Origin of the sequence: Candidatus Arsenophonus triatominarum (assembly GCF_001640365.1) — a bacterium.
In the GTDB taxonomy this organism is placed as follows: domain Bacteria; phylum Pseudomonadota; class Gammaproteobacteria; order Enterobacterales; family Enterobacteriaceae; genus Arsenophonus; species Arsenophonus triatominarum.
Window position 1 is genome coordinate 1 of sequence record NZ_LWMI01000018.1, and the last position, 54365, is coordinate 54365.

At 37.9% G+C, this 54365-nt stretch carries 64 protein-coding genes and 21 pseudogenes (1 of these 85 running past the window's edge); 52 read left to right on the forward strand and 33 right to left on the reverse strand.

The features are described 5' to 3' along the window. Positions 1–104: 104 nt before the first annotated feature. Complete coding sequence (locus tag AYJ55_RS34810; protein ID WP_281181188.1) at positions 105–326, forward strand: IS630 transposase-related protein; 222 nt, start codon at positions 105–107, stop codon at positions 324–326. Positions 327–429: 103 nt separating this feature from the next. Continuing rightward, positions 430–861, forward strand: coding sequence for a transposase (locus tag AYJ55_RS18360; RefSeq protein ID WP_074168165.1), 432 nt, complete (start codon positions 430–432; stop codon positions 859–861). Positions 862–1075: 214 nt separating this feature from the next. On the opposite strand, the pseudogene AYJ55_RS26995 reads toward AYJ55_RS18360, so the two are convergent. Then, positions 1076–1285 (reverse strand): annotated as a pseudogene (locus AYJ55_RS26995) (transposase); the annotation flags it as partial. Between the two features lie 141 nt (positions 1286–1426). Between AYJ55_RS26995 and AYJ55_RS36325 the strand changes: the two are divergent. From AYJ55_RS36325 to AYJ55_RS18365, 3 genes and pseudogenes are all read left to right on the forward strand, one after another. Next, a pseudogene (locus AYJ55_RS36325) lies at positions 1427–1717 on the forward strand (IS701 family transposase); the annotation flags it as partial. Between the two features lie 705 nt (positions 1718–2422). Then, positions 2423–2611, forward strand: a complete 189-nt coding sequence (locus AYJ55_RS36330; protein WP_162505715.1) for an ATP-dependent Clp protease proteolytic subunit — start codon at positions 2423–2425, stop codon at positions 2609–2611. A gap of 133 nt (positions 2612–2744) precedes the next feature. Beyond that, the gene (locus tag AYJ55_RS18365; RefSeq protein ID WP_063657544.1) at positions 2745–2966 is read left to right on the forward strand and encodes a hypothetical protein; all 222 of its coding nucleotides are present in this window, start codon (positions 2745–2747) and stop codon (positions 2964–2966) included. Positions 2967–3198: 232 nt separating this feature from the next. Here the strand turns inward: AYJ55_RS18365 and AYJ55_RS29735 are convergent, their stop codons facing one another. The 4 genes and pseudogenes from AYJ55_RS29735 to AYJ55_RS18385 form a co-directional block, all read right to left on the reverse strand. Then, a complete protein-coding gene (locus AYJ55_RS29735) occupies positions 3199–3444 on the reverse strand; it encodes a transglycosylase SLT domain-containing protein (protein WP_245677448.1) in 246 nt (81 codons plus the stop codon). A 579-nt stretch (positions 3445–4023) separates the two neighbouring features. Then, positions 4024–4582, reverse strand: a pseudogene (locus tag AYJ55_RS27000) (IS256 family transposase); the annotation flags it as partial. 31 nt (positions 4583–4613) lie between these two features. Beyond that, positions 4614–4796 (reverse strand): annotated as a pseudogene (locus AYJ55_RS18380) (transposase); the annotation flags it as partial. Between the two features lie 43 nt (positions 4797–4839). Further along, positions 4840–5370: a hypothetical protein gene (locus AYJ55_RS18385; RefSeq protein ID WP_187153320.1), complete on the reverse strand. Its 531-nt coding sequence runs from the start codon at positions 5368–5370 to the stop codon at positions 4840–4842. A 10-nt stretch (positions 5371–5380) separates the two neighbouring features. On the opposite strand from AYJ55_RS18385, the gene AYJ55_RS18390 reads away from it, so the two are divergent. Further along, positions 5381–5746, forward strand: a complete 366-nt coding sequence (locus AYJ55_RS18390) for an IS630 transposase-related protein (protein ID WP_063653415.1) — start codon at positions 5381–5383, stop codon at positions 5744–5746. Then, the gene (locus tag AYJ55_RS18395) at positions 5715–6203 is read left to right on the forward strand and encodes an IS630 family transposase (protein WP_063653499.1); all 489 of its coding nucleotides are present in this window, start codon (positions 5715–5717) and stop codon (positions 6201–6203) included. Before AYJ55_RS18390 ends, AYJ55_RS18395 begins: the two co-directional genes overlap by 32 nt. 5 nt (positions 6204–6208) lie before the next feature. Here AYJ55_RS18395 and AYJ55_RS27005 read toward each other — a convergent pair. Both AYJ55_RS27005 and AYJ55_RS18405 read right to left on the reverse strand, forming a co-directional pair. Further along, a pseudogene (locus AYJ55_RS27005) lies at positions 6209–6634 on the reverse strand (transposase zinc-binding domain-containing protein); the annotation flags it as partial. Positions 6635–7300: 666 nt separating this feature from the next. Then, positions 7301–8191 (reverse strand): dihydrodipicolinate synthase family protein, encoded by an 891-nt coding sequence (locus tag AYJ55_RS18405; protein ID WP_063657548.1) that lies wholly within the window; start codon positions 8189–8191, stop codon positions 7301–7303. Positions 8192–8263: 72 nt separating this feature from the next. On the opposite strand from AYJ55_RS18405, the gene AYJ55_RS34820 reads away from it, so the two are divergent. Further along, the gene (locus tag AYJ55_RS34820; protein WP_281181185.1) at positions 8264–8398 is read left to right on the forward strand and encodes a hypothetical protein; all 135 of its coding nucleotides are present in this window, start codon (positions 8264–8266) and stop codon (positions 8396–8398) included. Between the two features lie 165 nt (positions 8399–8563). On the opposite strand, the gene AYJ55_RS34825 is transcribed toward AYJ55_RS34820, so the two are convergent. The 3 genes and pseudogenes from AYJ55_RS34825 to AYJ55_RS27010 form a co-directional block, all read right to left on the reverse strand. Beyond that, the gene (locus AYJ55_RS34825) at positions 8564–8695 is read right to left on the reverse strand and encodes a hypothetical protein (RefSeq protein WP_281181186.1); all 132 of its coding nucleotides are present in this window, start codon (positions 8693–8695) and stop codon (positions 8564–8566) included. Continuing rightward, positions 8692–9857, reverse strand: a protein-coding gene (locus AYJ55_RS18410) for an IS3 family transposase (protein WP_162505718.1) whose coding sequence is annotated in 2 segments (ribosomal slippage) — positions 8692–9602 and positions 9602–9857 — 1167 coding nt in all. Because the reading frame shifts where the segments join, the coding sequence is not laid out codon by codon here. The genes AYJ55_RS34825 and AYJ55_RS18410 overlap by 4 nt, the downstream gene beginning before the upstream one ends. A gap of 74 nt (positions 9858–9931) precedes the next feature. Then, positions 9932–10137 (reverse strand): annotated as a pseudogene (locus tag AYJ55_RS27010) (helix-turn-helix domain-containing protein); the annotation flags it as partial. Between the two features lie 142 nt (positions 10138–10279). Here AYJ55_RS27010 and AYJ55_RS18420 point away from each other — a divergent pair. After that, positions 10280–11179: a transposase family protein gene (locus tag AYJ55_RS18420; RefSeq protein ID WP_063653812.1), complete on the forward strand. Its 900-nt coding sequence runs from the start codon at positions 10280–10282 to the stop codon at positions 11177–11179. Positions 11180–11340: 161 nt separating this feature from the next. Here AYJ55_RS18420 and AYJ55_RS18425 read toward each other — a convergent pair whose 3' ends face one another. Together AYJ55_RS18425 and AYJ55_RS18430 are read right to left on the reverse strand one after the other, a co-directional pair. After that, positions 11341–12519, reverse strand: coding sequence for a PD-(D/E)XK nuclease-like domain-containing protein (locus AYJ55_RS18425; protein ID WP_063657549.1), 1179 nt, complete (start codon positions 12517–12519; stop codon positions 11341–11343). A 206-nt stretch (positions 12520–12725) separates the two neighbouring features. Further along, a complete protein-coding gene (locus tag AYJ55_RS18430; protein ID WP_162505719.1) occupies positions 12726–13301 on the reverse strand; it encodes a MarR family transcriptional regulator in 576 nt (191 codons plus the stop codon). 1100 nt (positions 13302–14401) lie between these two features. Between AYJ55_RS18430 and AYJ55_RS18435 the strand changes: the two genes are divergently transcribed. The 4 genes and pseudogenes from AYJ55_RS18435 (at position 14402) to AYJ55_RS18445 (ending at position 15823) form a co-directional block, all read left to right on the forward strand. Beyond that, a complete protein-coding gene (locus tag AYJ55_RS18435) occupies positions 14402–14581 on the forward strand; it encodes a hypothetical protein (protein ID WP_063657551.1) in 180 nt (59 codons plus the stop codon). Between the two features lie 271 nt (positions 14582–14852). Then, a complete protein-coding gene (locus tag AYJ55_RS29740) occupies positions 14853–14981 on the forward strand; it encodes a RepB family plasmid replication initiator protein (RefSeq protein WP_162505720.1) in 129 nt (42 codons plus the stop codon). Positions 14982–15049: 68 nt separating this feature from the next. Further along, positions 15050–15486, forward strand: a pseudogene (locus AYJ55_RS18440) (transposase); the annotation flags it as partial. A gap of 49 nt (positions 15487–15535) precedes the next feature. Next, entirely contained in the window at positions 15536–15823 is a 288-nt protein-coding gene (locus AYJ55_RS18445; protein WP_063653771.1) for an IS630 transposase-related protein, read from the forward strand. A 19-nt stretch (positions 15824–15842) separates the two neighbouring features. On the opposite strand, the gene AYJ55_RS18450 is transcribed toward AYJ55_RS18445, so the two are convergent. Both AYJ55_RS18450 and AYJ55_RS18455 read right to left on the reverse strand, forming a co-directional pair. Next, positions 15843–16376 (reverse strand): IS630 family transposase, encoded by a 534-nt coding sequence (locus tag AYJ55_RS18450; protein ID WP_162505291.1) that lies wholly within the window; start codon positions 16374–16376, stop codon positions 15843–15845. Then, positions 16300–16665 (reverse strand): IS630 transposase-related protein, encoded by a 366-nt coding sequence (locus AYJ55_RS18455; RefSeq protein WP_063653415.1) that lies wholly within the window; start codon positions 16663–16665, stop codon positions 16300–16302. Before AYJ55_RS18455 ends, AYJ55_RS18450 begins: the two co-directional genes overlap by 77 nt. Positions 16666–16684: 19 nt before the next feature. On the opposite strand from AYJ55_RS18455, the gene AYJ55_RS18460 reads away from it, so the two are divergent. From AYJ55_RS18460 to AYJ55_RS33655, 8 genes and pseudogenes are all read left to right on the forward strand, one after another. After that, positions 16685–16966: a transposase gene (locus AYJ55_RS18460; protein WP_281181134.1), complete on the forward strand. Its 282-nt coding sequence runs from the start codon at positions 16685–16687 to the stop codon at positions 16964–16966. Between the two features lie 50 nt (positions 16967–17016). Next, complete coding sequence (locus AYJ55_RS29750; RefSeq protein ID WP_245677237.1) at positions 17017–17334, forward strand: transposase; 318 nt, start codon at positions 17017–17019, stop codon at positions 17332–17334. 3 nt (positions 17335–17337) lie between these two features. Next, on the forward strand, positions 17338–17481 hold the full coding sequence (locus AYJ55_RS31075) for a hypothetical protein (RefSeq protein WP_187153321.1): 144 nt from the start codon (positions 17338–17340) through the stop codon (positions 17479–17481). Positions 17482–18030: 549 nt separating this feature from the next. After that, positions 18031–19521, forward strand: a complete 1491-nt coding sequence (locus AYJ55_RS18470) for an MFS transporter (RefSeq protein WP_063653765.1) — start codon at positions 18031–18033, stop codon at positions 19519–19521. A 50-nt stretch (positions 19522–19571) separates the two neighbouring features. Further along, positions 19572–20261: an N-acetylmannosamine-6-phosphate 2-epimerase gene (locus AYJ55_RS18475; protein WP_063653764.1), complete on the forward strand. Its 690-nt coding sequence runs from the start codon at positions 19572–19574 to the stop codon at positions 20259–20261. After that, positions 20258–21132, forward strand: a pseudogene (nanK, locus tag AYJ55_RS18480) (N-acetylmannosamine kinase). The gene AYJ55_RS18475 and the pseudogene nanK overlap by 4 nt, the downstream one beginning before the upstream one ends. Further along, positions 21129–21593: pseudogene (gene nanQ, locus AYJ55_RS18485) on the forward strand (N-acetylneuraminate anomerase). The pseudogenes nanK and nanQ overlap by 4 nt, the downstream one beginning before the upstream one ends. A gap of 80 nt (positions 21594–21673) precedes the next feature. Beyond that, a pseudogene (locus AYJ55_RS33655) lies at positions 21674–22019 on the forward strand (transposase); the annotation flags it as partial. Positions 22020–22028: 9 nt separating this feature from the next. On the opposite strand, the pseudogene AYJ55_RS27025 reads toward AYJ55_RS33655, so the two are convergent. Continuing rightward, positions 22029–22274: pseudogene (locus tag AYJ55_RS27025) on the reverse strand (integrase core domain-containing protein); the annotation flags it as partial. Positions 22275–22361: 87 nt separating this feature from the next. On the opposite strand from AYJ55_RS27025, the gene AYJ55_RS18495 reads away from it, so the two are divergent. From AYJ55_RS18495 to AYJ55_RS18515, 5 genes are all read left to right on the forward strand, one after another. Then, entirely contained in the window at positions 22362–22811 is a 450-nt protein-coding gene (locus AYJ55_RS18495) for a helix-turn-helix domain-containing protein (RefSeq protein ID WP_063653760.1), read from the forward strand. Next, on the forward strand, positions 22795–23160 hold the full coding sequence (locus AYJ55_RS18500; protein WP_063653415.1) for an IS630 transposase-related protein: 366 nt from the start codon (positions 22795–22797) through the stop codon (positions 23158–23160). Before AYJ55_RS18495 ends, AYJ55_RS18500 begins: the two co-directional genes overlap by 17 nt. Next, on the forward strand, positions 23129–23617 hold the full coding sequence (locus tag AYJ55_RS18505; RefSeq protein WP_063653499.1) for an IS630 family transposase: 489 nt from the start codon (positions 23129–23131) through the stop codon (positions 23615–23617). Before AYJ55_RS18500 ends, AYJ55_RS18505 begins: the two co-directional genes overlap by 32 nt. A gap of 136 nt (positions 23618–23753) precedes the next feature. Continuing rightward, positions 23754–24056: a hypothetical protein gene (locus tag AYJ55_RS18510; RefSeq protein WP_063657552.1), complete on the forward strand. Its 303-nt coding sequence runs from the start codon at positions 23754–23756 to the stop codon at positions 24054–24056. A gap of 472 nt (positions 24057–24528) precedes the next feature. Next, positions 24529–25440 (forward strand): Rpn family recombination-promoting nuclease/putative transposase, encoded by a 912-nt coding sequence (locus AYJ55_RS18515; RefSeq protein WP_063657553.1) that lies wholly within the window; start codon positions 24529–24531, stop codon positions 25438–25440. A 235-nt stretch (positions 25441–25675) separates the two neighbouring features. Here AYJ55_RS18515 and AYJ55_RS18520 read toward each other — a convergent pair whose 3' ends face one another. After that, positions 25676–26089: a transposase family protein gene (locus tag AYJ55_RS18520; RefSeq protein WP_342668154.1), complete on the reverse strand. Its 414-nt coding sequence runs from the start codon at positions 26087–26089 to the stop codon at positions 25676–25678. A gap of 76 nt (positions 26090–26165) precedes the next feature. Between AYJ55_RS18520 and AYJ55_RS18525 the strand changes: the two are divergent. From AYJ55_RS18525 to AYJ55_RS18540, 4 genes and pseudogenes are all read left to right on the forward strand, one after another. Next, positions 26166–26771, forward strand: a pseudogene (locus tag AYJ55_RS18525) (helix-turn-helix domain-containing protein); the annotation flags it as partial. A 32-nt stretch (positions 26772–26803) separates the two neighbouring features. Then, positions 26804–27169 (forward strand): annotated as a pseudogene (locus tag AYJ55_RS33660) (IS630 transposase-related protein). After that, complete coding sequence (locus AYJ55_RS18535) at positions 27138–27626, forward strand: IS630 family transposase (RefSeq protein WP_063653499.1); 489 nt, start codon at positions 27138–27140, stop codon at positions 27624–27626. Before AYJ55_RS33660 ends, AYJ55_RS18535 begins: the two are co-directional and overlap by 32 nt. Before the next feature lie 19 nt (positions 27627–27645). Further along, positions 27646–28089: pseudogene (locus AYJ55_RS18540) on the forward strand (integrase core domain-containing protein); the annotation flags it as partial. Between the two features lie 195 nt (positions 28090–28284). Here AYJ55_RS18540 and AYJ55_RS18545 read toward each other — a convergent pair. Both AYJ55_RS18545 and AYJ55_RS18555 read right to left on the reverse strand, forming a co-directional pair. Further along, positions 28285–28557: an HU family DNA-binding protein gene (locus AYJ55_RS18545; protein ID WP_063657554.1), complete on the reverse strand. Its 273-nt coding sequence runs from the start codon at positions 28555–28557 to the stop codon at positions 28285–28287. Positions 28558–28809: 252 nt separating this feature from the next. Then, complete coding sequence (locus tag AYJ55_RS18555) at positions 28810–29709, reverse strand: transposase family protein (RefSeq protein WP_063653812.1); 900 nt, start codon at positions 29707–29709, stop codon at positions 28810–28812. A gap of 235 nt (positions 29710–29944) precedes the next feature. Between AYJ55_RS18555 and AYJ55_RS18560 the strand changes: the two are divergent. Further along, positions 29945–30496: pseudogene (locus AYJ55_RS18560) on the forward strand (recombinase family protein); the annotation flags it as partial. Positions 30497–30532: 36 nt separating this feature from the next. On the opposite strand, the gene AYJ55_RS18565 reads toward AYJ55_RS18560, so the two are convergent. Next, positions 30533–31318 carry an F-box protein gene (locus AYJ55_RS18565; protein WP_187153322.1) on the reverse strand — a complete coding sequence of 262 codons (786 nt, stop codon included), beginning with the start codon at positions 31316–31318 and terminating at the stop codon, positions 30533–30535. A 360-nt stretch (positions 31319–31678) separates the two neighbouring features. Here AYJ55_RS18565 and AYJ55_RS31080 point away from each other — a divergent pair. Then, a pseudogene (locus tag AYJ55_RS31080) lies at positions 31679–31837 on the forward strand (IS982 family transposase); the annotation flags it as partial. A 73-nt stretch (positions 31838–31910) separates the two neighbouring features. On the opposite strand, the gene AYJ55_RS18570 reads toward AYJ55_RS31080, so the two are convergent. After that, positions 31911–32444: an IS630 family transposase gene (locus AYJ55_RS18570; RefSeq protein ID WP_162505291.1), complete on the reverse strand. Its 534-nt coding sequence runs from the start codon at positions 32442–32444 to the stop codon at positions 31911–31913. Next, the gene (locus AYJ55_RS18575; RefSeq protein ID WP_063653415.1) at positions 32368–32733 is read right to left on the reverse strand and encodes an IS630 transposase-related protein; all 366 of its coding nucleotides are present in this window, start codon (positions 32731–32733) and stop codon (positions 32368–32370) included. The genes AYJ55_RS18570 and AYJ55_RS18575 overlap by 77 nt, the downstream gene beginning before the upstream one ends. Before the next feature lie 38 nt (positions 32734–32771). Between AYJ55_RS18575 and AYJ55_RS29755 the strand changes: the two are divergent. The 4 genes and pseudogenes from AYJ55_RS29755 to AYJ55_RS29760 form a co-directional block, all read left to right on the forward strand. Then, positions 32772–32936: pseudogene (locus tag AYJ55_RS29755) on the forward strand (IS982 family transposase); the annotation flags it as partial. Positions 32937–32964: 28 nt separating this feature from the next. Then, positions 32965–33330: an IS630 transposase-related protein gene (locus AYJ55_RS18580; RefSeq protein ID WP_063653415.1), complete on the forward strand. Its 366-nt coding sequence runs from the start codon at positions 32965–32967 to the stop codon at positions 33328–33330. After that, complete coding sequence (locus AYJ55_RS18585) at positions 33299–33787, forward strand: IS630 family transposase (protein WP_063653499.1); 489 nt, start codon at positions 33299–33301, stop codon at positions 33785–33787. Before AYJ55_RS18580 ends, AYJ55_RS18585 begins: the two co-directional genes overlap by 32 nt. A 20-nt stretch (positions 33788–33807) precedes the next feature. Further along, positions 33808–34101, forward strand: a pseudogene (locus AYJ55_RS29760) (transposase); the annotation flags it as partial. Between the two features lie 533 nt (positions 34102–34634). Here the strand turns inward: AYJ55_RS29760 and AYJ55_RS35200 are convergent. From AYJ55_RS35200 to AYJ55_RS18610, 5 genes are all read right to left on the reverse strand, one after another. Then, the gene (locus tag AYJ55_RS35200; protein ID WP_342668185.1) at positions 34635–34778 is read right to left on the reverse strand and encodes a hypothetical protein; all 144 of its coding nucleotides are present in this window, start codon (positions 34776–34778) and stop codon (positions 34635–34637) included. Between the two features lie 169 nt (positions 34779–34947). Next, positions 34948–35844, reverse strand: coding sequence for a hypothetical protein (locus tag AYJ55_RS18595; RefSeq protein ID WP_162505723.1), 897 nt, complete (start codon positions 35842–35844; stop codon positions 34948–34950). Positions 35845–36356: 512 nt separating this feature from the next. Next, the gene (locus AYJ55_RS32195; protein ID WP_063654041.1) at positions 36357–36818 is read right to left on the reverse strand and encodes an IS630 family transposase; all 462 of its coding nucleotides are present in this window, start codon (positions 36816–36818) and stop codon (positions 36357–36359) included. Next, positions 36802–37179 (reverse strand): IS630 transposase-related protein, encoded by a 378-nt coding sequence (locus tag AYJ55_RS32200; RefSeq protein WP_063657560.1) that lies wholly within the window; start codon positions 37177–37179, stop codon positions 36802–36804. The genes AYJ55_RS32195 and AYJ55_RS32200 overlap by 17 nt, the downstream gene beginning before the upstream one ends. Before the next feature lie 1048 nt (positions 37180–38227). Continuing rightward, positions 38228–38692, reverse strand: coding sequence for a hypothetical protein (locus AYJ55_RS18610; RefSeq protein ID WP_063657561.1), 465 nt, complete (start codon positions 38690–38692; stop codon positions 38228–38230). A gap of 480 nt (positions 38693–39172) precedes the next feature. Here AYJ55_RS18610 and AYJ55_RS18615 point away from each other — a divergent pair, with 480 nt between their 5' ends. The 5 genes and pseudogenes from AYJ55_RS18615 to AYJ55_RS18635 all read left to right on the forward strand — a co-directional run bounded on the left by AYJ55_RS18615 (position 39173) and on the right by AYJ55_RS18635 (position 42041). Next, on the forward strand, positions 39173–39370 hold the full coding sequence (locus tag AYJ55_RS18615; RefSeq protein ID WP_063657562.1) for a helix-turn-helix domain-containing protein: 198 nt from the start codon (positions 39173–39175) through the stop codon (positions 39368–39370). 178 nt (positions 39371–39548) lie between these two features. Beyond that, positions 39549–39902, forward strand: a complete 354-nt coding sequence (locus tag AYJ55_RS18620) for a replication initiation protein (RefSeq protein WP_063657563.1) — start codon at positions 39549–39551, stop codon at positions 39900–39902. Continuing rightward, positions 39886–40995, forward strand: a pseudogene (locus AYJ55_RS18625) (IS91 family transposase). The gene AYJ55_RS18620 and the pseudogene AYJ55_RS18625 overlap by 17 nt, the downstream one beginning before the upstream one ends. 224 nt (positions 40996–41219) lie before the next feature. Further along, positions 41220–41504 carry an IS630 transposase-related protein gene (locus tag AYJ55_RS18630; protein ID WP_063654386.1) on the forward strand — a complete coding sequence of 95 codons (285 nt, stop codon included), beginning with the start codon at positions 41220–41222 and terminating at the stop codon, positions 41502–41504. Positions 41505–41552: 48 nt separating this feature from the next. Then, positions 41553–42041 carry an IS630 family transposase gene (locus AYJ55_RS18635; RefSeq protein WP_063653499.1) on the forward strand — a complete coding sequence of 163 codons (489 nt, stop codon included), beginning with the start codon at positions 41553–41555 and terminating at the stop codon, positions 42039–42041. Positions 42042–42107: 66 nt separating this feature from the next. Here the strand turns inward: AYJ55_RS18635 and AYJ55_RS31090 are convergent, their stop codons facing one another. The 5 genes and pseudogenes from AYJ55_RS31090 to AYJ55_RS34835 all read right to left on the reverse strand — a co-directional run. After that, complete coding sequence (locus AYJ55_RS31090) at positions 42108–42275, reverse strand: hypothetical protein (RefSeq protein WP_187153324.1); 168 nt, start codon at positions 42273–42275, stop codon at positions 42108–42110. After that, complete coding sequence (locus tag AYJ55_RS36335; protein WP_162505730.1) at positions 42272–42451, reverse strand: replication initiation protein; 180 nt, start codon at positions 42449–42451, stop codon at positions 42272–42274. Before AYJ55_RS36335 ends, AYJ55_RS31090 begins: the two co-directional genes overlap by 4 nt. A 318-nt stretch (positions 42452–42769) precedes the next feature. Next, a complete protein-coding gene (locus AYJ55_RS36340; RefSeq protein ID WP_425393824.1) occupies positions 42770–43036 on the reverse strand; it encodes a RepB family plasmid replication initiator protein in 267 nt (88 codons plus the stop codon). A 213-nt stretch (positions 43037–43249) separates the two neighbouring features. Then, positions 43250–43639 (reverse strand): transposase, encoded by a 390-nt coding sequence (locus AYJ55_RS34830; RefSeq protein ID WP_162505726.1) that lies wholly within the window; start codon positions 43637–43639, stop codon positions 43250–43252. After that, a pseudogene (locus AYJ55_RS34835) lies at positions 43630–43956 on the reverse strand (transposase); the annotation flags it as partial. The gene AYJ55_RS34830 and the pseudogene AYJ55_RS34835, both read right to left, overlap by 10 nt. Positions 43957–44421: 465 nt before the next feature. Between AYJ55_RS34835 and AYJ55_RS18645 the strand changes: the two are divergent. The 7 genes from AYJ55_RS18645 to AYJ55_RS18675 all read left to right on the forward strand — a co-directional run bounded on the left by AYJ55_RS18645 (position 44422) and on the right by AYJ55_RS18675 (position 48421). Next, entirely contained in the window at positions 44422–45057 is a 636-nt protein-coding gene (locus AYJ55_RS18645) for an AAA family ATPase (RefSeq protein WP_063657564.1), read from the forward strand. Next, positions 45051–45296: a ribbon-helix-helix domain-containing protein gene (locus AYJ55_RS18650; protein WP_063657565.1), complete on the forward strand. Its 246-nt coding sequence runs from the start codon at positions 45051–45053 to the stop codon at positions 45294–45296. Before AYJ55_RS18645 ends, AYJ55_RS18650 begins: the two co-directional genes overlap by 7 nt. 621 nt (positions 45297–45917) lie before the next feature. Beyond that, positions 45918–46490 (forward strand): BRO-N domain-containing protein, encoded by a 573-nt coding sequence (locus AYJ55_RS18655; RefSeq protein ID WP_245677447.1) that lies wholly within the window; start codon positions 45918–45920, stop codon positions 46488–46490. Then, positions 46487–46687, forward strand: a complete 201-nt coding sequence (locus tag AYJ55_RS18660) for a hypothetical protein (RefSeq protein WP_063657567.1) — start codon at positions 46487–46489, stop codon at positions 46685–46687. The genes AYJ55_RS18655 and AYJ55_RS18660 overlap by 4 nt, the downstream gene beginning before the upstream one ends. Next, on the forward strand, positions 46684–47565 hold the full coding sequence (locus AYJ55_RS18665) for a site-specific integrase (protein WP_063657568.1): 882 nt from the start codon (positions 46684–46686) through the stop codon (positions 47563–47565). The genes AYJ55_RS18660 and AYJ55_RS18665 overlap by 4 nt, the downstream gene beginning before the upstream one ends. A 33-nt stretch (positions 47566–47598) precedes the next feature. Continuing rightward, a complete protein-coding gene (locus AYJ55_RS18670) occupies positions 47599–47964 on the forward strand; it encodes an IS630 transposase-related protein (RefSeq protein WP_063653415.1) in 366 nt (121 codons plus the stop codon). Next, positions 47933–48421 (forward strand): IS630 family transposase, encoded by a 489-nt coding sequence (locus AYJ55_RS18675; RefSeq protein WP_063653499.1) that lies wholly within the window; start codon positions 47933–47935, stop codon positions 48419–48421. Before AYJ55_RS18670 ends, AYJ55_RS18675 begins: the two co-directional genes overlap by 32 nt. Positions 48422–48440: 19 nt before the next feature. On the opposite strand, the gene AYJ55_RS18680 is transcribed toward AYJ55_RS18675, so the two are convergent. Then, positions 48441–48698, reverse strand: a complete 258-nt coding sequence (locus tag AYJ55_RS18680; protein WP_063657569.1) for an IS91 family transposase — start codon at positions 48696–48698, stop codon at positions 48441–48443. Between the two features lie 948 nt (positions 48699–49646). Next, the gene (locus tag AYJ55_RS36345; protein WP_425393825.1) at positions 49647–49784 is read right to left on the reverse strand and encodes a ParA family protein; all 138 of its coding nucleotides are present in this window, start codon (positions 49782–49784) and stop codon (positions 49647–49649) included. 758 nt (positions 49785–50542) lie between these two features. On the opposite strand from AYJ55_RS36345, the pseudogene AYJ55_RS18685 reads away from it, so the two are divergent. From AYJ55_RS18685 to AYJ55_RS18700, 4 genes and pseudogenes are all read left to right on the forward strand, one after another. After that, positions 50543–51697 (forward strand): annotated as a pseudogene (locus AYJ55_RS18685) (IS91 family transposase). 710 nt (positions 51698–52407) lie between these two features. Next, entirely contained in the window at positions 52408–53340 is a 933-nt protein-coding gene (locus AYJ55_RS18690) for a replication initiation protein (RefSeq protein ID WP_063657570.1), read from the forward strand. Positions 53341–53527: 187 nt separating this feature from the next. Continuing rightward, on the forward strand, positions 53528–54091 hold the full coding sequence (locus AYJ55_RS18695) for a transposase family protein (protein ID WP_063657571.1): 564 nt from the start codon (positions 53528–53530) through the stop codon (positions 54089–54091). Beyond that, on the forward strand, positions 54075–54365 hold the 5' portion of the coding sequence (locus AYJ55_RS18700) for an IS630 transposase-related protein (protein WP_063653415.1). It continues 75 nt past the right edge of the window; 291 of the gene's 366 nt are visible here — the first part of the coding sequence; the start codon lies at positions 54075–54077; the stop codon falls past the right edge of the window. Before AYJ55_RS18695 ends, AYJ55_RS18700 begins: the two co-directional genes overlap by 17 nt.

Genomic DNA, 54365 nt, shown 5'->3' on the forward strand with positions numbered 1-54365 from the left:
TGAATATAGCTAGACGACTTAATTTTGATTACAAGGTGTGTTATGAGTTATACAATTGATTTTCGACGTAAAGTAATATCTGTAAGGAAAGCGAAGGTTTAACAATTCGAGAAACTGCGAAACAATTCCGTATTGGAAAAGCGTCTTTAGTACGTTGGCTTAAACGACCAGAGCCAAAAAATTCAACGCCACGTAAGAGGAAGCTCGATAAAAATGCTTTAGCAAAAGATGTGGAACAGTATCCAGATGCTTACCAAAAGGAACGGGCAGAGCGATTCGGTGTTTGTAAAAGACTATTTGGCAATCCCTTAAAAAGCTGGGATTAACCTATAAAAAAAACTCTATTCCATCCAAAACCAACGAAAGCGACAGGCTGGCACATCAGCAAAAAAGACAACAGTATGAAAAAAAGATAAATCTGTTGTTTTTATTGATGAAAGTGGTTTTTCACATGACACTCCACGAACTCACGGCTATTCCCCAAAAGGTCACCGTTGTTTTGGCCTGAAAAACTGGGGTGCTAAGGGAAGAACAAATGTTATTGGCGCTTTATTGGGAACAACCCTTTTTGCTATCGGATTATTTGATTGCAATATTAATCGTGATGTTTTTTATGTTTGGATCACAAAAATATTGCTCCCAGAACTTCCTGAAAATTCTGTTATTTTTATGGACAACGCTAGCTTTCACAAAGGTAAGAATATTGAACAGGCAATTATAAACGCAGGACACCAGATAGAATATTTGCCTGTGTATTCACCAGATTTAAATCCTATAGAACATAAATGCTCTCAAGCTAAACGTAAAAAGATGGAAACAGGATGCACTATCGATGACCTGTTTTTAATACATATGCTGTAATCAAAATTAAGTCGCCTAGCTATATAAAGCCTGTTGCTCAATAGCAAAATTAATTATGACTTACAAAAAACCAGCCGATGATGATAAAATCATCAATTTTTGCATTAAAAACAACCTATGTAAGATTAAAAAATAAACTATTTTTGTATTTTTTAGATGTATCTAACTTGTTTTTATTTTAAGCAACTTTATTTCACTATTGAGCAACATGCTTATAGAGTAATTTTAATAAGCTGTTTTCATTAGGAAAAGCCCCTTTGGTTTTAGTTAATGTCCTAAACTGCCGATGAACCGCCTCTACTGCATTGGTCGTATAAATGGGTTAGGGTATCGAAAATAAGCACTGAGCAACTCCCATTTACTTCGTCAGGATTCTAGCACTATCGGGTATTTTTCACCCCCATTTCGTTTCCAGTTCATGTATAAGAAATTAATCCTAAGACTTCAATGAAAATTTTCATCCCGAATTTTTTTCGTTGAAATTCGAATTACTACTCACGAGTTTCGCAAGCTCCGAAAAAGAAGCATGAAAGTTCAAAACAAGAAAAATTAGGACGTTCATATTTTGTCCGGTTATCCATGCATTAAAAATATCTATAAAACATTCTTACAAGTAAGCAGTGTAAGATACTCTGGTTTGGCGTTATCAGAAGTAAGCTCATCGCCTTTATCTCATGACACTGTTAGCTGATGGCTAAAAAGTAGATGTTTTCGACCTAAAGACTTATGGCGATTAGTTCAACCTTCTATAGGCAAAAAAAGCCCTTGCGTACTAATTGCCGATGATACATTGATTGCCAAAACGCATAGTAAAAAAATAGAGATGGTCCATTATCAATATTCAGGTAATGAACATTATCACGAGTTTCGCACAGGCATATAAAATTCCAGAAATGGCTTAAAAGCAATGGTTAATTTGCAAGTTGCTAAAACGTATAAATTTGTTTAACTTAAATAAGTTGATTTTAATTTATAAGATTTTGTTTATTTATATATTATGCTGAATTAAACTTAAAAATAGAGCGTTTTTTTATTGGTGCGAAACTCGTGTCTGATTTGCTTACCGGCGTTGCACTGCTCCATGCAGTTGACAGGCGGCGCCGGAAAAGAAAGAATCCTTATCATCGAGTAGAACAATCTTATATCCATTTAATCTATTGAACGTTTTTAACAAGCGATGATAAAATAAGAACTATCAGCTTGAATATGGCGGTTTATCAAAAGCAAACTTTAATACTCTTAGATAAAGCTTAATTTGGGTGATTGTGCTGATGAGTGTGAAGATTCACACAACATGGCAGAAGAACTTTATTTTAATTTAAAACGGACACTAGAAAGATGATAATTTACGGCTTATGCTTTTGTGGCGAAAATGGTACAAATTTTTCTTATAAACGTCCTAATTTATTTTAATTAATTACAGGAAATAGCATGAAGTTTAGTTATAACCTTACTTATTTTTTTTTTTTTGGCTACACCTTAAATGCATCAGCAAATGTTACCGTAATAAAAAAGGAAAATATCAAAAACGAGAAAATCACATCAGCCAAGATAATTTATCATGTGCTATTACTCCAGAAGAAACCATGGAATTAATTCAGTTATTGATGAAATTAATAACAATTATCCGAAAACAAAAGATATAAAGTTATATATAAACAGCTTTGGCGGTAGCATGGAAAGTGCTTATATGGCTTATGAGCAATTAAACATTCTGCTATCCCTGTTATTACAATTAATACTGCAATAGTAGGTTCTGCTGCGTCAATCATTTACTGTGCTGGTCAAAGTCGACTTTCTTTTCCATTAGCAAATTTTATGTACATCCTGCTGCAACTCCTAATTTTAAAAATAAATATATCAGACCGAACGAAATAGATCTATTGCGTAAGGATGCAGAAATTGGCAATAATTTTTTTCGAGGTGTTTATCAACAATGTAGTAATTTAAAAAATGAAGAGTTACAGAAGATTCTTTTTAGTGAAGACTTCAGAAAATATATTCCAACGAATAAAGCACAGGAATTGAAAGTTGCTACGGGAGTTGCCGACGGGATAACTTTATCAGATATTTCTTACTATATTACTAATAAAATAAAGGACTAACTGTTATTCAGCTTTTTCATTTAATATTTTTTTCAGATTTTAATTTCTGATAGTTTTGATAAATTTTATTCGCATATTGATAACGATTTTAATTGATGTATTGATATTTTTCATTCCGGCGTTATACATTCCAACGGCTAGCCAATTTTACCGTAGATAGCAAAGTTACGACTTAAAATCATTGTGCCAAGGTGAATATTTAAACACGGATTATTTAATAACTCATGCTTTGTTAATGAGGGATATTCATTTTAATTACGTTAAAAGTTTTAGTATTAATCTGTATAATTCCTAAATCGAATGAACCATCTTTATTTTTGTTTTCTGCTTTTGGGTTAAAATTGGATACCTGCCAAGCAATGGCTCTTAAATAATCGGGGGCTATTTGATAATAAATTCTTGCTTTATCGAAGCAATCGGCGATGGCTAACTTTGAGATAAAAAGAAAAAATAGCAACATTAAATTTTTGATTTTCATCACCCAGCTCTTTATTCAAAAGTAAGAACAATTAGGCATATTGTCGCCCTATAAAGCAAAAATCTTTTTCAAAGAATTTCCAATAAAGACTATCAATTTTACCTACCTAAATCCGATTTTTCTACCACTAACTTACACACCACATACAAAATATTTATTTAATTTTATTAAAATTTATTTATCTAGTTCAGAATCTATTTAGATTCTAAATGGAATTTATGGAAAATCTTTTGTTTTATGCAACGAAGAAAAGTCAAGAAAAAACTTCATTATATATGTCAGATGAAAATCATAAAAAGTATCTGGAAGAGATAGAATATAACACGAGTTTCGCACAGGCATATAAAATTCCAGAAATGGCTTAAAAGCAATGGTTAATTTGCAAGTTACTAAAACGTATAAATTTGTTTAAATTACAATAAGTTGCTTTTGATTTATAAGATTTTGTCTATTTATATATTATGCTGAATTAAGCTTAAAAATAGAGCGTTTTATTGGTGCGAAACTCGTGTTGAGTAGCTTTCCAACGCCAAATCAGCATGATAGAGGAGGGTGTTCATAATTCTGTGTCAGGGGATTTTATATTTTGATTATACCATCTAGGCGCACTTTAAAATAGATGGACAATTGAGCAATGGTTAACGCCCAGTTACTAATCGGCATAGTCCATTTATTGGATACCTGATTGATGCCAAAGAGTAATTTTAATAAGCTGTTTTCATTAGGAAAAGCCCCTTTGGTTTTAGTTAATTTCCTAAACTGCCGACGAACCGCCTTTACTGCATTGGTCGTATAAATGGGTTTTCTAATGGCTTTAGGGTATCGAAAATAAGCACTGAGCAACTCCCATTTACTTCGCCAGGATTCTAGCACTATCGGGTATTTTCACCCCATTTCGTTTCCAGTTCATCAAGGGCAAGCTCAGCAGCCGCTTTAGTATCTGCACGATAAACCGGCTTAAAATCAGCCATAAAGGCTTTTTGGTCTTTACTGGCATATAACGTAAGCTATTGCGAATTTGATGAACTACGCATAGCTGAACTTCTGTCTGCGGGAAAATACTGGCTATCGCTTCTGGAAACCCTTTTAATCCGTCAACACAAGCGATTAAAATATCTTGTATACCACGGTTATGTAAGTGTAGTGGTTAACTAAAATTGGCCACTACAAGGTGTTAATGGCAGACCAGGCGATGTTTTCCCTTGACGTTCTAAACGAAGGGCTCTTACCCACCGGCTAATCGCTGAAAGACTGACGTTCATGCCTTTCGCGGCTTCCTGGTAGGTGTAATTTTGGTCAAGGACTAATTTGGCGGTTTCACATTTAAATTCAGCAGTAATTATTTTACTCATTTCGGCACCTATAAAAATTATGAGGTAAGCATATCACCTCAACTTAGGTGGCCAAATTTAGTATGCCACTACAGCCATCTGGAAATCGCCAAGCGTCGCCCGTGCCGTTTGCCAGTCTTGCCATCCAGACTTTACTCTCTTTTTTGGCTGGAATTAACCGCTTTTTGCTCGCTTTAATTTTTTCACGGAGTTGTATTTTTTCGTCCTCAGACAACTCGGCGGACAATACTGTACAATGCTCAACGATTTCAGCAAGGCTTTTTTCGTCGGTGGCATCGTCGAGGGCGATTAATGCGGCTTCCAGTTTTGGATTGGTTGCAGGTTGTGTTTCTTTGGGTGACACTGTCACCGTTTCTGCTTTTTGACTCAGTCTTTCGTTACGCTCACGGATAACATCCCTCAGAGATAGTCGTTTAAACGAAGCAGGAGCCATTGTGAGCGGTTTTTCTGTTGAATTTACTTTGGATACCTCAAACATCGAAAATAGCTCAGCGGCGCAAGGAAGACGTCTAGCGAGGCGATGAATCACGGTCTTGAGTGCCATTCTATAGCTAGGCGACTTAATTTTGATCACAAGGTGTGTTATGAGTTATACAATTGATTTTCGACGTAAAGTAATATCTGTAAGGAAAGCCGAAGGTTTAACAATTCGAGAAACTGCGAAACAATTCCGTATTGGAAAAGCGTCTTTAGTACGTTGGCTTAAACGACCAGAGCCAAAAAATTCAACGCCACGTAAGAGGAAGCTCGATAAAAATGCTTTAGCAAAAGATGTGGAACAGTATCCAGATGCTTACCAAAAGGAACGGGCAGAGCGATTCGGTGTTTGTAAAAAGACTATTTGGCAATCCCTTAAAAAGCTGGGATTAACCTATAAAAAAAACTCTATTCCATCCAAAAACCAACGAAAGCGACAGGCTGGCACATCAGCAAAAAAGACAACAGTATGAAAAAAAAGATAAATCTGTTGTTTTTATTGATGAAAGTGGTTTTTCACATGACACTCCACGAACTCACGGCTATTCCCCAAAAGGTCACCGTTGTTTTGGCCTGAAAAACTGGGGTGCTAAGGGAAGAACAAATGTTATTGGCGCTTTATTGGGAACAACCCTTTTTGCTATCGGATTATTTGATTGCAATATTAACCGTGATGTTTTTTATGTTTGGATCACAAAAATATTGCTCCCAGAACTTCCTGAAAATTCTGTTATTTTTATGGACAACGCTAGCTTTCACAAAGGTAAGAATATTGAACAGGCAATTATAAACGCAGGACACCAGATAGAATATTTGCCTGTGTATTCACCAGATTTAAATCCTATAGAACATAAATGGTCTCAAGCTAAACGTAAAAAGATGGAAACAGGATGCACTATCGATGACCTGTTTTTAATACATATGCTGTAATCAAAATTAAGTCGCCTAGCTATATGCAGTGCGACAAACAGCCCAATTTGAATACGGAGTTTTTTAGCCCATTTCAGCAGGGTGTCGGCGGCACAGGCAAAAAGCTGATTCAGTAGCGGCCAGTTGTGATTAAACGTTGGCCAGAGTTTATCCGGCATGGTAAAAGTGATGTGCTGCCATTCGCAGTCAGGCAGGATATATTGTTGCTCTGCTATCCACTGTTCGGTGGCTTTCATCCCGCAGGCATTGCAGCCTTTGCTTTTGCAGCTCTGGCAGAAATATTTGGTGTGCGGGCAGTAAAGGGAGGCGCAGCAATAACGGCGGATACCCATAGCGCCAGTGCTGCAAGCGAGCATCCGCTCGATGACCAGTTTAGTCCATTCGGGAACGGAAGGGCCGTGTTTAATAAGCCTGTTGCTCAATAGCAAAATTAATTATGACTTACAAAAAAACCAGCCGATGATGATAAAATCATCAATTTTTGCATTAAAAATAACCTATGTAAGATTAAAAAATAAACTATTTTTGTATTTTTTAGATGTATCTAACTTGTTTTTATTTTAAGCAACTTTATTTCACTATTGAGCAACATGCTTAATGAGTAACCGGTTCCAGCCGTCATCTATCTGGAAGAGTAGTTTTGCGGGTCGTGGAATGTACATGCACCGGATTAGAAGAAATAACGGTTATTGAGGAAAGTATCGGTTTAACAGAGTCTTAGCTCCCGCCGCAGGCTGGCTATTGTTCAGCAACATGCTTTGTATCATTTCAACTCGAAGAGAAGTTAGTTAGAGAGGAATATCAGGGGCTGTGTACCCCGGATAAGGTTGATGCTATTGATGATTAAATAACCTGAGTTCGGGATAAGGAATTTAATTTTTAATTATATATTCAAATACTTACTTAAAAAGTATTACATAAAATACGTGCTTGATTTTGATTTTTTTCATGATTTTAGAAGAGAGAGTAGGTTGTTTTTTAACCTACCATTACTAAAAATCTTTACTTTTTTTATCATTTTATTGATTTTAAAAGGTTTTTATTGATAAATGAGCTATTTTTATTTTCTCATAACTACCGCTTATCCCGAACTCAGGTTAAATAAAGTCGGCAGCACGAAATGCTTCCAGCGCGACGCATTTTTGTTCTGCTGTTATCGGGCGCAGAGGACGACGCGGATCGCCGAGATTAATACCATGCAGCTGCATTGCCAGCTTCCCTGCCGCGACACCGCCGAACTGAACCAGTACGCGAATAATAGCGATGACTTTATCCATACAGGTGGCGACATCCTGATGATTCCCCTGATTGAAGCTGTCTATCAGTCGGTAATAAAGCGGCGCTGCGTAATTATAGGTGCTACCCACCGCACCAACGGCGCCACAAGCTAAGCCGGCTGGTAAAAACTCATCCACACCGAATGGAATATCGAATTTGCCGTTGTTGACGCGCAGACAGCGCTGGTACTCATACATGTCGCTGGAGTTAAACTTCATGCCGGACAGGTTCGGGATTCTATCTGCTCCGGCAATCAGGAACTGCTCCATATCAAGGTTCAGACCTGACATACCTGAGTGGTAGTAATAAAAGCCTTTTGACGGCGCTGCAGCGGCGATAATACGGCAGTATTCCACAAGATCATCGACGGTAGATGGTTTAAAGAAGCAGGGGCCAATGACAGACGTGGCGAAAATATCCAGTGTTTCTGCATGGCGGCTCAGCTCCAGTGCATCGGCAATGCTGAGCGCTCCCGTATGCAGTGTGATGCTTAACTGCCCCTGGCTTGCTGAGACCCAGCGTTCAGCAATTTTTTTACGCTCCTCCACGGAACAGTGGATACCTTCCCCTGTCGTTCCGCACACGTAAGCGCCTTTAACATCCTGGCGAATCAGGTGTTCGGCAATCTGATCGATAACGGGATAGTTGACTTCGCCGTTCGCATCAAAAGGTGTGTGGGGAGCCGCAATGAGACCTGTTAACTTTGTCATGTAAACCTCTGGTGGTGTTTTTCTTCTCAAATTTATTTTATTTGAAATAATACTCCATATTAGGAAGTGGCAATGTTTGTTGCAACAGGATACCGGCAGGTAGGGAAACGAGATCACCAGATTGTGACGGGCGACACTAAATTCGGTCTATTTGAATATGGACACGAGTTTCGCACCAATAAAAAAACGCTCTATTTTAAAGTTTAATTCAGCATAATATATAAATAGATAAAATCTTATAAATTAAAAGCAATTTATTGTAATTTAAACAAATTTATACGTTTTAGTAACTCGCAAATTAACCATTGCTTTTAAGCCATTTCTGGAATTTTATATGCCTGTGTGAAACTCGTGGATGTGTTGATACATGTTTCACCAGGTGACTTTTTTAGCGGGTTTTTTATCTTGCTGGGCTAAAGGATAAACAACCTTCGTTAACATTTTTCGCATCCGTGCTGATGGACTTAAAAAACCGTAATAGCGGATCATGTGTGTAGTGGTCAACTAAAATTGGCCACCCTACCTGACTGTTCACGGAACAGTCGCTCTGATTCGTTTGGCGTTAATCCACCGTTATACCAGTGAGGTCTTATATCGCTATAGTAGTGGGTTATGTAGCGAATAATGGCTGACTGAGCAGTACTAAAGCTTTGGTAGCCAGTCGTTGGCACCCATTCTGTCTTCAGACTACGGAAGAATCGTTCCATCGGACTATTATCCCAACAATTCCCTCTGCGACTGATACTTTGGGTCATCTGATAACGCCACAATGCCTGCCTATACTGACGACTGGTATAATGACTTCCCTGATCACTATGGAACATCACCTGTTTGGGATGCCCACGTAGTTCCCAAGCCATTTGTAGTGCTTTGGCGGTTAATTCTGAGTCTGGTGCAAATGACATTGCCCAGCCCACCGGTTTTCGGGCAAACAAATCCAATACCACAGCCAGATAGGCCCATCGTGAGCCTGTCCAAATATAGGTTACATCGCCGCACCAAACCTGGTCAGGCTTTGTAACAGCGAACTGCCTATTGAGCAGATTTGGAATATCAATACGTTCATTTCCACCGCGGTTGTATTTATGTTTTCGCTCTTGGCAACTGACGATGATTAATTCTTTCATCAACTTACCCGCTAACCACCGCCCAAGTTTCACGTTGTGTGTATTGGTAACCATCGTGGCGATAGTCCTTGCGCCAGCAGAGCCGCCACTAACGTTCCACGCTTCGCTGACTAGGCTACGTTTTATCGTCCGCTCAATATCTGGCTCCTTAGGCCGACACCAATAGCGATAACTGCTTCGGTGAACATTAAAAATACGACACAAAGTTTTCACCGGATAAAGCACTCTTAGCTTTTCAACTACCGAAAATTTTTCAGTGAGTCGGACATTAAGAGCGCAGTAGCCTTTTTTAAGATGTCATTCTCTATTTCCAGCCGGTGGATTTTTTTCTTCATTTCTCTGAACTCAATTTGTTCAGGTGTTAATGGCAGACCAGGCGATGTTTTCCCTTGACGTTCTAAACGAAGGGCTCTTACCCACCGGCTAATCGCTGAAAGACTGACGTTCATGCCTTTCGCGGCTTCCTGGTAGGTGTAATTTTGGTCAAGGACTAATTTGGCGGTTTCACATTTAAATTCAGCAGTAATTATTTTACTCATTTCGGCACCTATAAAAATTATGAGGTAAGCATATCACCTCAACTTAGGTGGCCAAATTTAGTATGCCACTACATATCTACTCTATTTTTTACGTTAGGCACCCGTCGATTTTGATTAATTAAATCGTCTATCCCACCATCGTTAACAAGTTCCTGGTAGCGATAAAACGTATCTCGGGATACCCCCATAATCTTACAGGCTTTTGAGACGTTATTAAGCTCTTCAGCGAGGTTAAGTAACCCGACTTTATGTTTGAGATAGGATTATTTGTTTGATACATAGAATTACCTTTTATTTAATTATCTAATGATGTTAATAAAAACCGGTAACGATCTTTAAAATAGTTGCTGAATAGAGAGTTGCATTTTTTGTCACGCTATAGACAATAAAAAGAGGTTTAACTTAGAAAATAACGGTTTGAAATGATCAACAAAGAGCGGTTGTTACGAGATAATCGTTTATGTAAAGCAATCATTGGATTATCAGTCGAAGAATTGAAAAATTTAGCCGCTGAATTTTCAGCTTGTTATTTGATTTATCGGAAAAAGAATCGAAAAGATCACGAGCGGCAGATGGGTGCAGGGCAGAAAGGATTTATCCCAACCCCATTAGATAAACTGCTTTTTATTTTATTGTATTTAAAATGTTATCCGACCTATGATTTGCAAGGACTTCTTTTTGGTTTAGATAGAACACGGGTATGTCGCTGGGTAAAAATATTATTGCCGGTTTTAGAGATGACCTTGGGGCGAGAATGTGTTTTGCCCGCTCGTCAAATTCGCTCTGCTGAGGAATTTTTTCGCGCCTTTCCTGGAGTTAAAGACGTCTTTATTGATGGGACAGAGCGACCTGTCCAAAAGCCTAAGAATCTGCGTCGGCGAAAAAAAATGTATTCGGGAAAGAAAAGACAGACCACTCGAAAAGGGCTTATTATGACTGACGAAACGAGGAAAATTGGATTTATCCCCATGATCAAAAATGGGCGCCGTCACGATAAACGCTTACTCGATAAAGTCGATATAATTCGCCATATTCCCCCTGAGGTAACCATCTGGGCCGATACCGGTTTTCAAGGTATAGATAAACAGCATCCTAATACACAAATCCCAAAAAAAGGAACTCGAAAAAGACCTTTATCGCCTGAACAAAAACAAGAAAATAAAATAATCTCGGGCATCCGTATTACGGTTGAACACGCCATCGCGGGTATCAAGCGCCTCGGTTGTATGACCCAAATTTTACGGAATCGTAGACCCTTTATTGATGATACCTTTTTACTCCTTAGTGCCGGTCTTTGGAATTTCCATCTCAGAACAGCCTAAAATTTACTTCAATCACCGAAATACCCTTATTTCACTATTAAGCAACACGCTTTAAGTTAAGATTAACACACTTTACACGATGGAAAACAACTTTGGAGAGAGAAAGATTTAAATCAAATTTAACCTGACAGGTACTGTATAAATAACCGGCAACTTTCAGATCAAGTATGAGCTACTACAGATAATTCCGGCTCGCCGTTTTCGAGTAGTTCTGAAACCAGCGGATAAGCCAGCGCAGAATCACGCATCAGCTCAATTTGCTCAAAGTCGTCTTTTTTGAGCACAATTTGATTGTTGACTACGGCTTGAGCTTCAAATTCTGCCAATGCCTGTTTACCGTCTTTGGTTCTCAAATCAACGTATGGCGCACAAAGGTATTGCATTTCAAAACACTCAGGCTCTAGAATAGCCGAGTGAATCGCAGTACCAATCAAGAGCGCCCCTTGTTTTTTATCGTCCTGTCTTGGGGCGTTCTTGTACCAGTCTAGCGCCCCCAATCCTCCCCGTTGCACCAACCTAATTTGCGTACTCGAATAACCGTTTGCCGCGTGATAGGTGCTATTTGACAAACGGCAAACAATCAAGCTCTCTGTGGGTTTCAACGCATCCACACAGCCGTTCAACATCTCAAGCGTGATATTTTCACCGCTCATGATTTTTCCGTTAACGGGAGGAAAAGCAGAGAAGATAGAGTTGTCGTCTATGTTTGTGACTTTTAAGTTAATTAATTGTTGCCCTTCTGTGCAATTATTAACCAATTCTTCAGGTACTATATTCGCCTCGCTTTTTTCCGCTTCTCCCACGTTTTCCACAGACATAACGACAGATTTAGTGGATAACTTTGTTGATTGCGTTAATAACTGATTATATTTTCCACACTCAAAAAGATGAATCGCTATTCCCTTGATTTCGCTTAAAGAGATACTTTTGTCTGCTTCCTGTATTTTCACGGACAACAATTCACGAAGTTCGGTGTATTGCTCAAAAATCTCTGGCTCTTCTGATGGATTGGCCAACAAATCCTCCGCATCGCGAATCTCGCCTTCGTCGTATTCTTCCTGAACACCAAATATCGTGAGTAAAGCGCAAAACTGGTCTATGCCCTGTTTTTCGATAATATCCGTCTGTTTTTCGGTATTAGCGAAATACTCTTCAACGCTAATTTCTTCCAATCTGGGCGATTTGTAAAAACAGCAGTTTGCGCCGTCAGTCTCAAAGATATGTTGAGAGGCCAATTTCTTGGCAGCTATTTTCGTCTCAGAGGAAAGATAGATGAAATTTGTTGTCTTACCCTTCTCGTGGTCAACGTTAGTGATGATGGTTGCTTTGAAGTATTTCATGCCGCACCCCCAACTCGCTGGAGAATTCGGGCACGCTGACGAAGGGTTAAATTGCGTGAGGTTCGAACGAATAACTCGATGATTTGATTTTGCGCTTCAATTACGCGCACGCGGAAGGTAGACTTTTTCATTAGCCTTACTCCTATCACATGTAGGTTTAGGGTTAGCTGGTAGTAAGAGAGGAAAGCTCTTGCTATCAGCGATAGTTAATATTTTATGTCAGACTCAACATCTTCATTATCTGAAAAATATTTTTCATACTTTGATTTGATAAAAGGAAAATTTTTGATTTCTATAGACTCCCAATCTTCTTTACTTTTATCTTGTTCTGCTTCTGTTGTAATAATATTTGCTGAAAAGGTTGCATACCGCCTATTTTTTGTATCACTACACCAAAATACTTTCTCGTTGACGATATAAGCATTAGCTGTGCCTATCTTTAGGATTTTAATCCATCTTTCTTGCTCTAATATTTTTACAGCTTTGTGTATTGATTGACGGCTCACTTCTAATAGTTGGCATAGAGCTTTTTGGCTGATAATAATGCTATTTTGTCTGTTCATTTTCTCACCTAAAAGAATTAATATCTTTAAAGATAGCCCACTTCTGTCTTGCAGTTTTCGCATTTCTTTCATCGCACTTCTGCTTACTTGAACAAAGTTTGCAGATATTTTATTTACCCTATCCTCAACCTCTTTTTTTGCTAGAAGATCAAGTAATTTAGCTTTTTCGTCTCGTAATCTATCAACTTCATTCTTTAGGTAATTTTCATCTATCATCATGTTGCTCTATATGTAAATCATGAGATTACAATAAGTGTATATTTAATTTACACCATGTCAAATAAAAATAACTCTTAGTATTATTATGTAAACCTCTGAGGTTTACATATATGTAAACTCATATAGTTTACATATTTTTTTAATAAAAATTTGATTTAATTATAAATTATTAATCTGTCTTTCTACTTCTTTCTTTACTAGGGAGCAAAAGACAACTCATTAGCAACAAACTAATCTCCGCTTCGTCGTCAACGTTGTTCAATGCTCGTAAACTCAGATAATAAAACTGAATTTATTAAAAATAATCCCAAAAATCCTTAAAATTAAAACGCCCACCGCTCGCCACAGCCAAGAGACCGAGCAACGCGAGCGAACGGGCGAGGAAGCGGAAGATAACCGGAAATTAAAGGGAACACAGTCACGCGAAAATCACAAAATACTAATTTCTTCCAATCTGGGCGATTTGTAAAAACAGCAATTTGCGCCGTCAGTCTCAAAGATATATTGAGAGGCCAATTTCTTGGCAGCTATTTTCGTCTCAGAGGAAAGATAGATGAAATGTAGTAGCTCAGACTTAACCTGACAGGTACTGTATAAATAACCGGTAACTGTCAGGTTAAGTCTGAGCTACTACAAAACAGCGGGGCGGTTATCCAATCTGGCACGCCAGGAAAAAGCTCACGAGGGCTAATGAGAGTTTGCCACAGTGACAAAAGGTAAAACGCACATCAGGGCGACCCTGATAGGTGCGCCGAAATCCGTTGAGGGTATAGGTGTATTTCATGCCGCACCTCCGACTCTATTCAGAATTCGGGCACGCTGGCGGAAAGTTAAGTTGCGGGATTTTTCAACAAATAGTTTAATTGTGTAATTCGGTGCTTCACAGATGAGCACGCGGAAGGTAGACTTTTTCATTAGCCTTACTCCTAGTTATTGTAGGTTTAGGGTTAGCTCTGTGTAGGTGTTACAGCACTTACATAGAGCGACTATATTTAAAACTTAAAAAGATTGAATTAATAACGCAACAAAAAAGAAAGTCAATTTTTTTGTTGCGTTTTTTTGTTTAGTTGATACTATCATTACAGTTAAAGGAGAAATTTATGTCAAAAAAAATCGTCTATGATGATTATGTATCTATAAGAATCCCAAGAGAAGTGAAAGAAAAAATAGACAAAATAAGAATGATTAAAAAATCACAAGGATATGAAAAATATAGATTAATTGATGCAGTTATGGAGGCAACTAACATGTTAGAAGAATCACTATCAAAAAAAAATTAAACGACTTTTTACTACGGCTATTATTAAGTGATAATAAAATGGCATGGTTTATTTAATGATAAAAATGCAACAGTAAGAAAAGTAACTAACTGATATATAATAATTTATATAAATTCAAGTCTTTCTAGACTTCAATTTTATCCACAGAAAAACGCTACGGCTTATTTTATTTAAAGTTTTGTTTATAAAGGAATAATTAACTAACAAAGTTAAAAGAAATATAAATAAAAACAGTCACGAATAATTATTTTCACATCAAAAGGATTAAGAAATGAGTGCAACTTTAGATAGAGATCCAAATTACAACTTAGTACAAAGTAACGATTTGATTAATGCTAGCTATAAACATAACCGTAATGAAATGCGTCTACTTGTATTAGCTTTATCTAAAGTAGTGTAGTGGCATACTAAATTTGGCCACCTAAGTTGAGGTGATATGCTTACCTCATAATTTTTATAGGTGCCGAAATGAGTAAAATAATTACTGCTGAATTTAAATGTGAAACCGCCAAATTAGTCCTTGACCAAAATTACACCTACCAGGAAGCCGCGAAAGGCATGAACGTCAGTCTTTCAGCGATTAGCCGGTGGGTAAGAGCCCTTCGTTTAGAACGTCAAGGGAAAACATCGCCTGGTCTGCCATTAACACCTGAACAAATTGAGTTCAGAGAAATGAAGAAAAAAATCCACCGGCTGGAAATGGAGAATGACATCTTAAAAAAGGCTACTGCGCTCTTAATGTCCGACTCACTGAAAAATTTTCGGTAGTTGAAAAGCTAAGAGTGCTTTATCCGGTGAAAACTTTGTGTCGTATTTTTAATGTTCACCGAAGCAGTTATCGCTATTGGTGTCGGCCTAAGGAGCCAGATATTGAGCGGACGATAAAACGTAGCCTAGTCAGCGAAGCGTGGAACGTTATAGCTAGGCGACTTAATTTTGATTACAAGGTGTGTTATGAGTTATACAATTGATTTTCGACGTAAAGTAATATCTGTAAGGAAAGCCGAAGGTTTAACAATTCGAGAAACTGCGAAACAATTCCGTATTGGAAAAGCGTCTTTAGTACGTTGGCTTAAACGACCAGAGCCAAAAAATTCAACGCCACGTAAGAGGAAGCTCGATAAAAATGCTTTAGCAAAAGATGTGGAACAGTATCCAGATGCTTACCAAAAGGAACGGGCAGAGCGATTCGGTGTTTGTAAAAAGACTATTTGGCAATCCCTTAAAAAGCTGGGATTATAGCTAGGCGACTTAATTTTGATTACAGCATATGTATTAAAAACAGGTCATCGATAGTGCATCCTGTTTCCATCTTTTTACGTTTAGCTTGAGACCATTTATGTTCTATAGGATTTAAATCTGGTGAATACACAGGCAAATATTCTATCTGGTGTCCTGCGTTTATAATTGCCTGTTCAATATTCTTACCTTTGTGAAAGCTAGCGTTGTCCATAAAAATAACAGAATTTTCAGGAAGTTCTGGGAGCAATATTTTTGTGATCCAAACATAAAAAACATCACGATTAATATTGCAATCAAATAATCCGATAGCAAAAAGGGTTGTTCCCAATAAAGCGCCAATAACATTTGTTCTTCCCTTAGCACCCCAGTTTTTCAGGCCAAAACAACGGTGACCTTTTGGGGAATAGCCGTGAGTTCGTGGAGTGTCATGTGAAAAACCACTTTCATCAATAAAAACAACAGATTTATCTTTTTTTTCATACTGTTGTCTTTTTTGCTGATGTGCCAGCCTGTCGCTTTCGTTGGTTTTTGGATGGAATAGAGTTTTTTTTATAGGTTAATCCCAGCTTTTTAAGGGATTGCCAAATAGTCTTTTTACAAACACCGAATCGCTCTGCCCGTTCCTTTTGGTAAGCATCTGGATACTGTTCCACATCTTTTGCTAAAGCATTTTTATCGAGCTTCCTCTTACGTGGCGTTGAATTTTTTGGCTCTGGTCGTTTAAGCCAACGTACTAAAGACGCTTTTCCAATACGGAATTGTTTCGCAGTTTCTCGAATTGTTAAACCTTCGGCTTTCCTTACAGATATTACTTTACGTCGAAAATCAATTGTATAACTCATAACACACCTTGTAATCAAAATTAAGTCGCCTAGCTATAATCGTGATGTTTTTTATGTTTGGATCACAAAAATATTGCTCCCAGAACTTCCTGAAAATTCTGTTATTTTTATGGACAACGCTAGCTTTCACAAAGGTAAGAATATTGAACAGGCAATTATAAACGCAGGACACCAGATAGAATATTTGCCTGTGTATTCACCAGATTTAAATCCTATAGAACATAAATGGTCTCAAGCTAAACGTAAAAAGATGGAAACAGGATGCACTATCGATGACCTGTTTTTAATACATATGCTGTAATCAAAATTAAGTCGCCTAGCTATATTAATCTTTCTGATATTCTTTCCAATATTACCCATCTCACCCTTTATCTCGGATTTTATCTAAAGAAACCCCCTGCCTCGCTCAGTCGCTTAAAACATTATTCCGGCGAAGATAACATCACGTTACGTTATAAGAGCCACCGCACGAAAAAACAGGAAGACTTGGTCATGACATCCGATGAATTTATTACCCAGTTTGCGTCTCATGTGCCAGAAAAATGGTTTCACATGATCCGCTATTACGGCTTTTTAAGTCCATCAGCACGGATGCGAAAAATGTTAACGGAGGTTGTTTATCCTTTAGCCCAGCAAGATAAAAAACCCGCTAAAAAAGTCACCTGGTGAAACATGTATCAACACGTCTTTAAAGTCGATCCACTTGCTTGTCTCTTATGTGGGAAAAAATTACTTTTCGCAGAAATGAATTTTGGATTGAATCGTAAAGAACTTATGGCGCGTCACCATGATCTGGTTTGTTTGCGGTGGCGATAAAAACTCACGACAGGGTAGATCTATCCTTTTGTTCAAAATTGATTAATAATTAATCGTTTTTTAACCATCTATTCCGTTTCTTAATCTCAACCTTCAACATAATTTTGGCAAAATTTAGAAGAAAATAAAAAGGGTTTCATCATGGCGCAGGTTAATGAGTAACCATTTCGGGTATTAATTTCTTATACATCAAGTATTTTCCCTGCTTTGACCGGCGAAATCGTAGTCGTCATCTCTTCCCTGCTGTTTACGCAATTATTGGGCTCCCATGATGGGGTACAGCCCAACGTTGTGCAATATGAATTGCTAAAAAACAGTATGGCGGCAGGGTATATCCTGAACGACAAAACATATTACGTCTCATCGCGTGAGTCAGATCGCATTTTTTCATATTCGCCTCCTGGGTACATGACCTCATTCACACATTTCATGATGCCCCATTGCGGTGTAATACTTCTAAAAAATAACTTAATTGGAGTTTAATTTTAGAAACTCCCGTCTGTTTTTGGCCCTACAGCATAAACACTTTGCTCATAACAGGAGAGCAATATGAATAGAACAATAAGTACCACTCCATGGTATAAGCAGCTCAATAAGTCGCAGTGGCGGGCGTTTTTCGCTGCCTGGCTTGGCTATTTACTGGACGGTTTTGATTTCGTTTTAATTGCTCTGGTGCTGACTGAAGTTCAGAGCGAGTTCCAGCTAACCACCGTTCAGGCGGCGAGTATTATCTCTGCAGCATTTATCTCCCGCTGGTTTGGTGGCTTACTGCTCGGGGCGATGGGTGACCGCTATGGCCGCCGCCTGGCGATGGTCAGCAGTATTATTCTTTTTTCCGCCGGCACGCTGGCCTGCGGCTTTGCGCTGGGATATACCTCCATGTTTATCGCCCGCATGATGATCGGGATGGGGATGGCAGGGGAGTACGGCTCCAGTGCGACCTATGTCATTGAAAGCTGGCCGAAACATCTGCGTAACAAAGCCAGCGGCTTCCTGATATCCGGTTTTTCTGTCGGCGCCGTTGTGGCGGCGCAGGTATACAGCCTGGTGGTACCCGTCTGGGGCTGGCGTGCCTTATTCTTCCTCGGTATCCTGCCAATTATTTTAGCGCTGTGGTTGCGTAAAAATATTCCGGAAACGAAAGACTGGGAAGAACACCAGACGAGGAAAGCACCGATACGGACAATGGTGGATATCCTCTATCTCGGAAAATATCGTACCATGAATATCGTGATGACACTGGTCGCGATAGCTGCTCTGTGGTTTTGCTTTGCTGGGAACCTGCACAACCCTCTCGTGGTGATTGCGCTGGCGCTCATTTGTGCTGTTATCTTTGTCAGCTTTATGGTGCAGAGCAGCGGAAAACGCTGGCCGACCGGTGTGATGCTGATTGTTGTCGTTTTGTTCGCGTTTCTCTATTCCTGGCCTATCCAGGCGCTGCTGCCAACCTATCTTAAAAGCGAACTGGCATACGATCCGGCGACGGTTGCGCAGGTTCTTTTCTTCAGCGGATTCGGCGCGGCCATCGGCTGTATTGTTGGCGGATTCCTTGGCGACTGGCTGGGTACGCGTAAAGCCTACGTTTACAGCCTGCTGGCATCACAGGTGCTAATTATTCCTGTCTTTACGATCGGTGGCTCCAGCATCTGGGGCCTAGGTATCCTGCTCTTTTTTCAACAGATGCTGGGGCAGGGGATCGCAGGGATCTTACCGAAACTGATAGGTGGTTATTTCGATGCCGACCAGCGTGCTGCCGGTCTGGGCTTCACCTATAACGTCGGAGCTCTGGGCGGTGCGGTAGCGCCGGTCATCGGTGCGCTGGTTGCGCAGCATATGAATCTGGGCACGGCGTTGTGGTCGCTCTCCTTTGGATTAACGTTTGTGGTGATCCTGCTGATTGGCCTGGACATGCCGTCCCGCGTACAGCGCTGGGTCCGCCCTGAAGCGCTGCATACCCATGACACTATTGACGGTCAACCGTTCAGTGGCGCAATGGCTCGTAACCACAAAGCGGATGTCCCGCTTTGCAGTAAACACTAAATTAACGTGCTCGGCGCTGTCGGGCGCAAATTGAAGTAATGGGTAGTGCCATGTCTTTATTTGATACTTTGGATGTAAACGTTAAAAAATTGGGTGAGCTCATTGTTTCCTGCCAGCCGGTACAGGGCAGCCCGTTAGATAAACCTGAAATCGTCGCGGCCATGGCGCTGGCGGCGGTACAGACGGGCGCGGTCGCAGTACGTATTGAAGGCATTAATAACCTGAAAGCGACGCGCAAGCTTATTTCAGTACCGATTATTGGCATCATCAAGCGCGATCTGTCTGACTCACAGGTGCGCATTGCGCCGTTCCTGGACGATGTGGATGCTTTGGCGCAGGCAGGCGCGGATATTGTCGCTTTTGACGGCACGGATCGCCCACGCTCGGTCAGTGTTGAAGCAATTATTGAACGTACTCACCAGCAGGGCTGCACGGCGATGGCGGACTGCTCCAGCCTGGAAGACGGTACGCATTGCCACAATATTGGTGCGGAAATTATCGGTACTACGCTCTCAGGGTATACCATGGATGTTGTGCCGGATACACCAGATTTCCCGCTGGTGCAGGCGCTGAGCGCAAAAGGCTATCGTGTGATTGCCGAAGGCCGGTTTAACTCCCCAGCTCTGGCGGCGCAGGCCTTACAACACGGTGCGTGGGCGGTAACCGTCGGTTCCGCGATTACACGTCTTGAACACATCTGCCAGTGGTATCGCGAAGCACTGGCTGAGGTTTCGGCATGACAACATTAGCGATTGATATCGGCGGCACGAAGCTTGCCGCTGCGCTGATTGATGCGCAGCATAGCGTGCTGGAGAAAAAAACGGTGCCGACGCCGGCCAGCAAAACGCCGGTAACGCTGACAGAAGCGTTAAGCGCACTGGTCGCGCCTTTCGAAGGGCAGGCGTTACGGGTAGCGGTAGCCTCCACGGGAATTATTCGCCACGGCGTACTCACGGCGTTAAACCCTGATAACCTCGGCGGACTGGCGCAATTTCCCCTGACGGAAACGCTGGTGCGGTTGACGGGGCTACCGTGCCTAGCGGTGAACGATGCGCAGGCAGCAGCCTGGGCTGAATATCACGCCCTGCCTGCTGACGCGAGCGATATGGTGTTCATCACCGTTTCAACGGGCGTGGGCGGCGGTATTATTTGCAACGGCAAGCTCCTGCGGGGAAAGAGGGGCTAGCAGGGCATATCGGCCATATGCTGGCCGATCCGCATGGTCCGCGCTGCGGCTGCGGCCGTACCGGCTGTGTGGAGGCTATCGCCTCCGGCAGGGGTATTGCCGCGCTGGCGACTGACGATCTGCACGGTATGACGGCCAGAGCGATTTTTGCGCTGTCACAGAACGGTCATCCCCAGGCTATGTCGTTGATCCACCAGTCGGCGAGAACGGTTGCCCAGCTGATTGCTGACATGAAGGCAGGCTATGACTGTCAGTATGCCGTGCTGGGCGGCAGTGTCGGGCTAGCACCCGGTTATCTCGCCCTGATTGAGGCATATCTGGCGCAGGAGCCTGCAGTCTATCACGCGAAAATTTTGGCTGCACACTATCAGCATGATGCCGGCCTGCTGGGTGCGGCATTGTTAGCAGAGGAAAATGCATTATGATTATCGGCAATATCCACCACCCGGAATGCGCTGGCCTGTCCCCCGTCCTGCTTCAGGCCGTGATTCTGGCCGTAAAAGCGAACCCACAGAAGTGCGATCCGGGCGTTATGATTTACAGGGTGATGATATTTATATGAACGTCATGCGCCTCTCCACACAGCCAGCGCAGAGTAAAAAAGCGGAGCTGCACGAAAAATTCATTGATATTCAGATCCTGCTGGAAGGCGAAGAGATAATCCATTACGGCGTGACCGGCAGCACCCGTAAGTGTGATGCGTGGCATAAAGAAGATGATTACCAGCTGTGTGCGGAAATTGCCGGTCAGCAACAGGTGGTGCTGGAACCCCGGTATGTTTGCCATCTTCTTCCCCGGTGAACCACATAAGCCGTGTGTGCAGGGTACACAAAGCGCTGAGATTAAAAAAACTGTGGTTAAGGTTAACCATGCACTGCTTGCGTGATAAGGCTTTCGCCCTATTATTTAGTAGTGTTCAAAAATCTGTGTCATATCTTAAACTCAAAAAAAAAAGAGGTATGACATATGAGAAATCAATCATTTAATTTTGATGAAGCGTTGAAGCAATTACAATCAGGTAAAAATTTACTCGGTACGGATGGAATACTCACACCACTCATAAAACAGCTGACCGAAGCTGCCCTGCAGGAAGAAATAGAACACTACCTATCGACAACGTCAATCGATACGAGTAAAAATGGCTATACTCGAAAAACGGTTAAATCGACATCAGGTTAATTTGAACTGAAAACGCCCAGAGACAGGTCAGGTGCTTTTGAGCCTCAGCTCATTTAAGAAAAATCAGACAAAATTATCAGAGGATATTGATAACAAAATCCTATCGTTATTTGCATTAGGCATGAGTTATCGTGTTTAGTGGTCAACTAAAATTGGCCACCCTACCTGACTGTTCACGGAACAGTCGCTCTGATTCGTTTGGCGTTAATCCACCGTTATACCAGTGAGGTCTTATATCGCTATAGTAGTGGGTTATGTAGCGAATAATGGCTGACTGAGCAGTACTAAAGCTTTGGTAGCCAGTCGTTGGCACCCATTCGGTCTTCAGACTACGGAAGAATCGTTCCATCGGACTATTATCCCAACAATTCCCTCTGCGACTGATACTTTAAAATAGTTGCTGAATAGAGAGTTGCATTTTTTGTCACGCTATAGACAATAAAAAGAGGTTTAACTTAGAAAATAACGGTTTGAAATGATCAACAAAGAGCGGTTGTTACGAGATAATCGTTTATGTAAAGCAATCATTGGATTATCAGTCGAAGAATTGAAAAATTTAGCCGCTGAATTTTCAGCTTGTTATTTGATTTATCGGAAAAAGAATCGAAAAGATCACGAGCGGCAGATGGGTGCAGGGCAGAAAGGATTTATCCCAACCCCATTAGATAAACTGCTTTTTATTTTATTGTATTTAAAATGTTATCCGACCTATGATTTGCAAGGACTTCTTTTTGGTTTAGATAGAACACGGGTATGTCGCTGGGTAAAAATATTATTGCCGGTTTTAGAGATGACCTTGGGGCGAGAATGTGTTTTGCCCGCTCGTCAAATTCGCTCTGCTGAGGAATTTTTTCGCGCCTTTCCTGGAGTTATAGCTAGGCGACTTAATTTTGATTACAAGGTGTGTTATGAGTTATACAATTGATTTTCGACGTAAAGTAATATCTGTAAGGAAAGCCGAAGGTTTAACAATTCGAGAAACTGCGAAACAATTCCGTATTGGAAAAGCGTCTTTAGTACGTTGGCTTAAACGACCAGAGCCAAAAAATTCAACGCCACGTAAGAGGAAGCTCGATAAAAATGCTTTAGCAAAAGATGTGGAACAGTATCCAGATGCTTACCAAAAGGAACGGGCAGAGCGATTCGGTGTTTGTAAAAAGACTATTTGGCAATCCCTTAAAAAGCTGGGATTAACCTATAAAAAAAACTCTATTCCATCCAAAAACCAACGAAAGCGACAGGCTGGCACATCAGCAAAAAAGACAACAGTATGAAAAAAAAGATAAATCTGTTGTTTTTATTGATGAAAGTGGTTTTTCACATGACACTCCACGAACTCACGGCTATTCCCCAAAAGGTCACCGTTGTTTTGGCCTGAAAAACTGGGGTGCTAAGGGAAGAACAAATGTTATTGGCGCTTTATTGGGAACAACCCTTTTTGCTATCGGATTATTTGATTGCAATATTAATCGTGATGTTTTTTATGTTTGGATCACAAAAATATTGCTCCCAGAACTTCCTGAAAATTCTGTTATTTTTATGGACAACGCTAGCTTTCACAAAGGTAAGAATATTGAACAGGCAATTATAAACGCAGGACACCAGATAGAATATTTGCCTGTGTATTCACCAGATTTAAATCCTATAGAACATAAATGGTCTCAAGCTAAACGTAAAAAGATGGAAACAGGATGCACTATCGATGACCTGTTTTTAATACATATGCTGTAATCAAAATTAAGTCGCCTAGCTATAGAATGGCACTCAAGACCGTGATTCATCGTCTCGCTAGACGTCTTCCTTGCGCCGCTGAGCTATTTTCGATGTTTGAGGTATAAACGTAAATTCAACAGAAAAACCGCTCACAATGGCTCCTGCTTCGTTTAAACGACTATCTCTGAGGGATGTTATCCGTGAGCGTAACGAAAGACTGAGTCAAAAAGCAGAAACGGTGACAGTGTCACCCAAAGAAACACAACCTGCAACCAATCCAAAACTGGAAGCCGCATTAATCGCCCTCGACGATGCCACCGACGAAAAAAGCCTTGCTGAAATCGTTGAGCATTGTACAGTATTGTCCGCCGAGTTGTCTGAGGACGAAAAAATACAACTCCGTGAAAAAATTAAAGCGAGCAAAAAGCGGTTAATTCCAGCCAAAAAAAGAGAGTAAGCCTGTTGCTCAATAGCAAAATTAATTATGACTTACAAAAAAACCAGCCGATGATGATAAAATCATCAATTTTTGCATTAAAAACAACCTATGTAAGATTAAAAAAATAAACTATTTTTGTATTTTTTAGATGTATCTAACTTGTTTTTATTTTAAGCAACTTTATTTCACTATTGAGCAACATGCTTAGTGAAGTCTGGATGGCAAGACTGGTAAATGGCACGGGCGACGCTTGGCGATTTCGAGACGGTCAAATAGCGCATGGCTTTTTTTGAGGCTGAGAGAAAGGCAAAAGAAACTGGTGCGGTGCTGGAAAAACGTAGCAAATACCGATTTAGTCCGAGTCATTGAAAAATACCCCTAAGCAATAGGGGCGTCATGTTAAAGTTGGACCACTAAATAAATAACTTTTTCAATATAGCTTTTATTTGAGAAAATACAAATTGCTATTAACGATAATTGAAGATATCAAATGGCTAAAAAATTCACCCCAACACCCCATGATGCGGTATTCAAACAGTTTTTAAGTGAGAAAGAGACGGCTAAGGATTTCTTTGATATCTGGTTACCCGATGAGATTAAGTCCCTGTGTGATTTAGATAGTCTTAAGACAGAATCCAACTCCTTTGTCGATAGTGAAATGAAAAACTATCAGAGTGATATCCTGTATTCTGTCAAAACAGAAAAGGGACAAGGCTATCTCTATCTGCTGGTTGAGCATCAATCAACACCCGACAGACTGATGGCATGGCGACTGATGCGCTATAGCATGGCAGCAATGCAAAAGCATCTGGAAGCGGGTCACAAAGCGTTGCCGTTGGTTTTCCCTGTCCTGTTTTATTGCGGTGAAAAAAGCCCGCATCCCTATAGTACGGACTGGCTAGACTGCTTTAGTGGGCGTGATATTGCGGAAAAAATATACACAAAACCGTTTAAGCTCGTCGATGTGACCACGCTTGATGACGGTGAGATTATGCAGCACAAGCGAATGGCGTTACTTGAATTAATTCAGAAACACATTCGTCGACGGGATATGACCGAGCTTCTGAATGAAATAGTCACGCTGTTGTCGTATAATTATTATACCGATAATCAAGTTATTACCCTGTTTAACTATCTCCTTCAGGAAGGTAATTCAAAAAAACCTATCGAATTTATCACCGAGATAGCCAAACAATCAGAGAAACACGAAGGAGCACTTATGACTATTGCTCAACAAATTGAAGAAATCGGAATCAAAAAAGGCATACAACAAGGTATGCAACAAGGGAAAATAGCGGAAAAAAACGAAATTGCCCGTCAACTTCTTAAAAAAGGCGTTGAAAAAGAAATCATCAAATTCTCTACAGGTCTGTCTGATGAGGAATTAAATCAGTTAACCTGACACCGGAACCTAGCTCAATCATTCGAGTGTCAGATTTTGGTTCTTCTCAAAATCTGTCAATCCGGTTTTTTTGGCCAGTCAATATCGGGTGCAGCTGAAACATCCGTTGTAGTGGCATACTAAATTTGGCCACTACACTACATAACCCACTACTATAGCGATATAAGACCTCACTGGTATAACAAGCGTGTTGCTTAATAGTGAAATAAGGGTATTTCGGTGATTGAAGTAAATTTTAGGCTGTTCTGAGATGGAAATTCCAAAGACCGGCACTAAGGAGTAAAAAGGTATCATCAATAAAGGGTCTACGATTCCGTAAAATTTGGGTCATACAACCGAGGCGCTTGATACCCGCGATGGCGTGTTCAACCGTAATACGGATGCCCGAGATTATTTTATTTTCTTGTTTTTGTTCAGGCGATAAAGGTCTTTTTCGAGTTCCTTTTTTTGGGATTTGTGTATTAGGATGCTGTTTATCTATACCTTGAAAACCGGTATCGGCCCAGATGGTTACCTCAGGGGGAATATGGCGAATTATATCGACTTTATCGAGTAAGCGTTTATCGTGACGGCGCCCATTTTTGATCATGGGGATAAATCCAATTTTCCTCGTTTCGTCAGTCATAATATGTATTAGTCTTAACTTGATCCGACAATTCTGATTTAAAAAAGAGCGTTACCGGTTTTAATTAACATCATTAGATAATTAAATAAAAGGTAATTCTATGTATCAAACAAATAATCCTATCATCAAACATAAAGTCGGGTTACTTAACCTCGCTGAAGAGCTTAATAACGTCTCAAAAGCCTGTAAGATTATGGGGGTATCCCGAGATACGTTTTATCGCTACCAGGAACTTGTTAACGATGGTGGGATAGACGCTTTAATTAATCAAAATCGACGGGTGCCTAACGTAAAAAATAGAGTAGATGAACAGATTGAAAGCGCTGTAGTCGAGTATGCGATTGAATACCCTGCACACGGTCAACACCGCAGTAGTAATGAACTAAGAAAAAAAGGCATTTTTGTTTCGGGGAGTGGCGTTCGCTCTATTTGGCTGCGCCATAATCTCGAAAATTTTACAAAACGCCTAAAAGCGCTTGAAGATAAAATCGCAACAGAAGGAATTATCCTGTCAGAATCACAAATCAGTGCTCTAGAAAAGAAAGCGCAAGATGATGAAGCCTGTGGTGAGATTGAAACAGCGCATCCAGGTTATCTGGGTTCACAAGATACTTTTTATGTCGGTCATTTAAAAGGCGTTGGTCGTGTTTATCAACAAACTTACATTGATACTTACAGTAAAGTCGTTCATTGTAAGCTTTATAGCTAGGCGACTTAATTTTGATTACAAGGTGTGTTATGAGTTATACAATTGATTTTCGACGTAAAGTAATATCTGTAAGGAAAGCCGAAGGTTTAACAATTCGAGAAACTGCGAAACAATTCCGTATTGGAAAAGCGTCTTTAGTACGTTGGCTTAAATGACCAGAGCCAAAAAATTCAACGCCACGTAAGAGGAAGCTCGATAAAAATGCTTTATCAAAAGATGTGGAACAGTATCCAGATGCTTACCAAAAGGAACGGGCAGAGCGATTCGGTGTTTGTAAAAAGACTATTTGGCAATCCCTTAAAAAGCTGGGATTAACCTATAAAAAAAACTCTATTCCATCCAAAAACCAACGAAAGCGACAGGCTGGCACATCAGCAAAAAAGACAACAGTATGAAAAAAAAGATAAATCTGTTGTTTTTATTGATGAAAGTGGTTTTTCACATGACACTCCACGAACTCACGGCTATTCCCCAAAAGGTCACCGTTGTTTTGGCCTGAAAAACTGGGGTGCTAAGGGAAGAACAAATGTTATTGGCGCCTTATTGGGAACAACCCTTTTTGCTATCGGATTATTTGATTGCAATATTAATCGTGATGTTTTTTATGTTTGGATCACAAAAATATTGCTCCCAGAACTTCCTGAAAATTCTGTTATTTTTATGGACAACGCTAGCTTTCACAAAGGTAAGAATATTGAACAGGCAATTATAAACGCAGGACACCAGATAGAATATTTGCCTGTGTATTCACCAGATTTAAATCCTATAGAACATAAATGGTCTCAAGCTAAACGTAAAAAGATGGAAACAGGATGCACTATCGATGACCTGTTTTTAATACATATGCTGTAATCAAAATTAAGTCGCCTAGCTATACACAACAAAAAGCGCGATAACGGCGGCAGATTTATTAAATGACAAGGTTCTCCCTTTTTATTCCCAGCATGGGTTACCGGTGTTACGTATACTGACGGACAGAGGCAGTGAGTATTGTGGTAAAGTTGAACATCACGATTATCAACTTTATCTCGCTATCAATGATATTGATCATACAAAAACTAAAGCTCGTTCACCTCAAACTAATGGGATTTGTGAACGCTTTCATAAAACTGTATTACAAGAGTTCTATCAGGTGGCTTTTCGTAAGAAAATCTATAGGGCTTTAAATGAATTACAAGCTGATTTAGATAAATGGTTAGCGGAATATAATAACCAACGCACTCATCAAGGAAAAATGTGTTGCGGTCGAACGCCTATGGCAACTTTACACGATGGAAAACAACTTTGGAGAGAGAAAGATTTAAATCAAATTTAACCTGACAGGTACTGTATAAATAACCGGTAACTGTCAGATTAAGTCTGAGCTACTACATTCAAAAATTATTTGATTTAATCATTTTTAATTTCTGATAGGTGATTTTGCTGTCCAAAATCGTTCGGTTGCGACCAGCGCTAAAAATACCTGTACAAAAATAACCAAATTGAGTTCCGTACAGTATTTTCGGTCATGTTATTTGACTGCTTCTTTCAAACTTTTACCTACCTTAAAACTGGGTACGTTTGCAGCAGCAATTTTAAGAGCCTCTCCTGTTTTTGGGTTTCGTCCATCTCTGGCTGCTCGTTGCTTAACCTGAAAAGTACCAAAGCCAATGAGTTGTACGTCATTACCGGATTTCAAAGACTCGGTCACGATTTCTGTGAAAGCATTAACCGCCTTCTCTGTGTCTTTCTTGCTTAATCCTGATTTCTCTGCAACTTTGCTGATGAGTTCTGTTTTGTTCATTTTGTGCCTTTTCAAATCAAAAATTTTGTATTAATTCTAGGTCATTTTCATAAAAGGTAATATCTTTGTTTTGCTTATCTTTGGCAACGGATATTTTTGTATTTTTATCTTCTCGCATCGCCAATTCTCGTTTTTTCTCTTCGTGCCAAGTTCGCTTGCAATACTTCGAACACTCAATTGCTCTAAGCAAATATGGCATTAAGCGTGTTGCTTAATAGTGAAATAAGGGTATTTCGGTGATTGAAGTAAATTTTAGGCTGTTCTGAGATGGAAATTCCAAAGACCGGCACTAAGGAGTAAAAAGGTATCATCAATAAAGGGTCTACGATTCCGTAAAATTTGGGTCATACAACCGAGGCGCTTGATACCCGCGATGGCGTGTTCAACCGTAATACGGATGCCCGAGATTATTTTATTTTCTTGTTTTTGTTCAGGCGATAAAGGTCTTTTTCGAGTTCCTTTTTTTGGGATTTGTGTATTAGGATGCTGTTTATCTATACCTTGAAAACCGGTATCGGCCCAGATGGTTACCTCAGGGGGAATATGGCGAATTATATCGACTTTATCGAGTAAGCGTTTATCGTGACGGCGCCCATTTTTGATCATGGGGATAAATCCAATTTTCCTCGTTTCGTCAGTCATAATAAGCCCTTTTCGAGTGGTCTGTCTTTTCTTTCCCGAATACATTTTTTTTCGCCGACGCAGATTCTTAGGCTTTTGGACAGGTCGCTCTGTCCCATCAATAAAGACGTCTTTAACTCCAGGAAAGGCGCGAAAAAATTCCTCAGCAGAGCGAATTTGACGAGCGGGCAAAACACATTCTCGCCCCAAGGTCATCTCTAAAACCGGCAATAATATTTTTACCCAGCGACATACCCGTGTTCTATCTAAACCAAAAAGAAGTCCTTGCAAATCATAGGTCGGATAACATTTTAAATACAATAAAATAAAAAGCAGTTTATCTAATGGGGTTGGGATAAATCCTTTCTGCCCTGCACCCATCTGCCGCTCGTGATCTTTTCGATTCTTTTTCCGATAAATCAAATAACAAGCTGAAAATTCAGCGGCTAAATTTTTCAATTCTTCGACTGATAATCCAATGATTGCTTTACATAAACGATTATCTCGTAACAACCGCTCTTTGTTGATCATTTCAAACCGTTATTTTCTAAGTTAAACCTCTTTTTATTGTCTATAGCGTGACAAAAAATGCAACTCTCTATTCAGCAACTATTTTAATGACTGAATTTGCTCTTGGGTAACCCCTAATGTCAATTTTCAGGTCAGCTTAATTTGTGTGTTAATAGAGTATAATTGTCAATTAGTTGACAATTTCAATTTAAACTCACAAACTTAAATATGACAATAATAGGAATTTGAGGTTAAGATGGCAGGCGCAAGAGTTGGATATATTAGAGTGAGTAGCGAGGATCAAAAGTTAGAACGGCAATTGAAAAATATCCCCCTCGACAAAGTATTTGAAGAAAAAGTATCAGCGAAAAACAAAGAACGCCCGCAGTTACAGGCTTTGTTAAACTATGTCCGTGAAGGGGACAAGGTGATCGTGCATAGTTTAGATCGATTGGCCAGGAATTTGGACGATTTACGCAGTCTGGTAAAGTCATTGACTGAGCAGGGTGTCAGTGTTGAATTCATCAAAGAAAACCTAATTTTCACGGGCGAGGATTCGCCTATGTCAAATCTCCTTTTGTCCGTCATGGGAGCTTTTGCGGAATTTGAAAGGGCGCTGATTAGAGAGCGACAGCTTGAAGGTATCGCTATCGCTAAGAAGAAAGGACTCTACAAAGGACGAAAAAAAGTCTTTACCCAAGAGCAAATTCAGTCATTGCAATCAAGAGCTAAAAACGGCGAAAAAAAAGCCAAATTAGCAAAAGAATTTGGCGTATCTCGAGAAACCATTTATCGGTATTTGCGAACAGGTGATATTTATAGCTATGAAAATATTAATCGTCGCTCATCGGGGGGTGAATCTATTAATGCAATCACCAGTTAAAAACATAGAGCGGTGAGAATCACGATAGCTGGCAAGTACCTCATCTGAGAATTTACGTGTTCCATCTTCATTATTTATCCCTGAAATGTAATTATGAAAATGGCTAATTATAGCTGCAATCAGCAATCCGCTGTCTGTCTTTTTAGCCGTAAATAGTAAATCAGCCTTATTAAAAATCTCAGTGACACTTTTATGATTAGTGCTAGCTTTATCCATGAATATTGATAATTCAATATTTGTGTCCATAGTCCAATTCCACTGAACTGTACTAAAATTATATAGTATGTCCACTGAGTCAAATAATTTCAGTGGAGCGGTATTAATTGGATAACTAAAGCTTATCCTCAAGCGTTCGCCATTTTCGTTAAGAATTTCGGATTTTATGTTAGCTAATGATACTAATGTTTGTGGTGAGGCATCTTTTGTAATGCAACAATAAAGAGCATAAGAATTAGACACCAATTTCGACTTATTTTCACTTAGCTGTCCCTTACAGGTAAAAGAAAAATCATTGTTATAATAGTCTTCCGCCATGCTCTTTACACTTTCTAATGTGCTGGCAAAATCCTTGGAGGCTTGCCGGAAGTTAATATAGTCGTTTTCTGGTAAACGAAAGGCGATATTTTCAATCAGCTCGGGAGGCAGATTTTTTATACCGATCACGTTTGCTAAGGGACTATTTTGATTATTTGATGAGGTAGATTCTGAATCTGAATAAGAAACCAGGCGATGACTCGAATTGTTCACGTACATAGTTTTTCCTTTTTTTATTCTCTATTGATTGACTTATTATAAAATAGCGTATTTTTTTTATAAAACTCATCAATTACGCATTCCTATATCACCGTATTTTTCCTTCCTTTTGTCGGAAATTTTTCTATGCCGTTACCCTTTCCTTTTGACTTTAAAAAGCCGGATTATGTTCAGGTGTTTGAGTGGCGTGCTGAGCGATTAAAGCATCTTCGGGAGCAACCGGAAAGTCTTAAACTAACCTGAGTTCGGGATAAGAAATAAAGTGAAAGTCTTGCTATTCAAATAGTTGAATGCGCATATTTCGTTAAAATACTCTAACAATCTGGTTAAAGAGTAGAGCATTGTTAAACAATGATGGAAAATCTTACTGAACTTTATTGCCTGATGGATGATTTTTGTAAAGACTTCGAACCAAAAATGCATGAAATTTTGCTGAATAACGGTAGTAAGCGTCGTAGACGGTTTACTCAGCTTCCATTGGCTGAAATGATGACACTGGTTGTTTTGTTTCATTAACTCCGATTCAGCCAATTCAAGGTATTTTATCTCTATCATGTCCGTTTATAGCTAGGCGACTTAATTTTGATTACAGCATATGTATTAAAAACAGGTCATCGATAGTGCATCCTGTTTCCATCTTTTTACGTTTAGCTTGAGACCATTTATGTTCTATAGGATTTAAATCTGGTGAATACACAGGCAAATATTCTATCTGGTGTCCTGCGTTTATAATTGCCTGTTCAATATTCTTACCTTTGTGAAAGCTAGCGTTGTCCATAAAAATAACAGAATTTTCAGGAAGTTCTGGGAGCAATATTTTTGTGATCCAAACATAAAAAACATCACGGTTAATATTGCAATCAAATAATCCGATAGCAAAAAGGGTTGTTCCCAATAAAGCGCCAATAACATTTGTTCTTCCCTTAGCACCCCAGTTTTTCAGGCCAAAACAACGGTGACCTTTTGGGGAATAGCCGTGAGTTCGTGGAGTGTCATGTGAAAAACCACTTTCATCAATAAAAACAACAGATTTATCTTTTTTTTCATACTGTTGTCTTTTTTGCTGATGTGCCAGCCTGTCGCTTTCGTTGGTTTTTGGATGGAATAGAGTTTTTTTTATAGGTTAATCCCAGCTTTTTAAGGGATTGCCAAATAGTCTTTTTACAAACACCGAATCGCTCTGCCCGTTCCTTTTGGTAAGCATCTGGATACTGTTCCACATCTTTTGCTAAAGCATTTTTATCGAGCTTCCTCTTACGTGGCGTTGAATTTTTTGGCTCTGGTCGTTTAAGCCAACGTACTAAAGACGCTTTTCCAATACGGAATTGTTTCGCAGTTTCTCGAATTGTTAAACCTTCGGCTTTCCTTACAGATATTACTTTACGTCGAAAATCAATTGTATAACTCATAACACACCTTGTAATCAAAATTAAGTCGCCTAGCTATATATCTCAGGAAGGAATTTCCTAACTTGCCATCATATTCACGCTGCGTAGAGTTACTTCCGCGCAGTGCCTTAGCTTTAACGGCACTGTTTGAGTCAAATAAGGGAAAGTGCACAGGTCTGTCGGTTGCCGATTCTACTCCGATAGCTGTGTGTGATATAGCTAGGCGACTTAATTTTGATTACAAGGTGTGTTATGAGTTATACAATTGATTTTCGACGTAAAGTAATATCTGTAAGGAAAGCCGAAGGTTTAACAATTCGAGAAACTGCGAAACAATTCCGTATTGGAAAAGCGTCTTTAGTACGTTGGCTTAAACGACCAGAGCCAAAAAATTCAACGCCACGTAAGAGGAAGCTCGATAAAAATGCTTTAGCAAAAGATGTGGAACAGTATCCAGATGCTTACCAAAAGGAACGGGCAGAGCGATTCGGTGTTTGTAAAAAGACTATTTGGCAATCCCTTAAAAAGCTGGGATTAACCTATAAAAAAAACTCTATTCCATCCAAAAACCAACGAAAGCGACAGGCTGGCACATCAGCAAAAAAGACAACAGTATGAAAAAAAAGATAAATCTGTTGTTTTTATTGATGAAAGTGGTTTTTCACATGACACTCCACGAACTCACGGCTATTCCCCAAAAGGTCACCGTTGTTTTGGCCTGAAAAACTGGGGTGCTAAGGGAAGAACAAATGTTATTGGCGCTTTATTGGGAACAACCCTTTTTGCTATCGGATTATTTGATTGCAATATTAATCGTGATGTTTTTTATGTTTGGATCACAAAAATATTGCTCCCAGAACTTCCTGAAAATTCTGTTATTTTTATGGACAACGCTAGCTTTCACAAAGGTAAGAATATTGAACAGGCAATTATAAACGCAGGACACCAGATAGAATATTTGCCTGTGTATTCACCAGATTTAAATCCTATAGAACATAAATGGTCTCAAGCTAAACGTAAAAAGATGGAAACAGGATGCACTATCGATGACCTGTTTTTAATACATATGCTGTAATCAAAATTAAGTCGCCTAGCTATAACTTACGGATCCGCCGGCATAAAGTCTTCGATGGGATAGCTGAACGAGGAAAAACCTCAACAGGTTGGTTCTTTGGTTTCAAACTTCATGTAATTATCAATCATTTGGGGGAAATACTCAGTTTTCGATTTACACCAGGAAACACAGATGATCGGAAACCATTACCTGAGCTGATAAAAGATCTTTCTGGTTGTTTGTATGCGGATAAAGGGTGTTTATCGGCTTCACTGAAACAGCAACTAAAAACAATGGGAATTAACCTTATAACGAATATCAAGCACGAGTTTCGCACCAATAAAAAAACGCTCTATTTTTAAGTTTAATTCAGCATAATATATAAATAGACAAAATCTTATAAATTAAAATCAACTTAGTTGTAAATTAAACAAATTTATACGTTTTAGCAACTTGCAAATTAACCATTGCTTTAAGCCATTTCTGGAATTTTATATGCCTGTGCGAAACTCGTGAGTTCTTTAAATTGATTGCTGGATTTTCATTACGGTCATGTTCTTCACCGCAAGACGGACGTTTCCAGTAGCGTACAGATAACGGTAGTTTTCCTAGTTTATACCCGCAATTATAAATCTATTCATATAGGATAGTATAGTTATGAGTAGATAAAAATTAAACTGTTAAAACCTTGAGCCGTGCTGACATAGGTAAAGTCCGCCATCCAAAGCTGATTGGGTCGCTCAGCCATGAAAAGCCGGCTCACTAGGTCATCCGGCGTAGCCGCATCTTTATGTTTTCTTCGAACTTATTAGTATCCAATTTTTTCAAAGCCTTAATCATAGAATCTATCAGGTATGTATATAGTTTTTCATTCATTCCTACGCACGCCTCCCAAAGTAAAGAAATTAATTATGTGTTGTAGTATATTGCGTGGAGAGGTAGGATCTCTCATTGCTAAACCTGTATTGCAAGCTATATTATGTATGTTAAGCATATTGTTAACATTCATCATTAATTCCTTATTTAGAGTTAGGTAATAAGATATTTAATATTTACCTTTATTTAACAATGCTATTCTTGTTTTTGTATTCTATCAATATTAATGAAGCTACTTTAAGGTTACAGCCGTTGTTTTGGAGCTATCCGATAGCATTACAATTAACAACAGCTATATTTTATTGTTAAAGGTCAGTGAATGGTTCAGCATAAAAGTATTCCACATACAATGATTGAACTTTTGCGTAATTTAATTTGTTATTTAACTTATCTAAATTAAAAGTAAAATTTTCTGCCAATGATTGTGTTACATGTTTTTTTATATTGTTAATTGAGTCTGATAAATTAAATAGAATACTTAATTCATTTTCTTTTGTTGTATCTAACTCTTTGATATTGTAAATATAATAAAGCTGATCATGATAATAATCAAAACATTTCATTTGAAGAGAAATCCATTTTTGTAATAAATTTTTACTAATATCTATTTCTTTTTTTGTTTTCTCGCTTAATAAATGTAGATTCATTCTTATTTTATTTTTTATATTAATATTTTCTAATTTATCTATTTTGCTATCATATTTTACTTTACTTAAAGCTGCATCTAGACCTTCATGGATAACGGTATTGCTGTTTAATAATTCACTATTATTAGTTAATTTCCTTTCTTTTATAGAATAAACATCTTTTTCAGGATCCCCATAAATCATTGAGTATTCATCTATAACATCTTTAATAGAAAAAGTAAAAGTATAAGAACCATTTTTATTTGGAGTGATAGATGCCTTAAATCCGTCTTGATAAACAGGATATGCCATTCCCTTAAGTTGGTAAAAAGCAGTCACTTTTTTTAAAATGGATTCAGTATCATATTCATCACTGTTATGTGTTAACACATAAATTTTTTCCAGCGCTTCGCTTGTATTGGTTCCACAAAACCAATCTTTAATTTTTTCCCATATGCCAACATGTGTAGCTTTCTCTTTTGATGAACTTTCAATAGCTTGTTTAATATTTTCATTGCTAAGTGTTCTGTTAAACGAAAATAAAGAATTACCTTTAATATATATTGTCATAGCCATTATCCCTAATATTCTAGACTTACGATACTAAAATTTGTTTTCTTTATTTTTATTTTTATTTTAACTTTTTATCACTAAGGTTTTTTACTTATTTTTCATAATAATTTGTTGTTAATAACAAATTGATCTCAGTTCAATAAAAATTTTATCGTTAAGGTAATTATTTTTTCTTCCAGATTTATTTAACATAAGAGCTTGATGTATAAGAAATTAATACCCGAAATGGTTACTCATTAACCTGCGCCATGATGAAACCCTTTTTATTTTCTTCTAAATTTTGCCAAAATTATGTTGAAGGTTGAGATTAAGAAACGGAATAGATGGTTAAAAAACGATTAATTATCAATCAATTTTGAACAAAAGGATAGATCTACCCTATCGTGAGTTTTTATCGCCACCGCAAACAAGCCAGATCATGGTGACGTGCCATAAGTTCTTTACGATTCAATCCAAAATTCATTCCTGCGAAAAGTAATTTTTTCCCACATTATAGCTAGGCGACTTAATTTTGATTACAGCATATGTATTAAAAACAGGTCATCGATAGTGCATCCTGTTTCCATCTTTTTACGTTTAGCTTGAGACCATTTATGTTCTATAGGATTTAAATCTGGTGAATACACAGGCAAATATTCTATCTGGTGTCCTGCGTTTATAATTGCCTGTTCAATATTCTTACCTTTGTGAAAGCTAGCGTTGTCCATAAAAATAACAGAATTTTCAGGAAGTTCTGGGAGCAATATTTTTGTGATCCAAACATAAAAAACATCACGATTAATATTGCAATCAAATAATCCGATAGCAAAAAGGGTTGTTCCCAATAAAGCGCCAATAACATTTGTTCTTCCCTTAGCACCCCAGTTTTTCAGGCCAAAACAACGGTGACCTTTTGGGGAATAGCCGTGAGTTCGTGGAGTGTCATGTGAAAAACCACTTTCATCAATAAAAACAACAGATTTATCTTTTTTTTTCATACTGTTGTCTTTTTTGCTGATGTGCCAGCCTGTCGCTTTCGTTGGTTTTTGGATGGAATAGAGTTTTTTTATAGGTTAATCCCAGCTTTTTAAGGGATTGCCAAATAGTCTTTTTACAAACACCGAATCGCTCTGCCCGTTCCTTTTGGTAAGCATCTGGATACTGTTCCACATCTTTTGCTAAAGCATTTTTATCGAGCTTCCTCTTACGTGGCGTTGAATTTTTTGGCTCTGGTCGTTTAAGCCAACGTACTAAAGACGCTTTTCCAATACGGAATTGTTTCGCAGTTTCTCGAATTGTTAAACCTTCGGCTTTCCTTACAGATATTACTTTACGTCGAAAATCAATTGTATAACTCATAACACACCTTGTAATCAAAATTAAGTCGCCTAGCTATAATGGCAGACCAGGCGATGTTTTCCCTTGACGTTCTAAACGTAGGGCTCTTACCCACCGGCTAATCGCTGAAAGACTAAGCATGTTGCTCAATAGTGAAATAAAGTTGCTTAAAATAAAAACAAGTTAGATACATCTAAAAAATACAAAAATAGTTTATTTTTTAATCTTACGTAGGTTATTTTTAATGCAAAAATTGATGATTTTATCATCATCGGCTGTTTTTTTTGTAAGTCATAATTAATTTTGCTATTGAGCAACAGGCTTACTGACGTTCATGCCTTTCGCGGCTTCCTGGTAGGTGTAATTTTGGTCAAGGACTAATTTGGCGGTTTCACATTTAAATTCAGCAGTAATTATTTTACTCATTTCGGCACCTATAAAAATTATGAGGTAAGCATATCACCTCAACTTAGGTGGCCAAATTTAGTATGCCACTACAGGCTTCTTCAGGAAAAACAGAGGGACGGTTATCCAGTCTTGCTCGCCAAAAGAAGCTCACGAGAGCTAATGAGAGTTTTCCACAATGACAACAGGTGAAACGCACATCAGGACGCCCCTGATAGGTGCGCCGAAATCCGTTAATGACACGAGTTTCGCACAGGCATATAAAATTCCAGAAATGGCTTAAAAGCAATGATTAATTTGCAAGTTACTAAAACGTATAAATTTATTTAAATTACAATAAGTTGCTTTTAATTTATAAGGTTTTTTCTATTTATATATTATGCTGAATTAAACTTAAAAATAGAGCGTTTTTTTATTGGTGCGAAACTCGTGAATGGTATAAGTGTATTTCATGCAGTACCCCCCAACTCTCTGGAGAATTCGGGCACGCTGGCGAAGGATTAAACTGCGTGAGGTTCGAGCGAATAACTCGATTATTTGATTTGGTGCTTCAATTACGCGCACACGGAAGGTACTATTTTGCATAGTCCGACTCCTACTACAGTTAGGTTGTTGGATTAGCTCTGTGTTGGTGCTCGATACACCAACTCAGGGCGGTTATTAACTATCGTTTTTTTAATGTAGTAAATATTTTTCTACCATCTTTAGAATATTGAATATTAAGATTTATAGTTTTCCTTCGTTTATAAACATCGACCCATTCAACTTTAGCAAATAAGTAAGGGTTAGCCTCCAACTCTCCACGACCTGATCTTATAAAAATACCCTTATCTATAAGTTTTTTAGTCATATTTTTAAAAGTTTGGTATTTAATTTCAACTTCTGGATGAATAGATTTTTCAAATCTAGTTTTTGATACAGAAACAATTCCATCCCAACTAATCATCTTAGCTAAAGCAAAAAGAACATCTGATTCAGTTTTAGATAATCCATGTATACTTCCTATATCATCGATATAAAATTTGATATAGCTAGGTTCTTTCGGAATATAAAAAGTTTTTGATGATTCTGAGCTTGCAACCTCACCAGTTTTCATATCCGTAATTTGCTTTTCTGTTATTTTAGCCATATTTTGCAAGTCATCATATTTAAGTACTTTTAGTATATGTAACTAGTACGCAAATGCAAGTGCTATTTTAAATATATAAAAGTACTCTACATCAGTATTATAAATACCAAAAACTAAATAAAAATCAAAATAAGTAGGAAAAGTATCCCTTTTATTATTTATATCAATAATAAAAAAATACCCCTACCGCGCTAACGCTTGGTCAACGCCTCTGTCTAGCAAAAACGAGTTTTGCCAGCCTTCGCCGTTCTGATGAAATGTGATTCGGTGCTTCACAGACAAGCACGCGGAAGGTAGACTTTTTCATTAGCCTTACTCCTATTGATAGTAGGTTTAGGGTTAGCTGGTTGATTGAGTTAGTACCTCTTTCAATCAGCGTCTTTTTGCAAAAAAATTAACATAAACGATAATATATTTAGATTGACTTTAGTCAATTATTTTTTATATTAATCCATAAATAAATAATCATTGAGGCACATAATGAATTGGTCAAAGGCTATTTTACAGCTAAAAGCAAAGTCAGGGGTTCAGACCAATAAAGGTTTATATGAAAAAGCAGGAGTAACACCAAGTGCTTTTGCTGCAATAAAGAAAGGAACAGCTACATTTAAGAATGTAGAAAAACTATGTAGTGCTTGGGGTGTAAAACCAAGTGAATTTATTTCATGGGGAGAATAACGATCAAACTATGTTGATTTTATTATATTTAATTACCAAAATTACCGCTTTTTTGTAGGGGTGTTTTAAGTTTTAATGTAAGTAACAGTTTTTGTTTTAAAATAATTAGTTGTAAATTAGTAAAGATCTTAAAGAAAAAAACAGAGTGTATCACTCTGATTTATTACGGGAGGTTACTTTGTCTAATACTGAGCCTTGGCAGGATAAAAACAAAAAACTGATTGTACAGAGTAATGATCTGATTACTGCTAGGTATGATTTGGATATTGATGGTTTTCGAGCTTTAACATTATTTTTATCAAAAGTTAATCAGAGACTGGAAAATCCTGGCTGGGTTTCTTTTACAGCTCATGAATTTCAAATTACATTTGACATTAACAAAAAGAATATTTGGCGCTGTATGAAAAAGGCCGTAACATCTCTTTCCAAGATGGTCGCCTATGGCGACGACTTGTCATTGCTTGTTAGTACTGGTATAACCCGATACCTATTGTATCAATCTTTTGGTCCCTTTTATGTCACCGCGTTTTAGTCATGTTTTTCAATTTGGTCAACGCTGGCTCAATTGGCTTAATCGTCAACCCCCTGATAGGGTCCGCACTGTTGTGATGGAAACCATGGTAAAGCGGCACTTCGCTTATGGGGTGGTCAATTTGGCGCTGTCCTAACCCTCAATGTAATTCTGAGAAACGGGTTAAATTTACCTGCAAAAGTCGAAGCTGCCCACATTGTAGCGTCAAAGCTTACCTACAATGGATTAACAATACGCTAGCTTGGTTACCCGAAGCTCCTTGGCAGCACATCACTTCTACCATGCCTTGTGAATATTGGCCTATTATTCGCGCCAACCGTTGGCTTCTCGGTGAAATGAATCGATTAGCCGCTGATGTGATATTAACCATCTGCCGTGACCTCAATATCACCCCGGGCGTTTTCACTGCCATCCATATCTGGGGACGAGACCAAAAATGGCATCCGCATATTCATTTTTCAACCACAGCTGGCGGGATATCAGCTTTTATTGAGAAAACATTATTACACGCTTACCATTCCCGATGAGCTTAAAGCTGAAGGAAGAAGTAAAGCATCATGGAATCAATTACTTAACACTCACGACAAGCGCGGGTAGAATATTAATCTTTCTGATATTCTTTCCAATATTACCCATGTCATCCTTTATCTCGGATTTTATCTAAAGAAACCCCCTGCCTCGCTCAGTCGCTTAAAACATTATCCCGGCGAAGATAACATCATGTTACGCTATAAGAGCCACCGCACGAAAAAACAGGAAGACCTGGTCATGACATCCGATGAATTTATTACCCTGTTTGCGTCTCATGTGCCAGAAAAATGGTTTCACATGATCCGCTATTACGGCTTTTTAAGTCCATCAGCACGGATGCGAAGAATGTTAACGGAGGTTGTTTATCCTTTAGTCCAGCAAGATAAAAAACCCGCTAAAAAAGTCACCTGGCGAAACATGTATCAACACGTCTTTAAAGTCGATCCACTTGCTTGTCTCTTAATGTGGGAAAAAATTACTTTTCGCAGGAATGAATTTTGGATTGAATCGTAAAGAACTTATGGCACGTCACCATGATCTGGCTTGTTTGCGGTGGCGATAAAAACTCACGACAGGGTAGATCTATCCTTTTGTTCAAAATTGATTAATAATTAATCGTATTTTAACCATCTATTCCGTTTTTTAATCTCAACCTTCAACATAATTTTGGCAAAATTTAGAAGAAAATAAAAAGGATTTCATCATGGCGCAGGTTAATGAGTAACCATTTCGGGTATTAATTTCTTATTATAGCTAGGCGACTTAATTTTGATTACAAGGTGTGTTATGAGTTATACAATTGATTTTCGACGTAAAGTAATATCTGTAAGGAAAGCCGAAGGTTTAACAATTCGAGAAACTGCGAAACAATTCCGTATTGGAAAAGCGTCTTTAGTACGTTGGCTTAAACGACCAGAGCCAAAAAATTCAACGCCACGTAAGAGGAAGCTCGATAAAAATGCTTTAGCAAAAGATGTGGAACAGTATCCAGATGCTTACCAAAAGGAACGGGCAGAGCGATTCGGTGTTTGTAAAAAGACTATTGGCAATCCCTTAAAAAGCTGGGATTAACCTATAAAAAAAACTCTATTCCATCCAAAAACCAACGAAAGCGACAGGCTGGCACATCAGCAAAAAAGACAACAGTATGAAAAAAAAGATAAATCTGTTGTTTTTATTGATGAAAGTGGTTTTTCACATGACACTCCACGAACTCACGGCTATTCCCCAAAAGGTCACCGTTGTTTTGGCCTGAAAAACTGGGGTGCTAAGGGAAGAACAAATGTTATTGGCGCTTTATTGGGAACAACCCTTTTTGCTATCGGATTATTTGATTGCAATATTAACCGTGATGTTTTTTATGTTTGGATCACAAAAATATTGCTCCCAGAACTTCCTGAAAATTCTGTTATTTTTATGGACAACGCTAGCTTTCACAAAGGTAAGAATATTGAACAGGCAATTATAAACGCAGGACACCAGATAGAATATTTGCCTGTGTATTCACCAGATTTAAATCCTATAGAACATAAATGGTCTCAAGCTAAACGTAAAAAGATGGAAACAGGATGCACTATCGATGACCTGTTTTTAATACATATGCTGTAATCAAAATTAAGTCGCCTAGCTATATCTTCATTTTTCTTATCTTTGGCAACGAATATTTTCGTATTTTTACCTTCTCTCATCGCCAATTCTCGCTTTTTCTCTTCGTGCCAATTGTTTGCAATACTTTGAACATTCAACTGCTCTACGTAAATCTGGCATCGTTAAACGTAATGTAGGGTCGTATTTTTTCAAATCCTTCTCGTACTGATAAAGAATCTCAGCATTTTTCTTCATCCACTCACCTTCATCGTGAGAACCTGATTTAACATGTGGACGTTTGGCTTGATTGCTGTAGCTTTTTCCTCAACACATCCAAAACGCATACCTACAACAGATCTGCCTTGTTTTATTGGTTCCCAATGTACTGATATGTTTGTATGTTCACTAATATCCGGTATAGCTGGTTCAATAGTTCACGAGTTTCGCACAGACATATAAAATTCCAAAAATGGCTTAAAAGCAATAGTTAATTTGCAAGTTACTAAAACGTATAAATTTGTTTAAATTACAATAAGTTGCTTTTAATTTATAAGATTTTGTCTATTTATATATTATGCTGAATTAAACTTAAAAATAGAGCGTTTTTTATTGGTGCGAAACTCGTGTAGTTCTTTTTTTTAGATTATCAAAACGTGAGTTTGCATCGGGGAATAATTCATGAAAATCATCTAGTGAAATATCAACTTCAAAAAAATTATCTTTTTTACAATGAGGGTGGCTTTTATGACTCAAAAGATACATATATATTCTGAAAAAAATAACATTTTTACACTCGTAATAGCGTTTAGGAAACACCAAGAAAAATTATGTTTAATGTTAAATAAAAATGGGTCAAGGTCTGGGTTTAGGCGTAATTTTAAACCTGTTCCTTTACCTTCAATTTTTTGATATTTGTAGCCAGATAGCCAATTAAGTACTGTGAAAGATTCTTTTTTCCCGTTTATTACATGGAAAGTAATTTGACTTTTGATGTATAAGAAATTAATACCCGAAATGGTTACTCATTAACCTGCGCCATGATGAAATCCTTTTTATTTTCTTCTAAATTTTGCCAAAATTATGTTGAAGGTTGAGATTAAGAAACGGAATAGATGGTTAAAATACGATTAATTATTAATCAATTTTGAACAAAAGGATAGATCTACCCTGTCGTGAGTTTTTATCGCCACCGCAAACAAGCCAGATCATGGTGACGTGCCATAAGTTCTTTACGATTCAATCCAAAATTCATTCCTGCGAAAAGTAATTTTTTCCCACATTAAGAGACAAGCAAGTGGATCGACTTTAAAGACGTGTTGATACATGTTTCGCCAGGTGACTTTTTTAGCGGGTTTTTTATCTTGCTGGACTAAAGGATAAACAACCTCCGTTAACATTCTTCGCATCCGTGCTGATGGACTTAAAAAGCCGTAATAGCGGATCATGTGAAACCATTTTTCTGGCACATGAGACGCAAACCGGGTAATAAATTCATCGGATGTCATGACCAGGTCTTCCTGTTTTTTCGTGCGGTGGCTCTTATAGCGTAACATGATGTTATCTTCGCAGGGATAATGTTTTAAGCGACTGAGCGAGGCAGGGGGTTTCTTTAGAAAAATCCGAGATAAAGGATGACATGGGTAATATTGGAAAGAATATCAAAAAGATTAATATTCCACCCGTGCTTGTCGTGAGTGTTAAGTGATTGATTCCATGATGTTTTACTTCTTCCTTCAGCTTTAAGCTCATCGGGAATGGTGAGCGTGTAATAATGTTTTCTCAATAATGCCGTTATCCGATATCGCCACATTGTCATAATGTTTTCGCGATAAAAGCTGATATCCCGCCAGGTATTCTTTTTAGTCACCCCGCCGGCTGTGGTTGAAAAATGAATATGCGGATGCCATTTTTGGTCTCGTCCCCAGGTATGGATGGCAGTGAAAACGCCCGGGTGATATTGAGGTCATGGCAGATGGTTAATATCACATCAGCGGCTAATCGATTCATTTCACCGAGAAACCAACGGTTGGCGCGAATAATAGGCTAATATTACAAGGCCTGGTCACGAGTTTCGCACAGGCATATAAAATTCCAGAAATGGCTTAAAAGCAATGGTTAATTTGCAAGTTACTAAAACGTATAAATTTGTTTAAATTATAATAAGTTGCTTTTAATTTATAAGATTTTGTCTATTTATATATTATGCTGAATTAAACTTAAAAATAGAGCGTTTTTTTATTGGTGCGAAACTCGTGTTACTTATTTTTTCTTTCTTTATAAATTGAACCAATATTACACTTTTTTGGTACCAAATCACCCCATTTTTTATATTTGTTATCTTAAAATAAATTGGTACTATTAATATACATAATATATATCATTAATACGTCAAGAGGATATCATGATAGTACTAATTGGTAGCCAAAAAGGTGGATGTGGAAAATCAACAATTTCTGTTAATATTGCCGCAGAACTTGCAAAACAAAAAAAGGATGTAATCTTAGTAGATTCAGATTGTCAGGGAACTTCCGCTAATTGGATTTCTGATAGAAATAAGCAAGTAGAAATACCAATAATTCACTGCATCCAAAAATTCGATAATGTTAGAGAAACTCTGCTTGATTTGGATAAAAGATATGAATTTGTAATAGTTGATACTGCTGGCAGAGACAGTAGAGAACTTAGAACAGGGATGACGACCGCTGATATACTTTTAGTGCCTTTCAGACCTTCACAACCTGATTTAGATACTTTACCTAGATTAGTAGAAATAATTACAGAAGCAAAAGATATTAATCCGAAGCTAAAAACTATCGCTATGTTAACACTAGCCCCAACAAACCCTGTTATAAACGAAATTCAAGAGGCTCAAGAATATTTAAAAGATTATCCTGAACTCCTTCTAATGAATACAGTTGTCCGTGATCGAAAAGTTTATAGAGATTGTATGGGAGAAGGAAAAGGCGTTATTGAAATGGATAACTCAAAAGCCAAAAATGAAATTCAATATTTAGTAAAGGAGCTTTTAAGATGGTAAAACGCAGAGTTCCTGATTCAGTAGAGAAAAAAATAGAAGAGTTTGCTTCTGCTGCTGATCAAATAGTTAAACCACAAAATGACCTTGATAGTGAGGCTCGTCGTGATTACAAAGCTCTTCGTGTTCCATTTAATCAGCATGAGTTTGAGTTATTAGAAAAACTTTGTAAAAAGACCAAACGTTCTAAATTAAACATGATCCGATATGCTTTAAAATATTATGATGAAAATGATATATAAAAGGTGAAATTTTAATATCAAAAAATCACTATTTTTATGTTTTAAATGTTCCGTAGTAACACTACATATTTTCCTTGCTAACCAATTTTCTAATTAAAAAAAACGCACCAGTAAATCATCTGGTGCGTGTATGAGACTATGTAGAAAACCCCAATTACTGAGCATATTGAGTATAGCAGAATTTCAAAATAGCGATTTTCGATTGTAAATTTTAAATTTTAAATTTTAAATTTTAAATTTTAAAAAAAGTGAAAATTTTTAATTACATAAGTCATTGATTTTGATCACTTTATTTTAATCTCAAATTTAACGTAACTTATTGAAATAGATCGAATTATTGACAAAATAAAATAATTTGCAATAATAAAAAAATTATTTTTAGCCGATTTTTTATACGGCTTTTGCTCTTTCACATTTTTGGTTTTCTTCCAGACACGAGTTTCGCACCAATAAAAAACGCTCTATTTTTAAGTTTAATTCAGCATAATATATAAATAGACAAAATCTTATAAATTAAAAGCAACTTATTATAATTTAAACAAATTTATACGTTTTAGTAACTTGCAAATTAACCATTGCTTTTAAGCCATTTCTGGAATTTTATATGCCTGTGCGAAACTCGTGAAAGGAAAAAGTATTGTTCCCTTTGATAAGGGCGATAACAAAATTTGGTTTACAAGTAAGCAAGTAGCTGAATTGCTGGCTTATTCGAAGACTAAATCGGTAACGAATTTATACAATGCTAATGCTGATGAATTTACTTCTGCGATGACCGAGATCATCACAACAGTGACCTCGAATAAATCAAAGCGAGGGGCCAATCTTCAAACTAAAGTACGTTTATTTTCTCTTCGCGGTCTTCACTTATTAGGCATGCTTGCTGATACGCCAGTTGCTAAAGAGATACGTAAATGGGTACTTAATTTAATAGAAAAAGAAGAGATTGATAAAACAACTTTAGCCTCTCTCGATATTAATGAATTGAAGGATTTAACCATTGAAGAGATGCAAAACCATCTGGTTGCTGCAAATAAATGGTCATCTGATAACTTCGGTACACCAGGAAGTCATATAATGAATTTACGCAAACGTCATCTGAATAAGATACGGAAAGCAGAAAAAACCATTTTGGCGCTTTCTCAATTGAGACTACCAGGATTTGATGATACTCCAAATGGGGAAAGTCAAGCATGACCCCCGAACAATCCATCGAAACCAATGTCAAGGACGAGTTAATGAAGCTCGTCTTTTCTTCTTCTATCGCTAGTTTAGCCACAAGTGAAGCTATCCGGTATTACCGCAAACAGCCTGCAAGCAGAGGAGGCAAGATGATAGCGGATTGTCTGGATCAAGCCAAAATGATGGCGAAGTTAACAACAAAGCGAAAATGAGTTCAATTAAACAAGTCAAAACTCGCCATGATAGCGAGGGTTTTCGTGTGCATTACGAAAATGCAGCAGGGCGATTTCACAAAAGCGTTAAAACTCTGGATACTGCTTGCCATTTTCTTTTTCTGAGCGAATCTGAGCGATTTTTGGCGATGACGGCAAAAGAAAAAGAGCAATGCCGAGATTGGCATCTTCGCAAGTTGATTCAGTTTTATGTGGGGAAAAAGGTCTTTCAGTGTGAAACGGGGCATTTACGGCAAAGTTCGCTCGATACGATTAAACATGCCTTGTTTTCGATTGACGACACGTTGCAGGAAAAATTGGCGTTGAATATTCGCCCGAGTGAATTTAACGGTTTACCGGAAAATACGCTTAAACATCTGCATTCTGCCTATTTGCTGCTGAAAGCAATGCGAAATGTTGGTGTCAGTCCAATTCCAAAATTGAAAAAGAAGGTGGAAAAGCCTATTTTCATTCCGGCATTTGGCAATGTAGAAGAGATGATCAGGCAATCTTCTGTCAGGGAAAAGATAACTTTTATTTTGGCATCAAAATTAGGCTTACGGATAAGTGAAATATTGGCACTGGACTATAGCGATATTCGGGAACAAAGAATTCACATCTCAAAGCACCTAACACGGTATGGCATTGTCGATTTAGGGATGAAAGCGGATTTGCAAAGGATATTACCGCTGCCAAAAGATTTAAGGCAATTTTTGGATAAACAAAAGATAGGAAAGTCTATTCCATTGTTGATATCAGAACGTCATTCTCGTTTGTCGTTAACATATGGAAGGAGTGGGATCATCAAAAAGCGTTTGTTGGAATATGAGATTGGTACCTTTCACAATTTACGGCATTTTGCAGCGATTTCGTTATAGCTAGACGACTTAATTTTGATTACAAGGTGTGTTATGAGTTATACAATTGATTTTCGACGTAAAGTAATATCTGTAAGGAAAGCCGAAGGTTTAACAATTCGAGAAACTGCGAAACAATTCCGTATTGGAAAAGCGTCTTTAGTACGTTGGCTTAAACGACCAGAGCCAAAAAATTCAACGCCACGTAAGAGGAAGCTCGATAAAAATGCTTTAGCAAAAGATGTGGAACAGTATCCAGATGCTTACCAAAAGGAACGGGCAGAGCGATTCGGTGTTTGTAAAAAGACTATTTGGCAATCCCTTAAAAAGCTGGGATTAACCTATAAAAAAAACTCTATTCCATCCAAAAACCAACGAAAGCGACAGGCTGGCACATCAGCAAAAAAGACAACAGTATGAAAAAAAAGATAAATCTGTTGTTTTTATTGATGAAAGTGGTTTTTCACATGACACTCCACGAACTCACGGCTATTCCCCAAAAGGTCACCGTTGTTTTGGCCTGAAAAACTGGGGTGCTAAGGGAAGAACAAATGTTATTGGCGCTTTATTGGGAACAACCCTTTTTGCTATCGGATTATTTGATTGCAATATTAATCGTGATGTTTTTTATGTTTGGATCACAAAAATATTGCTCCCAGAACTTCCTGAAAATTCTGTTATTTTTATGGACAACGCTAGCTTTCACAAAGGTAAGAATATTGAACAGGCAATTATAAACGCAGGACACCAGATAGAATATTTGCCTGTGTATTCACCAGATTTAAATCCTATAGAACATAAATGGTCTCAAGCTAAACGTAAAAAGATGGAAACAGGATGCACTATCGATGACCTGTTTTTAATACATATGCTGTAATCAAAATTAAGTCGCCTAGCTATATCACATCAGCGGCTAATCGATTCATTTCACCGAGAAGCCAACGGTTGGCGCGAATAATAGGCCAATATTCACAAGGCATGGTAGAAGTGATGTGCTGCCAAGGAGCTTCGGGTAACCAAGCTAGCGTATTGTTAATCCATTGTAGGTAAGCTTTGACGCCACAATGTGGGCAGCTTCGACTTTTGCAGGTAAATTTAACCCGTTTCTCAGAATTACATTGAGGGTTAGGACAGCGCCAAATTGACCACCTCATAAGCGAAGTGCCGCTTTACCATGGTTTCCATCACAACAGTGCGGACACTATCAGGGGGTTGACGATTAAGCCAATTGAGCCAGCGTTGACCAAATTGAAAAACATGACTAAAACGCGGTGACATAAAAGGGACCAAAAGATTGATACAATAGGTATCGGGTTATACCAGTACTAACAAGCAATGATAAGTGGTTGCCATAGGCGACCATTTTGAGCAAGGAGTACCGATATATACTACCGACGATAAAGGCTCTATAAAAAGAGATATACAAGCTGAACACATTCAGAGATTTGAGTTGTTCTAACGACGACGGAACCATGGATTGCGGAAGACCTTTTGGTTGGTAAATATATCAAGAGCATACTTTACCTACTGATTAGGAATAGACCCCGATTTTTTCGTCAGAAAATATATCCTCAAACAAGACCTACCCAAAAACGACGAATTCGAGCAAGTCTTCATCGAAGTGCTGAAGGAAGACAGAAAGAAGAGTCGGAATACCCTCTAAAACGCTCTGTAATCGATTCTAAGCGATTTACTCGATAAAAACGTATCAAAGTAGACAAAAAATTATCGATTCTTAGAATGCGTTATAGGAACTTTTGAGTTTTCGGATTTTAAAAAGAAAAAACCAACTTTCAAAGTTGGCTAATTTTGTTGAGGTGAAACTTTTTTAGTTTTGATTATGAAAATTGATTCATGGCAAAACCATAGTAACAATCCAATTCAAAATTTCAATTACTCACGAGTTTCGCACAGGCATATAAAATTACCAGAAATGGCTTAAAAGCAATGGTTAATTTGCAAGTTACTAAAACGTATAAATTTGTTTAAATTACAATAAGTTGCTTTTAATTTATAAGATTTTGTCTATTTATATATTATGCTGAATTAAACTTAAAAATAGAGCGTTTTTTATTGGTGCGAAACTCGTGTCAGAAATCCAATTAGCGGAAGTTCCCTGACAATCTGAATCTACTAAGATTACGTCCTTTTTTTTGTTTTGCAAGTTCTGCTGCAATATTAACAGAAATTGTTGATTTTCCACATCCACCTTTTTGGGTAACAATTAGTACTATAATGATATCCTATTGATGTATTAATGATATATAATATATATATTAATAGTACCAATTTATTTTAAGATAACAAATATAAAAAATGGGATAATTTGGTACAAAAAAAGTGTAATATTGATTCAATTTATAAAGAAAGAAAAAATAAGTAATTGAAGTTTTGAATTGGATTGTTACTATGGTTTTGCCATGAATCAATTTTCATAATCAAAACTAAAAAAGTTTCACCTCAACAAAATTAGCCAACTTTGAAAGTTGGTTTTTTCTTTTTAAAATCCGAAAACTCAAAAGTTCCTATAACGCATTCTAAGAATCGATAATTTTTTGTCTACTTTGATACGTTTTTATCGAGTAAATCGCTTAGAATCGATTACAGAGCGTTTTAGAGGGTATTCCGACTCTTCTTTCTGTCTTCCTTCAGCACTTCGATGAAGACTTGCTCGAATTCGTCGTTTTTGGGTAGGTCTTGTTTGAGGATATATTTTCTGACGAAAAAATCGGGGTCTATTCCTAATCAGTAGGTAAAGTATGCTCTTGATATATTTACCAACCAAAAGGTCTTCCGCAATCCATGGTTCCGTCGTCGTTAGAACAACTCAAATCTCTGAATGTGTTCAGCTTGTATATCTCTTTTTATAGAGCCTTTATCGTCGGTAGTATATATCGGTACTCCTTGCTCAAAATGGTCGCCTATGGCAACCACTTATCATTGCTTGTTAGTACTGGTATAACCCGATACCTATTGTATCAATCTTTTGGTCCCTTTTATGTCACCGCGTTTTAGTCATGTTTTTCAATTTGGTCAACGCTGGCTCAATTGGCTTAATCGTCAACCCCCTGATAGTGTCCGCACTGTTGTGATGGAAACCATGGTAAAGCGGCACTTCGCTTATGGGGTGGTCAATTTGGCGCTGTCCTAACCCTCAATGTAATTCTGAGAAACGGGTTAAATTTACCTGCAAAAGTCGAAGCTGCCCACATTGTGGCGTCAAAGCTTACCTACAATGGATTAACAATACGCTAGCTTGGTTACCCGAAGCTTCTTGGCAGCACATCACTTCTACCATGCCTTGTGAATATTGGCCTATTATTCGCGCCAACCGTTGGCTTCTCGGTGAAATGAATCGATTAGCCGCTGATGTGATATTAACCATCTGCCGTAACCTCAATATCACCCGGGCGTTTTCACTGCCATCCATATCTGGGGACGAGACCAAAAATGGCATCCGCATATTCATTTTTCAACCACAGCTGGCGGGATATCAGTTTTTATCGCGAAAACATTATGACAATGTGGCGATATCGGATAACGGCATTATTGAGAAAACATTATTACACGCTCACCATTCCCGATGAGCTTAAAGCTGAAGGAAGAAGTAAAGCATCATGGAATCAATTACTTAACACTCACGACAAGCGCGGGTAGAATATTAATCTTTCTGATATTCTTTCCAATATTACCCATGTCATCCTTTATCTCGGATTTTATCTAAAGAACCCCCCTGCCTCGCTCAGTCGCTTAAAACATTATCCCTGCGAAGATAACATCATGTTACGCTATAAGAGCCACCGCACGAAAAAACAGGAAGACCTGGTCATGACATCCGATGAATTTATTACCCTGTTTGCGTCTCATGTGCCAGAAAAATGGTTTCACATGATCCGCTATTACGGCTTTTTAAGTCCATCAGCACGGATGCGAAGAATGTTAACGGAGGTTGTTTATCCTTTAGTCCAGCAAGATAAAAAACCCGCTAAAAAAGTCACCTGGCGAAACATGTATCAACACGTCTTTAAAGTCGATCCACTTGCTTGTCTTTTAATGTGGGAAAAAATTACTTTTCGCAGGAATGAATTTTGGATTGAATCGTAAAGAACTTATGGCACGTCACCATGATCTGGCTCGTTTGCGGTGGCGATAAAAACTCACGACAGGGTAGATCTATCCTTTTGTTCAAAATTGATTGATAATTAATCGTTTTTTAACCATCTATTCCGTTTCTTAATCTCAACCTTCAACATAATTTTGGCAAAATTTAGAAGAAAATAAAAAGGGTTTCATCATGGCGCAGGTTAATGAGTAACCATTTCGGGTATTAATTTCTTATACATCGAGGAAGCGGAATATCACGATTAGTAACAAAGAAATTCGGTCACTCAGTATGTAACGCATTTTTTGGTTAGGGGTTTTGGTTGGAAGGGAAGTTATCCACAGGTGGATTGCGGTAAATAAAGGTATTTTAGTTATTAAGGTAAAATAAAGGTAAAGACCAAGGTTAAGTGATTGATTTTATTTTATATAATGGACGTTATGCGGTTATGTTTTTTACTATAGCCGGATTCGTTTTAAGTAAATATTCTTTTTTATGCGGTTATGTTTTTTACTATAGCCGGATTCGTTTTAAATACTATTAACAAGCATAAATTTACCTTTATGTATGGTTTTTTGTTTAAAATACAAACATTTTTTGATGTAAATTAGTTCAGTCTTATTCTTTATATAATGATAACCATCTGTTTTTGCTAACTATATATCCTTTGATATTTTTTGGCGGATTTTTATTTGACTATATGTGGATTTTTATTATAATAAAATCCACATATAAATAATCTTCTTAAAGATACTGCCATCATGGGAACAAAAGTTAAAAAGTCACACCACTTTATAGCTTCTAGGATGAGCCTATCGCCTAGAGAACAAGATTTATTAAGTTTGATTTTTGTTGGGTTAAAACGTGAGGCAGACAAAATTAAATTCGGTAATGAAGATGCTAATGTTATGTCAAAAAGATTTAAATTTTCGACTAGTGAATTAATTGAATATTTTAATTTATCTAGACAGGCATTGTATATAACCCTAGATGAAGCAACTAAGCATCTTATTTCACGAGTTGTTGAAATAAAAAATACAGAAATAGAATATTTTGAGCGTATATCTTTTTGCAGTTATGCAGAATTTAGAAATGGTGTACTTACTCTTGATGTTGGAGATGAAGCAATTAAGTATATGCTTGATTATAGTAAAGGTTTCGCAGAGGTTGATTTAAAACTTTTACTTTCATTAAGAGGTGGGTATGAAAAAAGAATTCTTGAACTTGTTAGTAGATTTAAAATTAATGGTTATACAACGACGCTTGGAGAATTCTGTAAGATGGTTGGAACTGACTATAAAAAATTTAGTAAATTTAATGATTTTAAAAAGACAGTTATTCAACGCCCAATTCTTAATATTGTAAAGAAATCAAGTGGTATATGGGAATTCCATTCAGACTTAGCGTCAGGTTTTTCTTTACAAAGAATAGGAAAAAAGTATACCGATACGGATAAGATAATCATAAAGTTAAAATATAACGTACCTGATAAAAAAGAAACTAATAAAACAAATAAACAAGAACAAGATAATAAATTAGTTGAATTTATTGATTATTTAGCTTCAAGAATAAATAAAGGGGAGGCTTCTAAAGCAGAAGCATTAGCATTCATTTCAATAATCAAAGAAGCGGATAATAATTATACTAATTCCTTTGTAAGGAAAGCCAAAAAGATAGCAAAAATAGAAGTATAACGTTTTACGCCAGTGCGCTAACACTGACGCAAAACTAACCCAAACCCTAACATAACTAGGAGTCGGACTATGGGAAATAGTACCTTCCGTGTGCGCGTAATTAAAATAGTTGCTGAATAGAGAGTTGCATTTTTTGTCACGCTATAGACAATAAAAAGAGGTTTAACTTAGAAAATAACGGTTTGAAATGATCAACAAAGAGCGGTTGTTACGAGATAATCGTTTATGTAAAGCAATCATTGGATTATCAGTCGAAGAATTGAAAAATTTAGCCGCTGAATTTTCAGCTTGTTATTTGATTTATCGGAAAAAGAATCGAAAAGATCACGAGCGGCAGATGGGTGCAGGGCAGAAAGGATTTATCCCAACCCCATTAGATAAACTGCTTTTTATTTTATTGTATTTAAAATGTTATCCGACCTATGATTTGCAAGGACTTCTTTTTGGTTTAGATAGAACACGGGTATGTCGCTGGGTAAAAATATTATTGCCGGTTTTAGAGATGACCTTGGGGCGAGAATGTGTTTTGCCCGCTCGTCAAATTCGCTCTGCTGAGGAATTTTTTCGCGCCTTTCCTGGAGTTAAAGACGTCTTTATTGATGGGACAGAGCGACCTGTCCAAAAGCCTAAGAATCTGCGTCGGCGAAAAAAAATGTATTCGGGAAAGAAAAGACAGACCACTCGAAAAGGGCTTATTATAGCTAGGCGACTTAATTTTGATTACAAGGTGTGTTATGAGTTATACAATTGATTTTCGACGTAAAGTAATATCTGTAAGGAAAGCCGAAGGTTTAACAATTCGAGAAACTGCGAAACAATTCCGTATTGGAAAAGCGTCTTTAGTACGTTGGCTTAAACGACCAGAGCCAAAAAATTCAACGCCACGTAAGAGGAAGCTCGATAAAAATGCTTTAGCAAAAGATGTGGAACAGTATCCAGATGCTTACCAAAAGGAACGGGCAGAGCGATTCGGTGTTTGTAAAAAGACTATTTGGCAATCCCTTAAAAAGCTGGGATTAACCTAT

Excerpts from the sequence above, each read along its gene's own strand:
- AYJ55_RS36330 (WP_162505715.1), top strand. The coding sequence starts at position 2,423 with ATGTGCTATTACTCCAGAAGAAACCATGGAATTAATTCAGTTATTGAT.
- AYJ55_RS29735 (WP_245677448.1), bottom strand. The coding sequence starts at position 3,444 with ATGAAAATCAAAAATTTAATGTTGCTATTTTTTCTTTTTATCTCAAAG.
- AYJ55_RS18390 (WP_063653415.1), top strand. The coding sequence starts at position 5,381 with ATGAGTTATACAATTGATTTTCGACGTAAAGTAATATCTGTAAGGAAA.
- AYJ55_RS18405 (WP_063657548.1), bottom strand. The coding sequence starts at position 8,191 with ATGACAAAGTTAACAGGTCTCATTGCGGCTCCCCACACACCTTTTGAT.
- AYJ55_RS34820 (WP_281181185.1), top strand. The coding sequence starts at position 8,264 with ATGTTTGTTGCAACAGGATACCGGCAGGTAGGGAAACGAGATCACCAG.
- AYJ55_RS18420 (WP_063653812.1), top strand. The coding sequence starts at position 10,280 with ATGATCAACAAAGAGCGGTTGTTACGAGATAATCGTTTATGTAAAGCA.
- AYJ55_RS18425 (WP_063657549.1), bottom strand. The coding sequence starts at position 12,519 with ATGAAATACTTCAAAGCAACCATCATCACTAACGTTGACCACGAGAAG.
- AYJ55_RS18430 (WP_162505719.1), bottom strand. The coding sequence starts at position 13,301 with ATGATGATAGATGAAAATTACCTAAAGAATGAAGTTGATAGATTACGA.
- AYJ55_RS18435 (WP_063657551.1), top strand. The coding sequence starts at position 14,402 with ATGTCAAAAAAAATCGTCTATGATGATTATGTATCTATAAGAATCCCA.
- AYJ55_RS29740 (WP_162505720.1), top strand. The coding sequence starts at position 14,853 with ATGAGTGCAACTTTAGATAGAGATCCAAATTACAACTTAGTACAAAGT.
- AYJ55_RS18445 (WP_063653771.1), top strand. The coding sequence starts at position 15,536 with ATGAGTTATACAATTGATTTTCGACGTAAAGTAATATCTGTAAGGAAA.
- AYJ55_RS18455 (WP_063653415.1), bottom strand. The coding sequence starts at position 16,665 with ATGAGTTATACAATTGATTTTCGACGTAAAGTAATATCTGTAAGGAAA.
- AYJ55_RS31075 (WP_187153321.1), top strand. The coding sequence starts at position 17,338 with ATGTATCAACACGTCTTTAAAGTCGATCCACTTGCTTGTCTCTTATGT.
- AYJ55_RS18470 (WP_063653765.1), top strand. The coding sequence starts at position 18,031 with ATGAATAGAACAATAAGTACCACTCCATGGTATAAGCAGCTCAATAAG.
- AYJ55_RS18475 (WP_063653764.1), top strand. The coding sequence starts at position 19,572 with ATGTCTTTATTTGATACTTTGGATGTAAACGTTAAAAAATTGGGTGAG.
- AYJ55_RS18495 (WP_063653760.1), top strand. The coding sequence starts at position 22,362 with ATGATCAACAAAGAGCGGTTGTTACGAGATAATCGTTTATGTAAAGCA.
- AYJ55_RS18500 (WP_063653415.1), top strand. The coding sequence starts at position 22,795 with ATGAGTTATACAATTGATTTTCGACGTAAAGTAATATCTGTAAGGAAA.
- AYJ55_RS18510 (WP_063657552.1), top strand. The coding sequence starts at position 23,754 with ATGGCTCCTGCTTCGTTTAAACGACTATCTCTGAGGGATGTTATCCGT.
- AYJ55_RS18515 (WP_063657553.1), top strand. The coding sequence starts at position 24,529 with ATGGCTAAAAAATTCACCCCAACACCCCATGATGCGGTATTCAAACAG.
- AYJ55_RS18545 (WP_063657554.1), bottom strand. The coding sequence starts at position 28,557 with ATGAACAAAACAGAACTCATCAGCAAAGTTGCAGAGAAATCAGGATTA.
- AYJ55_RS18555 (WP_063653812.1), bottom strand. The coding sequence starts at position 29,709 with ATGATCAACAAAGAGCGGTTGTTACGAGATAATCGTTTATGTAAAGCA.
- AYJ55_RS18575 (WP_063653415.1), bottom strand. The coding sequence starts at position 32,733 with ATGAGTTATACAATTGATTTTCGACGTAAAGTAATATCTGTAAGGAAA.
- AYJ55_RS18580 (WP_063653415.1), top strand. The coding sequence starts at position 32,965 with ATGAGTTATACAATTGATTTTCGACGTAAAGTAATATCTGTAAGGAAA.
- AYJ55_RS35200 (WP_342668185.1), bottom strand. The coding sequence starts at position 34,778 with ATGATGAATGTTAACAATATGCTTAACATACATAATATAGCTTGCAAT.
- AYJ55_RS18595 (WP_162505723.1), bottom strand. The coding sequence starts at position 35,844 with ATGGCTATGACAATATATATTAAAGGTAATTCTTTATTTTCGTTTAAC.
- AYJ55_RS32195 (WP_063654041.1), bottom strand. The coding sequence starts at position 36,818 with ATGAAAAAAAAAGATAAATCTGTTGTTTTTATTGATGAAAGTGGTTTT.
- AYJ55_RS32200 (WP_063657560.1), bottom strand. The coding sequence starts at position 37,179 with ATGAGTTATACAATTGATTTTCGACGTAAAGTAATATCTGTAAGGAAA.
- AYJ55_RS18610 (WP_063657561.1), bottom strand. The coding sequence starts at position 38,692 with ATGGCTAAAATAACAGAAAAGCAAATTACGGATATGAAAACTGGTGAG.
- AYJ55_RS18615 (WP_063657562.1), top strand. The coding sequence starts at position 39,173 with ATGAATTGGTCAAAGGCTATTTTACAGCTAAAAGCAAAGTCAGGGGTT.
- AYJ55_RS18630 (WP_063654386.1), top strand. The coding sequence starts at position 41,220 with ATGAGTTATACAATTGATTTTCGACGTAAAGTAATATCTGTAAGGAAA.
- AYJ55_RS31090 (WP_187153324.1), bottom strand. The coding sequence starts at position 42,275 with ATGAAGAAAAATGCTGAGATTCTTTATCAGTACGAGAAGGATTTGAAA.
- AYJ55_RS18645 (WP_063657564.1), top strand. The coding sequence starts at position 44,422 with ATGATAGTACTAATTGGTAGCCAAAAAGGTGGATGTGGAAAATCAACA.
- AYJ55_RS18650 (WP_063657565.1), top strand. The coding sequence starts at position 45,051 with ATGGTAAAACGCAGAGTTCCTGATTCAGTAGAGAAAAAAATAGAAGAG.
- AYJ55_RS18660 (WP_063657567.1), top strand. The coding sequence starts at position 46,487 with ATGACCCCCGAACAATCCATCGAAACCAATGTCAAGGACGAGTTAATG.
- AYJ55_RS18665 (WP_063657568.1), top strand. The coding sequence starts at position 46,684 with ATGAGTTCAATTAAACAAGTCAAAACTCGCCATGATAGCGAGGGTTTT.
- AYJ55_RS18670 (WP_063653415.1), top strand. The coding sequence starts at position 47,599 with ATGAGTTATACAATTGATTTTCGACGTAAAGTAATATCTGTAAGGAAA.
- AYJ55_RS18680 (WP_063657569.1), bottom strand. The coding sequence starts at position 48,698 with ATGAGGTGGTCAATTTGGCGCTGTCCTAACCCTCAATGTAATTCTGAG.
- AYJ55_RS18690 (WP_063657570.1), top strand. The coding sequence starts at position 52,408 with ATGGGAACAAAAGTTAAAAAGTCACACCACTTTATAGCTTCTAGGATG.
- AYJ55_RS18695 (WP_063657571.1), top strand. The coding sequence starts at position 53,528 with ATGATCAACAAAGAGCGGTTGTTACGAGATAATCGTTTATGTAAAGCA.